The organism is Streptomyces sp. NPDC043908 (genome assembly GCF_056435525.1).
In genome coordinates this window covers 742,970-800,325 of sequence record NZ_JBWKEI010000001.1, presented here as the reverse complement: position 1 = coordinate 800,325, position 57,356 = coordinate 742,970, and the positions used below count along the sequence as shown (strand labels likewise).

The window sequence follows — 57,356 nt, the reverse complement described above, 5'->3', positions numbered from 1 at the left end:
TGGACGGCACGCCCAGGTCCGCGAGCCGGCCGGTGACCAGTGCCGGATCCTCCACGAGGGCCTCGGGGCCGGGGCCGGTGAGCGGTGGCAGCGCGTCATGGGTGCACGAGGTGGCGTGGGCGGTGGTGTGGGTGAGCCAGGCGCGGGTCTCGGTACCGCTGTGCCGTGTGGCGAGACGCGAACGCAGCCGCAGGACACCGGACTGGAGCGTGACCTGGACGTCGCGGGCCGCTTCCACGGCGACCGGGACGGCGAGGCGTACCCCGGTCAGGCAGCCGAGGTCTCCCGGACCGGGGCTCGCGCCGGCTGTCGCGGTGGCGCGTGCGAGGGTGTGCAGCAGCACGGCGGCCGGCACCACCTCCGTCCCTGCCACGGGATGGTCGCCGGGGTAGGGACGGCTCGCGGTGTCCAGACTGGTCTGCCACAGGTGCAGCGGGTCGATGCCGGGGCCGGCGGTGTACTCGCCGAGCAGGGTGTGTCCGGCCGGATCGTGGTCGGCAGGGGGTGCGCTGCCCGCCTCGGAGAGGGCCGCCCAGTGGCGCGTGTGCTGCCAGGCGGTGGCAGGAAGGTCGGTGAGGGTGCCCTCGTCGTGGTGGGCCGTCCAGTCGAGCTCGACGCCCGCGCGGTACAGCGCCGCCGCGTTGGCGAGCAGCGTGGCTCGTTCGGGGGCGCCACGGCGCAGTGTGTGAGCGATGACCGGGCGCGGGCGGCCCAGGGTGTGCGCGTCCGTCAGGGTCTCGGCGACCGAGTGCGCGACCACCGGATGGGTGGACACCTCGACGAAGGCGTGGTGTCCGTCCTGCCACGCCGCCTCCACCGCGGGCCGCAGCCGCACGGGGGCCCGCAGATTGGTGGCCCAGTAGGCACCGTCGCGAGGAGCGTCGTCGCGCGGTCGCGGCAAGGCGGTGGTGTACAGCCGCAGCCGTGGTTGACGGAAGGTCAGGTCCGCGCAGCCGGCTTCGAGGGGGCCGGTCAGCCGGTCGAGCAGCGGCGTATGGAAAGCCGTGTCGCTGGCCACGGGCGGGGTGGGTGTCCCCTGGCCGGCCCAGACGGCCGTCAGGCGGTCCAGTGCCTCTGCCCGGCCCGCCAGTACGCAACTGGTGGGCGAGGCGTCGATCGCCGCCCACACGTCCGTCACACCTTGCGCTGCGATGCGCTGCTCGGCGACCTGGAAAGGCATGGGGACCAGGACCATGCCGCCGTCACCTGCCACAGTCCGCACCAGGGCGGCACGTCTGCAGGCCAGTCGGACGGCGTCCAAGTCGTCCAGCGCGCCGGCCACGGCCGCGGCGGCGATCTCACCGACGGAATGGCCGATCACCGCCGCGGGCCGGAAACCGTAGGACCGCCAGACGGCCGCAAGGCCGAGCTGCACCGCGACGGTGAGGGCCTGGACGCGTCCCGTGTCCCCGAGGTCCGCCGCCTCCAGCGCCTCGCGAGGCGAAAACCCCGCCTCCCTATGGAAGATGTCCTCGAACCCGTCCACCACGGAGGCGAAGACGGGCTCCTCGGCGAGCAGGGTGCGCCCCATGCCGGGCCATTGCGCGCCGTGCCCGGAGAAGACCCAGACCGCGTCTCCCAGGGGCTCTGCCGCAGTCATCCCTTCCTCGTTGCCCCGGGCGACGTCCCGCAGGGCGGCGAGCAGTTCCTCACGGGTGCCCGCGGTCAAGGCGGCCCGGTGCGCGAGGTGCGAGCGGTGTACGGCGAGGGTGCGGCCGACATCGACGAGGGCGGCCCGGGGACGGTCGGCCGTATGCCCGGCCAGCCGTTCGGCGTTCGCGCGCAGATGGGCCGCCGACGCGCCGGAGAGCGCAAACAGACCGCGGGCGGGTCGATGTGGTGCCCGAGAGGGTGGAGCAGGAGGCTCTTCCAGGATCAGGTGGGCGAGTGTGCCGCCGTAGCCGTAGCTCGACACTCCGGCCAGTCGCCGCAGACCGCGCGTCGGCCAGGGACGCTCCTCGGTGACCAGGCGCAGGCCTGCGGAAGCCCACGGTATCGCCCGGCTCGGTCCGGCGACGCCGGGTGTGGCGGGCAGCCGCCCGTGACCGAGAGCGAGGACACAGGTGAGCAGGCCGGCAGCGCCGGACGCCGCCTCCAGGTGGCCGATGACTCCCTTGACCGACCCGATCAGCAACGGATCGCCGCCCTCGCGCACCGCGCCGTGGACCGCGGCCAGAGCCGCCGCCTCCACCGGGTCGCCCGCACGGGTGCCGGTGCCGTGCGCCTCGACGTAGTCGAGGTCACCGGGCGCGATCCCGGCCGCGCGGCACGCGGACCGCAGCACCGCCTCCTGGGCGCCGGCACTCGGAGCCATGATGCCGGGGGTACGGCCGTCCTGTCCCACGGCGCTGCCGCGGATCACGGCGAGCACGCGGTCGCCGTCGCGATGTGCGTCGGCGAGGGGTTTGAGCACGGCGATGACGCATCCCTCACCGCGTCCGTACCCGTCGGCCGCCGCGTCGAAGGGCTTGCTGCGGCCGTCCGGAGAGGTTGCCCCGGCCTCGGCCAGGGTGACGGCGAGGCCGGGGCCCGCCACCAGCATCACACCGCCGGCCAGAGCGAGCCGGCACTCGCCGGCGCGCAGCGCCTGGCACGCGGTGTGCACGGCCACGAGGGAGGAGGAGCAGGCGGTGTCGATGACGGCACTGGGGCCGCGCAGGTCCAGTGCGTGCGAGATACGGTTGGCCGCGCCGCACGGCGAGGAGCCGATCCCGCTCCAGGCGCCGATGCCGGGCAGGTCCTCCAGGACCCTGCGGCCGTAGTCGTCGGCCCCGATGCCCACGTAGACGCCGGTGTCCGATCCTGCCAGGCCGCGGGCAGGGACGCCCGCGCGCTCCAGTGCCTCCCAGCCCACTTCCAGGGCCATGCGGTGTTGCGGGTCCATCATCGCCGCCTCGTCGGCCGGGATGCCGAAGAATCCGGCGTCGAAACCGGCGATGTCGGCCCGGTACGCGCCGCGCGACGGCGTGCTGTGCAGAACGCGCCGGGCGGCGGCGCCACCCCGGGCGGCAGCCTCCGCCCACCTGTCGGCGGGGATGTCCCCCACCACGGGTTCACCGCTCGACAGCCGTTCCCACAGCTGCTCCGGTGAGTCGATGCCGCCCGGGAGACGGCACGCGATGCCGATCACCGCGACGGGCTCGTGTGGCGGACGGGCCGGGACGTTGGGCATGAGCCGCGGAACCTCCTCGGTGTACGGCGGTGTCGACGGGTCGCGTGGGCCGACTCGTTTCGGACGTCCAGGGGGCGCGGACCGCACCCGCGGGCCGGGCCGACCGCATCGGCTGCGGTGCGGTCGGCCCGGACAGGGCGGCGTCAGAGCTTGACGCGCGTGCCCTCCCAGATGTCCTTCTGCCAGATGTCGCCGAACAGCCAGTTGCCCGGGGCGTCCGGGTCCGGGCTCGTGTAGTACTCCTTCCAGGCGGACAGCAGTTCATCGACGGACAGGCTGCCGTCGCCGTCGCGGTCGAGCTTCTCGAAAGCGATCCGGCTGTTCTCCGCGGAGGTGCCGAACGCCTTCTGGAAGCAGGCGAACTCCCCCGCGTCCACCGTCCCGTCGTCGTCCCGGTCACAGATCGACCACAGGGCTTCGGCCAGCGGCCGGAACCCTTCGGTGAAGCCGGCCTCGTCCTCGGCGAACGCGCGGCGCAGCCCCGTCCGCCATTCCAGCGGGGTGATCCGGCCGTCCTGGTTGAAGTCGACGGCCGCGCTGACGTGCTGCCAGAACAGCCCGAACGCCTTGAAGAGAGCCTGTGCCTTGTCGGAGCCGAACGGCTCGCCGATATACGCGACGATCCGGGCCGCCAGCGCCAGAGCGTCGGCGCTTTCGAGGACACCGTCGCCGTTCTGGTCGCCGTGTCCGAAGCAGACATCGAGCTTGCGGTCGAGGAGCTGGGCGACGTCCTGAGGGCTCATTGATTGGCCTCCCTGTGCCGAGGAATTCCGGGCCGGACATTGGTCCCGGACACGCACTTACGAAATTAGGCGACGCGGCACGGGATGCGCACAGCTAACGTGATAGTGCGCTTAACTTGGCTGTAAGGCGCCTCCGGCCAGCGCTGATCCGTCACACTCGGACGAAGAGGCCACACCAGCCGATCACTGGCGATGCCCAACGGCTCATCAATGATCAGCTGCCGAATCAGGGCAGTCAATAAACCCATCGACGCCGACCACTTCCGGTCTTCTCGGCATTAGTATTCTCGTATTCTCAAGCGAAAGTCTTATCCTGAACAGTGCCATCCCTACCGTCGACTCCCGCATTTCACAGGGCCGTTAGACTGGTGGTGGCAGGACCTGCGGCACGTACGGTGGGCCTGGGGACGTACCTCGGACGCTCGACAGGGGGGCGGCGAGCATGGTGGTGACACTGCCTTGTGACGGGTCGCCGGAGTCGGCGGAGGCCTTGGCCGCGGCGGTCGGCGCCGCGTTGGAGGGTGACGGTCCCGCGGTCCTGCCCGTGGCGGCCGCTGCCGCGCCGCCGTCGTTCGACGTCACCGCCGGCGTGCCCGACGGAACGGCGGCCGTCGTCGGGACGTCCGGCTCGACGAGCCACCCCAAAGGCGTGCTGCTGTCGGCCGACGCCTTGCGCGCGTCCGCGCAGGCGACGCACGCCAGGCTGGGCGGGCCGGGCCGTTGGCTGCTCGCGTTGCCGTCCTACCATGTCGCGGGACTGCAGGTGGTGGTGAGGTCGCTGCTGGCGGGGAGCGCACCTGTCGTCCACGATTCGCGTGGCGGGTTCCGCGCCGAGCATTTCCGTGCGGCCGACTGCCGGTACACCGCCCTGGTGCCCACTCAGCTCGTACGTCTGTTACGAGCGGGCGGCGCGGCCGTCGACGCCCTGTGTGCCTTCGACGCGGTTCTGCTGGGCGGCGCCGGCGTGCCGCCCGAGCTCGTCGACCGCGCCCGGGAGGCCGGGGTGCGGGTGGTGACCACGTACGGCATGAGCGAGACCGCCGGAGGGTGTGTCTACGACGGGGTGCCACTCGACGGTGTACGTGTGCGGGTCGTCGACGATCCGCGGCACGTCGACGCCGAAGGCCCCGCAGAAGGGGACACTCGAGGGACGATACTCCTCGGCGGACCGACCCTGGCCTCCGGGTATCTGGGCGAGCCGGAGCTGACGGCACGGGCCTTCTCGGACGGCTGGTTCCGTACGGACGACCTCGGCCGGTGGCGTGCGGACGGCCATCTGGACGTGCTCGGCAGGGCCGACGACGTGGTCATCACGGGCGGGGTGAAGGTTTCCCCGTCAGTGGTGGAAGCGGTCCTCCGTGAGCAGCCCGGGGTGGGCGACGCCTGCGTCGTCGGCGTGGCCGACGGCCACTGGGGGCAGATCGTGGCTGCGGCCGTCGTGCCCGAGGAGCCGGGTGCCCTCGGGGAGGGCGCAGAGGGTGAACTGGCGGGTGCGGTACGGGTCCGGCTCGGGGCCGCGGCCGCGCCGAAGGCCGTACGCGTGCTGGCCGAGCTGCCCCTGCGGGGCGTGGGGAAGCCGGACCGGAGAGCCGTCCGGGAGCTCTTCGAAGACGGTGGCGGCCGTCTCTGACCGCGCTCAGCCCTCACTCTCTCCTCAGTGGCCAGCTGTCAGCCCCCTCCGTGATCACCACATCGTCAACCCCCTCCGCGATCAGCCGTCCGCCGTCAGCCGCGCATGCCTCCGCGTGTGCGCCGCCAAGAAACCCATGTCGACCTCGTACGGGACAGGCTGATCGGGGACGTCGATCAAACCGTCCTTGGCCCGGGTCTCGGGGGTGACGATGTCCCGGTCGAAATACTTGTCCGAGCCGGAGTTGTCGCCGGGCAGGGTGAAGCCGGGCAGTGAGGACAGTGCGATGTTGGCCGCGCGGCTGACCCCGAAATCGTGCATGCCACCGCACCAGACCGGTGTCCCGGCCGCCAGACAGGCGTCGTGAGCCAGCTTGGCTTCCAGCAGACCGCCCAGCCGGGCCGGTTTGATGTTGACGACCCGGCAACTGCCGAGTTCCAGGGCCCGGCGCGTCCGCTTCGCGGAGTTGAGGCTCTCGTCGAGACAGAGCGGTGTGCGCAGGTTCTGTTGCAGTACGGCGTGGTCCGTCAAGTCGTCCCAGGCCAGGGGCTGTTCGATCATCATCAGGTCGAAGGCGTCGAGCGCCCGGAGGTGGGGGACGTCCTGGAGGGTATAGGCGCAGTTCGCGTCGACCATCAGCGGCAGGGTGGGGAACCGTTCGCGTACCGCCTCCAGCACGCTCACGTCCGCGCCGGCGCCGATCTTGAGCTTCACCCGGCGGTAGCCCTGGTCCACGTGGCGCTGGACGGTGTCGCACAGCCGCCCGAGATCGCGGTCCATGCCCAGGCTGACGCCCGATTCCACGGTACTGCGGGCGGCGCCGCCGAGGAGGCCTGACAGCGGGCGGCCGGTCGCGGCGGCCAGCAGGTTCCAGGCGGCCATCTCGATGCCGCTGCGGGCGAAGTTGTTGGCCTTGACCCGGGAGTACAGCGCGACGAACTCCTCGATGGTGTCCCAGGCACGTCCCAGGACGGCGGGCGCGAGGAAGTCGTGCATGACGGACCACACCGTGTCCGTGGTCTCACCCGTGTAGTACGGGTCCACGGGCGTCGGCGCTTCGCCCCAGCCGACCAACCCCTCGGCGCTTGCCCGCACCACCACGTGGCGCAGTGTGCCGGCGCCGTGGGTGCTGGCTCGGAAGGCATGGTTGAGGCGCAGCTCGATGACGTACAGATCGATCCGGTCGACGCGCATGCGGATACTCCCGCTTGTTGGGGTGACAGGTGTCCGGTTTCTGGTGGTAGTTGTCGGGATGGCAGATGTCGGTGGTAGGTGTCGGGGTCGCAGGCTGTCTCATGGTCTGAGGGACGAACCCCCGTCCACCGTCACCGTGGTGACCGTGAGGTGTGCCGCCTGGTCGGAGGCGAGAAATCCCACGACGGAGGCGATCTCCTCGGGATCCGCGAACCGCCCGCGCGGGATGCCGACGCGATAGCGGTCCGGCTCCCCGTGCAGCAGTGCCTCGCGGCGCCCGGAGACATGCCAGTTGGCGCGGGACATCGCGGTCTCGGTGGTGCCCGGAGCCACGACGACACAGCGCACTCCGAGCCCGGCGAGTTCCAGGCCGAGGCAGTTGGTGAGGTAGTGGGCCGCCGCCTTGGAGGCGCCGTACAGTCCCTGGCCGGTCTTGACGATGCCGGCGCTGTTCGACCCGATGGTGATGATGCGGCCCGCGCGGCGGTCAGCCATGCGCCGCCCCACCGCACGCATGCAGTTGAACGGTCCGTGGGCGTTGACGGCGAAGACCCGCTCCCACTCCGCGTCGTCGTACGCGGTGAGCGCGGCGACCCGGCCCAGCACCCCCGCCGCGTTGACCAGAACGCCGATCGGGCCGACCGTACGCTCGACCGTCGCCACGACCCGTTCCACGTCGGCGGAGTCGGTGACGTCCAGACGCATCCCGAGCGCCGATGCGCCCTGGCCGCGCAGCGACCGCGCCAGTGCGGTGGCACCCGCGTCGTCGATGTCGGCCGCCACCACGGACGCTCCCGCCGTGGCCAGGCAGGAGGCGATGGCTGAGCCGATGCCGCCGACCGCGCCCGTGATGAGGACGGTGGTCCCCGCGATGCCGGTCAGTCGCATGTCTCGCCCTCCCCCTCCCCCGGACCGAAAAAGGCGTCCAGCGTGCGTCGCTCGATGTCCACGCGCTCCACGTCCCCGCCCTGCCTCTGTAGTTGGCGCTTCAGGTATGCGGAGGTGGACGGGTCCGCGCGAGCGGTCTGCGCGGCCACCTCGACAGCGGCCGCCCGTGCCTCACCCCGTGGGACCAGGCGTTGCAGCAGGCCGATGCGGAACGCCTCGTCGGCCGGTACCCAACGAGACGTCAGGAGAATGTCCCTCGCCGCCGCCGGTCCGACGACACCCACCAGCCGGGCCGCCCCGATGGGGATGCCCATCTCGGCGCCCGGGAAGCGGAAGGAGCTGCCTTCGGCGCCGACCCGGATGTCGCACGCCGCCGCCAGCTCCGCCGCGGCGGCGACGCACCTCCCCTCGACGGCCGCGACGACCGGCTTCGGCGCGTTGGTCACCGCCTGGTGCAGCTCGGAGAAGGCCCGCATCCTGCACGCCCGCCCGGCCGCGTCCAATTGTTCGTGCCGGTCCGCACCCACGCCGAAGTCCTCTCCGGTGGTGGCGATGACCAGAGCGCGTACGCCGGAGTCCGCTGCCGCGTCCGCCACGGCCTCGGCGACCAGCTCGGCCATCGACGTCGTCAGCGCGTTGCGGGACTCGGGGCGGTCGAGCAGGAGAGCCCGCACGCCCAGCTCCAAACCGTCGACAACCTGGATCACGCGGTCACCCGAGCCGTTCGCCTTCAAGGACGGCGTCGACCGCTTCGGCCACGGCCGCGTGCACACGCTCGTGCACGGTGACGTTCGCCTCCCGGTCGGTGCGGACATGGATCACCGACACCCCCTGTTTTCCGACGAGTTCGGCCAGGACGGCATCCAGCTGACGGTGGTCGCCGGCGGAGCGGACCGTGACGCCGTACGCGGCCGCGATGGCGGGTATGTCGGCGGACTGCGGCGTGCCGAAGAGCGCCTCGAAGGTGGCTGGGGGCAGCCGCCGGGCGGGTGGGAGGAACGAGAAGATGCCGCCCCCGTTGTTGTCGACCACGACGAACGTGCAGCTGAGCGCGGCGTCCGCCGCGCCGAGCAGGGCACCGGCGTCATGCAGGAACGTGAGGTCCCCGATCAGTGCGACCACGGGGTCGGCGGTTGCCGCCGCAGCGCCGAGCGCGGTGGAGACGACACCGTCGATGCCGTTGACACCTCGGTTGGACAGAACGGTCGGCGGCCGGTGCCGAGGCGCGGTGAACCACTCCAGATGGCGGATCGGCATCGACGATCCGACGACCAGGGCCGTGTGCGGCGGCAGGGCCGACCACAGTTGGCGCGCCACGCGTGGCTCGGTCCAGTCGCTGTAGCTGTTGAGCACGGCGTCCAGGGCTTGCTGTGCGGCAGCCTCGGCGTCGGCCCAGGCATCGCGCCAGCCGGACGGGACGGGGTGCGGCACGGCCTCGGCGGCGGCGCGGCAGAGCGCGGTCGGATCGGCGCACAGCACCGTGTCGGCCCTGCGCTGGGGATCCCGCCACCGCCAGTCGGGGTCGACGGTCAGGTGCTCGATGGCCGGCTGGGCGAGCCACTCGGCCATGACGCGCGAGGCCCAGCGCTCCCCCAGGTGGAGCACGACCGACGGACGCAGCCGGTCGCGGGCGGCGGGAGCGCGCAGGATCGCGTCGGCGGCGGCCACGGTGGTGGAGTGGGGTGTACGGGCGCCCGAACGCGGGTCGGCGAGCACCGGCCAGCCGAGCGCTTCCGCCAGCGCCCGGATCGCCTCCGGGTCGCCCGCGCCGCTGCCCGCGACGATGACACCGCGCTGCCCGGCCCGCCCCGCCAGATCGCGGACGGCCTCCGGGGACGGGGCACGCACACCGCGTACGACACGGTGCCACGGCCCGTCGGCCCGGGCAGGCGGGAGTGGTCCCGGCTCCGCGACGAGGGGATCGCGGAAGGCGAGGTTGAGATGGACCGGGCCGGGCCCCACGGGACCGTACGCGGCTTCGGCGACCGCCCTCGCGGCCAGCGACCGCCAGAACACCCCTTGGTCCGGTTCGGGCACCCCGGTTTCGGCCGCCCAGCGTACGGCGGATCCGTACAGGCCGGGCTGCCGCATCGTCTGCGGGGCTGCCACCTGTTGGAGCTCCGGCGGCCGGTCGGCGGTGCACACCAACAGCGCCACACCGCCGAGGTCGGCCTCGGCGACGGCCGGGTGCAGCTCGGCGGCCGCCGTACCGCTGGTGGTCACGACCAGCGTCACCCGCCCGGTGCGGCGGGCGATGCCCAGGGCGAAGAACCCCGCCGAGCGCTCGTCGAGGCGGATGTGCAGCCGCAGCCTGCCGTCGGCGGCGAGGGCCAGCGCGAGCGGTGTCGAACGGGAACCGGGCGAGACCACCGCGTCGGTGACCCCGAACCGTGCCCACTCGTCGACCAGGGTGGCGGCGAAGGTGGCCTGGACGCGTCCGGCGTCCGCCGCCGCGCGGGACGCGCTCGCGCTGTCGGCCGACTGCTGCTCGGCGGCGTTCCGCCGGAGCCCCGCACGGCCCTCGAAAGCGGTCTGGGGAGTCTTCATGGCCGGGTCCAGTCCTTTACGGTGCCGAGCCGCGCCAGTGCGGCGCCGAGCTGCCCCATCAGGCCGTTGCCGACCCCGGAGAGCATGCGGTAGCCACTGCGCTGCAACTCCTCACCGCCCTTGTTCGACGGTGAACCGCCCGACAGCCAGCCGTCCTCGGTGAGATGATCCCCGGCCAGCACCTCCCACGCCCGCAGCGCCGCCGCGCCCTCGCGGCGCGCCTCGAACTGACCCTGCTCGGTGCCCAGGGCCAGGGCCGCGGCGATGCCTGCGGATCCGCAGGTCTCGGCGCCGGTCTCCGGCTCGCCGAGGTAGCTGTCCCAGATGCCCGAGGCATTGCGGCGGGACAGGGCCAGGGCGGCTACCCGTCGGGCCTCGTCCCACAGTCCGGCGGTGTCCGCCCCCTCACCGAGCTCCGTCAGCGTCCGCACCAGGCCCAGCAGGTACCAGGCGTAGGCGCGGGCCCAGTTGCGGTAGAGGTGGGTGCCGTCCGGGAGCAGGCGCAGATGCAGATCGTCTCCCGTGCACAATCTGGCGCTCCGCAGCCGCAGTTGCCGCAGGGCCGGCTCGCGCAGGGAGGGATCGGCCGTCGCCGCGATCGCCGCCATGGGATAGGCGACGGTGTACGAACCTTCGGCGGTCGTCGGTGCGTCCTTGACGCAACCCTCGTCGTCGGCCCGGACCCGCCAGGCCTCGACGGCCCGCTCCCGAGCCGGATCGAGGGGATCGAGCTTGGCGAGGATCGCGTACGGCAGTGTGGCCTCGATGCCGTAGAGGCGGTTGTCGGCCGGACGCCCGCGCGGATCTTCGTACCGCAGGGTGCCGTCGGGGAAGTAGACGGCCAGATGGTCCGCGAGCGCGGTGCGCGCGCGGCCGTCACCGGGAAAGGTGACGGTCAGGTCATACAGTGCATCGAGAACGCACCCCTCCATCCAGCCGAACGGCTGCAGGCTGCCGATCCCGGTAAGGGTGCGGTACAGCGCGGCCACGCGGTCTGCTGCTTCTGCGGCCGGGGTCGGGGCTGACGTGGCACCGTCGAGGCCGTCGAGGAGCAGTACGGGACGGCGCTCCGGGGGTGCCTTCGGGCCCGCGAATATCCACAGGGTCGGAGGTCCGTCGGTGAAGTCGCTGCCGTCAGGCGGTGGTTCGCCCAGGCTGAGCGACACACCCTCGGCCACGGCGAGCCGTGTCGCGTCCCGGTCCAGGGGCGCGTCATAGGGCTGGTGGCAGTCGGGGTAGCGGATGTCGTAGGTCGTGAGCCGATGGTGCGTCTTGGCGGAGTGTGCGTGCAGGCGCACGGCTCCCCGCAGGTCACAGGCGACGAACAGCCGCAGGCGCCCGGTCGCGGCCGCCGCCCGCAGGGGCGGCTCCAGCGGCGGCGGTTCCAGCAGGGTGGGACCGCCTTGGGAATGCGTCGCGACGGGAGCGACGGACCAGTCCAGAGGGGTGCGCTTATCGGCCGGGAACGGGATATCCGGCGCGCGTACGCCGGAGAATTCGGCAGTAGTCGATGCCATGACGCACTCCTCCGGTCAGGGCGCGATGAGAGCGGGCAAAAGGGCGTCGAGTTTCGCGCGGGTCTCCGCCAGCTCTTCGGCGGGATCGGAGTCGGCCACGATTCCGCTCCCGGCGAAGACCGTCGCGTTCGCCCCGTCCAATGCGGCGCACCGAATCGTCACGCACAAACAGCCGTTGTCCTGTGCGTCCACCCACCCCAGAGCCCCGCCGTAGAGGCCTCGATCCCAGTCCTCCACCCGGTCGATCATTTCGTACGCGGCGTCGCGCGGCCAGCCGCAGACGGCCGGTGTCGGATGCAGGGCATCCGCCAACTCCAGAAAAGACGGGTGGTCCGGTTTGAGTTCGACCGTCAGATGGGTCATGAGGTGCTGCACATTGGCGAGTTTGAGGATCTGCGGCTCCTTCTCCACGCGTACGTTGACCGCGTGGGGCGCGAGCGTGTCGAGCACCATGTCGCGCAGAATGCGGTGTTCCTGCTGGTTCTTGGGTGACTCCACGAGCCAGCGGGCGAGCTCGCGGTCCGAGGCGTCGTCACCGCCGCGGCGGACGGTGCCGGCCAGGGCCTTCGACTCCACGTACCGCCCCTGCTTGGAGAGCAGCAGCTCGGGACTGGCTCCGACCAGGCCGAACGCGGAGAAGAGATAGGCGCCGGGGAAGGTTTGCGCCAGCCGTCCGAGGACCTGCGTCGGCTGGATGACGGTGTCGCTCATGACCACCACCCGCCGGGCGAGCACCGCCTTGCGCAGCTCTCCCCGCCGTACGGCACCGGCCACGTCGGCGACGTTGCCGCACCACTCCTCGGGCTGCTCGACCGGCCGTAACGAATAGGATCGCGCTGCCCGGTTGATCTGCGGCGGAGACCCCAGGGAATCGAGGAGCGCACGGTGGTCGCAGCCTCGTGCCAGGCGCAGCGTGCGTTCCGGGACGGCGAGCCGGACGGGTTCGCCGCGCCGGAAGGGGAATGCGATAAAGCCGACCCCGCCTCCGTCCCGTAAGAGATCGGAAACGTCCTGGCTCGGGCGGACGGCGTGGTCTGCCACCTGCTCCACCCCGAGCAGGGAAAGCTCTGGCGAAGAGAAGAGAATGCGCTGGTCGGTGGTGAATTGAATCGCTGCGCGGGCAGCCTCGGATAAGCTCGGCACAACAACCCCCGTAGGTGAGCCGAAAAATGCGATGTGGCCGTCCTTGCCGGTCAGCGAGACTCATCGGCCACAGCGAACTCCGGGTCGAGCGTGACCGCGTTGTCGCGACGAAGTCAAGGGCGAATTCGCGCCACGCGAGATGTCGGTGATCCGGTGCGCCAAGGGTTCTTGGGGGCGTGACCAGCTAGAGGCTGGTTCTAGAAAGGAATTCCACGGGAAGCCTCGCGGCGGAGATTGGGCAGATACGCGTGCCCTCCGCGAGGGGTGCCGTTGAGGCAGGTGCCGCCGCAGCGTACGTATGGCCCCAGACCGCCGCGTGACGCCGCCCGGTCCCGGCAGGCCCCGGAAGTCGCGTGCTCGCGCCCCGTCCCGAAGTCGCGTGCTCGCCGCCCGATGCCCCTCCTACCAGCGTTCGGCGAGGAGACCGGGGCCGGGCGGCGGGCCCGGGAGCGGGCCGTGCCCGGCGCGCAGACCGTCGACCGCGATGGCGATGACGCGGCGGCGGGCGTGGGCGGCCGCGTCGACGAGGTCGGTCCTGCCCCGAACCTCGAACTGCTCGACCAGGGACGACTTTCCGAGCTGCTCGATGAGGAGGGACACGTCCGTGGCCGTGACGTCGGGCCGTAGCACGCCCGCCTCAAGGGCGCGTTCGATCAGGGCCCGTGTCAATTCGTCGGACCTGGTGAACTTCTCGGCCATCTCGTCGGTAACGGGGATCGTGCCGGCCAGCGGGCCGAGTGCACCGCCGCTGAACTCGATGGCGGCGGTGATGTAGTGGACGAGCCCCTCCCAGGGGTCTTCGTGCGCGAGCCCCTCCTCCACCGCCTGGATCCACTGCCCGAGCGACAGCGCGCACAGGTGCTGGAACAGTTCCTCCTTGGTGCGGTACCGCCGGTAGAGGCTGGCGATGCCGACTCCCGCGCGGGCCGCGATCGTCGCCACGGAGGTATGGGCGCCGTCCACGGCGAGGACCTTCTTGGCGGCTTCGAGGAGGGCACGGTCGTTGCGTTCCGCTTCGGCGTATCGGGGAGCTCGTCGGGCCATGGGCCCACTCTAGCCGCTTGCGAAGCGAATCACTCCGTTATACGTTTCAAACGAAGCGAAGCTATCCGTTTGGAGGGGTGCCGTGCTGTCCGTGGTGATGGAGGAGTTCGGAGGACCGGAGGTCCTGCGGGCTCGACAGGTCGAGGATCCGGTGCCGGGCCCGGGGCAGGTACTGATCGACGTCACGTACGCGAGCGTCACGTTCGTCGAGACCCAGGTGCGCTCCGGGAACGGCCCCTTCGGCCGCCCCTCGCTCCCCCGGGTACCGGGCAACGGCGTCGGCGGCCGGGTCGTCGCCGTCGGCGAGGGAGCGGACTCCGCGCTGCTCGGCACGGTCGTGGTCGCCACGACCGGCGGCGAGGGCGGGTACGCCGAGCGCGCCCTGGCGCGGGCCGACGAGGTCGTACCGGTCCCGCCCGGCCTCGCCCTCAGGGACGCGGTCGCCCTGCTCGCCGACGGCCGCACCGCCCTCCTGCTCTTCCGTCAGGCGGAGGTCCAGCCGGGCGAGAAGGTCCTCGTGGAGGCCGCGGCCGGCGGTGTCGGCAGTCTCCTGGTCCAGTTGGCGGTGCACGCGGGCGCCCGCGTGGTCGGTGCCGCGCGTGGCGACCGGAAGGCCGAGCTGGTCGTCTCCCTCGGCGCGTCCTACGTCGACTACTCACGGGAGTCCTGGCTCCGCCAGGTCCGGGAGGCGGCCGGCGGCGGTGAACTCGACGTCGCCTTCGACGGGGTGGGCGGGGCGATCGGCACCGCGGCGGCAGGCGCGCTCCGCGCCGGAGGGCGCATCAGCCTGTACGGCATGGCGAGTGGCGCGGACGCCACCCTCGACGAGGACGACCTGGCCGCCCGGGGCATCCGCGCCCTCGGTCTCTTCGCCGCGCCGGGTCCCGCCGAGACCCACCCCCTCATCGGGCAGGCCCTGCGACTCGCGACGGAGGGCGTCCTCCGGCCGGTCATCGGCCAGGTCTTCCCGCTCACCGCGGCGGCGAAGGCGCACGCCGCGATCGAGGCGCGGGCCACCCTGGGCAAGACCCTGCTCGCCGTCGGCGACCGGGAGGCCGCCACGGAAGGCTCCGCGAGCGGCACGGCGAACGGCGACCGATGAACACCGGAGCCCGCACACCACCCGAGCGGGCGGGCGTCCGCGAGTGGACCGCGCTCGCGGTCCTCGGCGTCCCGGCCGTCCTGGTCATGATGAACATGTCAGTGCTCTACCTGGCGCTCCCGACGCTCGGCCGGGACCTGCACCCCAGTGGGCCCCAACTGCTGTGGATCACCGACATCTACGGCTTCATGGTCGCCGGCGCCCTCATCACCATGGGCACACTCGGGGACCGTATCGGCCACCGCAGGATCCTGCTGTTCGGGGCCGTCGCCTTCACCGCCGCCTCGGTCTTCGCGGCGTACGCGAACAGCGCGGGCATGCTCGTCGCCGCACGTGCCGTCCAGGGCGTCGCGGCCGCCTCCCTCGCACCCTCCTCGCTCTCCGTGATCCGCAACCTCTTCCGGAACCCGGCGCAGCGCACCCTCGCCATCACCATCTGGATGATGAGCTTCATGGGCGGCGGGGCGCTCGGCCCGCTCGTAGGCGGCGTGCTCCTCCAGTACTTCTGGTGGGGTTCCGTCTTCCTCGTCGCCGTGCCGACCATGCTGGTTCTGCTCCTCACCGCGCCGTTCCTGGTACCGGAGTTCCGCTCGTCCGGGAGCGGGCGGCCGGATCTCGTCAGCGTCGTGATGTCCCTGCTGGCCCCGCTGGCGATCGTGTATGGGATCAAGGGCGTCGCCGCGGACGGCCCCGGGCTCTCCCCGCTGGGCTTCATCGTTCTCGGCCTGGTCGTCGGCTGGGCTTTCATACGCCGCCAACGGCGGCTCGCCGAGCCCCTGCTCGACCTCTCCCTCTTCCGTATCCCCGCGTTCGCGGTCTCAGCGGGAGGCATGATCGTCGTCGGCATGCTCCTCTTCGGTACGAGCCTCCTCACCTCGCAGTACCTGCAACTGGTGCTGGGCTTCGGGCCCCTGGAGGCGGGTCTGTGGCAGCTGCCGACCGCCCTGGGCGGCACCGTCGTCGCGCTGTGGGTCTCCGGTCTGGCCGCCCGTTTCCAGCCGGTCGTGCTGATGAGCGCGGGAGCGGCTCTTGCCGTCCTCGGGCCGGTCATGCTCACCCAGGTCGACGGCGGCCCCGGCTTCCTGGCGGCCGGTTCGCTGCTCCTCTTCGCGGGCCTCACGCCGTTCATGGCGCTGGGCACCGGTCTGGTCGTGGGCGCGGTACCGCCCGAGCGGGCCGGTGCCGCCTCGGCCATCTCCGAGACGGGCGCGGAGCTCGGCGGCGCGCTGGGCATCGCCACGCTCGGCAGTGTGGCCACCGCCGTCTACGGCGGTTACATGGCCGGCCACCTGCCGCCCGGCCTGCCCGCAGACCTCGCCGGGCCCGCCGGTGAGACCCTGCCCGCGGCCCTGGAGGCCGCCCGCGGGTTACCCGGGGATCCCGGCTCCGCGCTGGCGGACACCGCCCGCGCCGCGTTCACCCACAGCCTCCATGTGCACGCGCTCATCCTGATCCCCCTGCTGCTCGCCCTCTCGGGCCTCACGCTCACGCTGCGCCGCCGCGGGGAGCGGGACCCGCAGGACCGACCCTCGCCCGACGACCGGGCCGCCGCCCCCGCGCGGGTCGCCGACTGAAAGGGGCCACGCCCGTCAGGGTCGAGGTGTACTTCGGCACCCTGTGCCCCTGGTGCTGCATCGGGAAGAGGAGGCCGACGACCCACCAACTCAGGGCCTCGAAAGCCCCCACCGACGCGGAAGCTCCTTGGAGTGCGGGCCACCTCGCGCGCTCACTCACAGCCCAGCACCGGCCGACGCAGGCTGAGGCCCGCACCCACGACGGCCCCGACGGCGATCAGGCCCGCGGCACAGAGCGTCGTGGCGTCGGGGTGGACCAGCGACTGGCCGCGGAGCGCCTGCCAGGTCACCAGGGCCAGCAACGCCGCGTACGCCGCACCGGTGACCGCGACCAGACGGGCGCGGGCCCGCTCGTCGCGGAGCCGTGGGACGCGAGCACTGAGCGTGAGCATGCCCAGGAGAGCCAGCGGGATCAGCTGGAGGGCGTGCATCCCCACGAAGTGCGGGATCCGCAGGTCACCGCCGTTCGTGGACCAGCCGGTCACCGGCATCGACGGCCCGCCGTCGGGCACGCCCACGCTGTGCGCCCCGAAGATGCCGGAAGTCTCGCGCATCTGGGCGGGAGTCGGCCGCGTCATCAGGAAGCCGAGCCCCATGCCTGTCAGGCCGAGGGCGGCCCCGATTCTGATCGCCCGGGCGGCCGCGCGGTCCGCGATCGTACTGCGAAACAGGAGTACAGCGACGATCACTGTGGCGAGCCACACGACCGTGATCGTCGTGGCCATGACGTCGTAGAGGGCCGAGTCGAACGGGGTCCGGAAGTTGAAGTGGCTACGCCTGCCGCGGACGACCTGGCCGGTGATGCTCACCGTCTCTATCACGCAACCCGTCGCGATCACGGTTCCAGCCCACCACGCCAACCGGCTTCCACGGGTGAGGAATTGGAGCAACCAGGCCAGCGTCAACGAGTAGACCGCGATCGAAAGCGCGAACTTCAGCGGCTTCGCCCAGATCGGGGCGGCGGCCAACACGCGGTCGTCCACGAGCAGTCCTATGACGGAGACGGCGGCCAGGACGGCCATCGCTCCGGTGAGGACCACCAGCGGTCGATGCCAGGAGCGCAGGGCGGCGGCAGAGGAGAAGTTCATGGGCACGGGCATGGGGACCCCTGAGGAGAATGGTTGGCGTTACCATCCGCTATCCGATAGTGGGACTGTCTACGACGTCTCCCACGAGCACAGGTTGCGGCTGGTGCGTGCGCTGATCGCTGTGGGCGGTCTCTCGGTACAGGCCACGGTCGGCGAAGTGCTCGGCGCGGTCGACGACCTGGGCCAGTCCCTCCATGACGTGCGGGCGCGCTGGCGGCTGTGAGCCGGGCCGGCCACGGTGACTCCACCGAGCAGGACGCCTCGGCTGCGTGTACGGCGAGGAGGGCGGCGGCCGCGTGCACGTGCGCCGCGAGAGCAGGTACCCGGGCCGCTGCGGCGGGGCGGCCCAGGTACCTCTTTTTGTGTAAGCCAATGCCGCGGAATGAAAACGCTCGATTTACGGGTAGGTAAATATGGCAGTCGCCACCCAGGTGCCATTCTGTGCGTGAGCCGCGACATAGGCCTTGAGTCCTGTCTGCAGGAAGCCGGATCGGTAGGGGCTCTGCGTGAGGTCGAACGTGACGTCCCCGTCGGCGGTGGCCAACACGAGGGAACCTGTGTTCACGGCGGAGATCTTGCCGCTGAAGCCCACGGTCGCGGACCACGCCGAGTCGGCCACGCGGCCGAGACGCGCGACGTGCTGGGTCGGAGCCGCCTGCGCCATCGGACCGCACACGGTCAGTACGCCGACCATGCCGACGGCCACAATGGCGAGCTTGGCGATCTTCCCGGAATTTCGCATTGCAGTCCCTTTCGTAAGGATGCCGAGTTGGCCGAGTCGAACTCCGGCGGATACGGGCCGACTGTCCGGACGCTAACAGCACGCCCTACGCATGTGCGATTTTCTTTCGCGTTCCTTTCGCGTTCCTTTCACGATTCCCTTTCGGGTTCCTTCTCATAGAGGTGGGTGGCACGGACGAACCCTGGCGCGCTGGCGCCGAACGCCGAAGGAGGTCCCCCACCCGATCGGTGCCCACCGGGCGCACCGACGGGACGATGCCCGGAACCGGCTGAGGACCCACGTCCCACAACGCCATGGGCAGCGCCGATCGGGCGGTGCCCGCCGTGCGTCACGCCTGGAGCCGCCGGTCCACCACCGTGCGCAGCTTCCCGCTCGCGGCGCTGCGTTCGAAGCTTCCCGAGCCGACTGCCTCGACCGACAGGTCGAGCAGCCTCTCGGTGGTCACCGCTTGGTGCAGCTCCGGGTAGTTGGCGAGCAGTGTCGCGAGCAGCTCGAAGCGGGGCGAGGTGCGGCCGCACCCGCATGCACCCTCCACCCACCGGCCGAGGTCACCCTGTATCTGCCGGTGACCACTGCTGATACGAGCCACATCGCGGCGGCCGGTTCGGAAGGCTCGGCAGGCATGCCGTCCCGGCCGCAGGGACATGCTCTCGCGTATGAAAGGGAGCCGGAGGCGCGCCGTGGTCCTGGCGCTGCTGGCCGTCGTCTTCGTCGGCTACGCCCTGCTGCTGTGGCAGGGGCCCTGGTGGCTGGACGGCGATCGGCTGCGCACGCGTGACCTCCAGCCCGCCGACGGCGTGGTGATCACCGGATTCCGTACGACACTGGTCGCACTGGGCGCCGGCGCGGTCGCAGGTGCGGGCCTCTACTACACCGACCGCACGCTGCGCCACACCCGCGAACGCGACCGCGAGCAGGCCGAGATAGCCCGCGACGGCCAGGTCACCGGCCGCTATGTGGAAGCCATCAAACTCCTCGCCTCGGAACGTACCGTCGAGCGGCTCGGCGGTATCTACGCGCTGGAGCGGATCATGCGGGACTCCGTCAAGGACCACCCCACAGTGGTCGAGGTGCTGGCCGCGTTCATCCGCGAACAGGTACCGGTACCGCCTCACGCGCGGCTGTCCGACCGGGCACGGCCGGAGGAGTCCGTCCCGGCAGCGCTGACCGTCCTGGGCAGACGCCCACAAGTGGCGGAGCCGTTCCGTATCGACCTGCGGCGTACGGATCTGCGCGGAGCTGACCTCCAAAACGCCCGGCTGGAGCGCGTCCGTCTCGGCGGTGCCCACCTGGAGAAGGCCGATCTCACCGGCGCCCATCTGGAGGAGGGCTGGCTGCGCGACTCCTGCCTCACCGGCGCGTGGCTCGAAGGCGCGCATCTGGAACGCGCCGTCGTCAGGGGCACGGACCTGCGCGGCGCAACCATGAAGGGCGTCTGCTTCGCGGGTACCCGCCTCGTGGACGCGGACCTTTCCACGGCCGTCGGCCTGACGGCGCCGCAGCTCGCCGAGGCGGTACTCGACAGCGCGACGAAGCTGCCCGACGCGGTGGCGCGAGCCGTTCGGACAGCACCGTGAGTGCCGCCTGGCCGCCTGGCCGCCTGGCCGCCTGGAAACCGGCGCCCACCGGAAGGATCCCGGTCATCAGCCATCACCTCGAACGCTGCCCCTCGGCTGCGGTCTGCGGGACCGACAACACTTCGGACGGCACAAACAACCGGTCGGTTAGGTCCGGTTCGGGCCGGCGTCCCTTCTCGACCGTCCGCCTGCAAGCGCCCCGGCGCTCCGGGCACCCGTTCGGCGTCCGGCGGTAAATGCGTTGCGGCGCGGGCCAACTGGCGCCGACAGTGGGCGGATGGATGACGGGGGTCGGGTCAGGACCGCGGCGATTGAGGACGCGCCCGCAGTATGTGCACTGCTGAACGCGGTCGACGAGATCGAGATCGGTGCGCCCGAGACCGCGCTGAAGGAGGTCGAGGAGGACCTCGCCACGGCGCGCGAGGCTTGGGTGGCCGTCGAGGCCGGGCGCACCGTGGCGTACGCGGCGGTCCTCGACGTGAGTGCGGACGGCGCTGTCGACATCGACCACTACGTGCTGCCCGACCAGCAGGACGCGGGCCTGCGCCTGTTGGACCTGGCCGAGGCCCGCTCGCGCGAGCTCGCCGGGGAGGCGGGAGCACGTGAGGCCGTACTCCACCTGCACCTCAACGCGGCCCCCACCCTCGACACCGCGCTGCTCGCCGGGCGCGGCTGGCGCACGGTGCGCCGGTACCACGTGCTGACCCGCCCGGTCTCCCCGGACAACGACCCGGTCCCGGAGCCGCCGGTCGGGGTGCGGCTGCGCCCGTGCGCCGACGAGACCGACCGCCGCACCGCCCACCGCCTGCACCAGCAGACCTTCGCCCGCCACTTCGACTTCCGCCCGCAGGGGTACGAGGAGTGGCTGGGCCGGATCGCCCCGCACGCAGGTACGGACTGGTCCCTGGTGTGGATCGCGGCCGTCGACGGCATCGGGGACGCGGCGGTCCTGATCACCCGCGACGACCGCGAGGGCATGGGCTGGATCCGCACCCTGGGCGTCCTGGAACAGGCCCGCGGCCGCGGACTCGGCAGCTACCTGTTGCGCCATGCCTTCGCCGTGTACGCGCGGCGCGGCCGCGACACGGTCGGCCTGGGCGTCGACACCGAAAACGTGACGGGAGCGCTGCGGTTGTACGAGTCCCACGGCATGGGCGTGCACTACGCGGTGGACACCTGGGAGCTGCGGCTCGGGGTGTGAAAGCCCGCAGAGGCGGTCACCCTCGAACGGGCCCCGATCGCCTCACGCAACTGTGCCACGATCCGCTCGTAGCGCTCCGGGCCGACGTCACTGATCACGTGTCACCTCACGGCCGCATGAGAGCAGTGGTCGCGGGCGACGCCGGAAGATGTGTGTAGAGCTTCCGGCCCAGGTTACCGAAGAGGCGGGGGATCTCGTCGAGCATGAAGCCGAACGCTTCGGGCGACTTGGCGCACAGCGGTATGAGCTTCACCGGGTCGCCCTTCTTGGGCCCGGCGGCGACGTTTCCCTGGAGCGCCCCGGACGAGTCGACCGCCACATAAATGATTGCCGTACGAGAAGGCGCAGTGGCGTCAGATCCGCACGCTCTCGGGCGGTGAGCAGAAGCGGCTCGTCCTGGAGGCGCTGCTGCGCGGTCCCGACCAGGTGCTCCTGCTGGACGAGCGCGACAACTACCTGGACGTCCCGGGCAAACGGTGGCTGGAGGAGCGCCTCGGGGAGACCGGCAAGACCGTGCTGTTCGTCTCGCACGACCGGGAGCTGCTGGCCCGGGGAGCCGACCGACAACCTGGACCTGGAGTCGGCGGAGACACTGCAGGAGGGGTTGGAGGCGTACGAGGGGACGGTCCTGGCGGTCACCCACGACCGCTGGTTCGCCCGGTCCTTCGACCGCTACCTGGTGTTCGGCAGCGACGGCCGGGTACGCGAGACGCCGGAGCCGGTGTGGGACGAGCGCCGCGTGGAGCGGGCACGCTGACGGAGTGGAGCGGGCCTTGGAGAGGGCAGTCGCTCACCCGTGACCACCGGCTGCCGTATCCCCGCCCGATGGTGCTGCTTCGACTGGTTTCGCAGATGTGCGGCGGCGTCCTGCGGTAGAAGTACAGCATGATGCCCGTCGAGGAAGCCCGGGACGAACTGAAGCACCTGTTGAGCCGGTGCGAGCGCTGGTTGTGCGACGAGGAAGGGGTGCGCGATCTCCTCGCCGACGCGGACGGGCTCACCGACGACGCCGCACGGCTGGAAGCCCTCCGTACACGCGTGCTGTCGTCCATGCTCAACGTGGCTCTGCTGGGACGGCAGTCCTCGGGAAAAAGCTTCCTGATCAGCGGCTTGCAGGGCGGCCTGGAGTACATCCCGATCACCGACGAGGACGGCATGCCCTCGGCGGAGTTCCTGGGGGTCCTTCCGTCCTCGGCACGCCCGACCACAGCATGCCCGTGCACGGTGATCCCGGTGGAAGAGGATTCCCTCGACCAGGTCCCGGGCCGGGCAACGCTGCGCGTGCGGTTCACCGACGGCCGGGCGGAGGACATCGGTACGGACCTGCCGCCCGCGGTGGTCAGCGCGTACGGGGCGGTGGACGGCGATGTGACCAACCGGCGCCGCGACCACATCAACCGCCGTGTGGAGTCGATCGAGGTACTCATCTCCCATGCCCGGCTCCCGGTCAAGCTCTTCGACCTGCCGGGCTCGGAGTCACCGATCGAAGAGCACGAGATCATCATGCGGGAAGCCTGGGCCCGGGCCGACTGCTTCGTCTACGTGAGTCACGCGACCTCGGCCCTCACCGCGAACGAACTGCAGCTCATCCGGGACCTGTACGCCCACCACATGCAGAGCAACGCGAACAAGAAGGTGCTGTGGGTCCTGACGGGGATCGACCTGGCGACCCAGCGCGAACAGGGGCAGGCTGCCTGGAAGAGCGTGCTGACCACGAACAACGCCTACCTCCGTACCCATTTCGGCGCCCCGGGCGGACAGTTCATCGGAGACGGATTCCTGCCGGTGTCGGCCGCCTGGGAAGCCGAGGCGGAGTTCCAGAACGCCCAGGGCAACGACGGGGGCACCCTCGCGCGGCTCAGCGGCATGGAAACCCTGCGCGATCACCTGCGCGGCCTGATGGAGTCCGGCGCCGGACACACGCATCTGCGCCAGGTCGCCGACGAGGCCCGCTGGCTCGTGCGCCGCCGCCAGCGCCAGCTCGCCGACATGCTCGACACCCACCAGCTGGCCGTGGAGGACCTCGAGGTCCAGCAGCAGAGCCTGCGCCGGCGCATCGGAGGCGCGGAGCGCGCCCTGGACCACATCCGCACCGACCTCGGGCGCGAGCTGCAACGCAGGATCCGCACGGCGCGCGGGCCGTTCGCCCGCTTGTCCGAGGAACTGCACCAGCAACTGGACCCCCTGATCGACCGGGGCAACCTGAGCGCGGAGCACGCCAACGAGGTCGATGTGCTCCAGGTCCAGTTGTTCAGCCAATGGATGACGTCACCCACGGGCCCGGCCACCTTGTGGGCGAGCGAGCTGGAGACGCTCGACGCGTCCGCCCGGCAGCTGATCCGGGCGGATCTCGGAGTGGACACCGGTGCCCAACTGGTCTCTCCCGAACCGCTCGACACGAGTTACTTCCCCATGCACACCGACGGCCGCCAGCCCCTGACGGCCTACGGGCTGGTGCAGGCCGCGGCGAACACCCTCGGGGTCGCCAGCCCCATCGCCGCCGGCGCGGTGTGGCTCACGACCAGCCTCAGTCTCGCCACCATCGCGGTCCCGGCGGGAGCGGCCGTCCTCACCGCCATCGCCATCGCCAAAGTCACCGACGTCCTGAAGGACCGCGAGTCCAAGATCCAAAAGGCGCGCCAGGAGCGCAAGGACATGATCGATGAACAGGTGAAGCAGGCGCGGAGCGCGTTCGACAGCGTCGCCCAGAGCCAGGGCCGGCTCCTGATCGACGCGGTCGAGCACCATCACCTGCAACACCAGGCCCGGCTGAAGTCGACCTTGGCGCAGATCATGGAGCGCATCAACGCGGAGGACACCGTCCGCAGCCGCGCCGTCATCGACCGCCTCTCCCCCATCAACCAAACCGGTCTGGCCCTCGTCACCGGGTTGCAGGACCTGCGCGACGCCCTGAGAAGCGAGGCCCTGATGGGGCGATGACCCCGGTCAGCTCGTCGCCCGTACGGCGTCCCTGATCAGAGCGGCGACCCGGGTGGGCTCGGACAGGACCACGGCGTGGGAGGCGTGCGGGAGTTCGACGACGACCGCTCCCGCCCGTGCGGCGCCGAAGCGCTGGACCTCGGGGCTGATCGCGCGGTCCGCCCCGGCCACCAGGGCCCAGGACGGTTTCGTGCGCCAGGCCGCCGCTGACGCGCCCTCGGTGAACGCGGCCGCGGCAAGCGGGCGTTGGGTCGTCGCCAGGACGCCGGCCACGTCCTCGGGCACGTCCGCCGCGAAGACGCCGGGGTAGGCCGCCTGCTCGATGGTGACCTCGACCCCGAAGGCGCCGTCGAGGAGCGGGTACGACCACTCCTTCAGGCTGCCGGACAGCAAGGACTCGGGGAAGCTGCCGTCGAGCTCGCCGAGGCTCTCGCCCTCGTGGGGCACGTAGGCGGCCACGTAGACGAGCCCCACGACGTTCTCCGCGACGCCGGCCACGGTGATCAGCGCACCGCCGTACGAATGGCCCACGAGGACGGTCGGTCCCTCGATCTGCGCCAGGACCGAGGCGAGATAGGCGGCGTCCGACGCCAGGCCCCGCAACGGGTTCGACGGCGCGATCACGGGGATCCCGCTGCCGCGCAGTTCCGAGATAACGCCTATCCAGCCGGTCGCGTCGGCGAAGGCACCGTGCACGAGAACGACGGTGGGGTTGCTCATGCGAGTTCTCTTCTCCGTATCGGGCTCATGCGCCCTTCCTGGGCCCCGGCGTCGGCCGGTGCGAAGGCCGAGGTCGCCAGCGCCTGCCATTGGCTGGGGCTCATGCCGTAGGCGCCGCGGAAGGTGCGGCTGAAGTGTGAGGGGCTGCTGAAGCCCCATCGGTTCGCCACCGCGGCCATGGTGGTTCTCCGGTGGGAGCGGCCCAGCTCGAACCGGCAGACTTCGAGCCTGCGCCGGCGTATCCAGTGGCTCACCGTACTGCCATCGTTCTGGAAGAGTTTCTGCAGGTAGCGGACGGAGATGTGGTGGGCGCGTGCGATCGACTCCGGGGACAGGTCCGGGTCCATCAGGTGTTCTTCGATGTAGGCACGGATACGGGACAACATCTCCTTGCCGGCCGCCGACACGTCGTCGGCCTCGTCCTTCGTGTCCGCTTCGAGGAGCTCCACGACCAGGACGGAAAGGAGGTGCACGGCCGTGCGGGCACACCGGTCCCCGATCGTGGACCGACGCACCTCCGCCGTCGCGGCGAGCGCGGTCAGAAAGTCGGACGTCAGCGCCCCGATCCCCTCCCCGCCGCGTACGGGCACGCCGAGCACCTGGTGCAGTTCCGCCTCCCTCACGCCCAGATAGCAGCGGGGCACCCGGAAGAAGAGCATCTGGGAGTCCTCGTCGAACCGCAGGAGGTGCTGCCGGGCCGGGTCGCAGAAGACCAGGTCGTTCGGCTCCAGCAGGGTCGTGGCACGCCCGTGGACGGCGGTGACGGAGCCACGGACGTGGACGCCGAGGTAGACGTGGTTGGGGTCGTCGGTGTCCGGCATGGCGGAAAGCATCTGGACCAGCCACCCCGAACGGGAGGCGGGCGGAGTCGGATCGGGCGCGTGCCGGGATACCTGTTCGGGCGCGGGTGGCATCAGTGTGGGAGTCATGGGGGTTCCTAGCCGTGGGTCGGTGCGGAGCAGGACGGGGTTCACGCCCCCGTCGCCGGCTCCTCGGCCAGGAACTTCTCCACCACCGCGTTGAAGGCCGGCGCGTTCTCCAGGAAGGGGAAGTGCGAGCTCGCCACGTCGGAGGCGAACACGTGCAGGCGTGCGCCGGGAATCCGCTCAGCGACGAAGCGCTGCGAATCGGGGTGCACATGGCTTCCCTCGCAGCCGATCACCAGGGTCGGCACATCGATCCGGGCCAGCACGTCACGCCAGTCCTGCGCGCAGTGGTCGAACAGCAGCGGTACGCCCGCGTAGGCGGGTGTCGACCTGACCTCCTCGGCGACGAAGGCCAGCATCTCGGGGTCGGACTCGCCGGAGAACATGCCGCGCACGAAGTCGGCGAGAACCGTGTCGCCCTCCGGCCCCGCCAGTGCCGCACCCAGGTACAGCAGCCCCGACACGTCGAAGATGGCACCGCACTCGCGCTGTTCCCGCTCGGTCATCCAGGGCACGGCGGCGACCGCCGCGGGCTGGTCGACGGCGACGAAGCGCCGGATCCGTCCGGTCCCGTACTGGTCGATGAAGCTCCACCACACCGAGACGCCCATGGACCAGCCCAGTGCGTCGAAACGGGCCAGGCCGAGGTGGTCGACGAGTTCGAGCACATCGCGCGAGAGCCGGGCGACGCGGTAGCCGTGAGACGGTTTGCCGGACTTCCCGTGGCCGCGGAAGTCGACGGTGACGACGCGACGGCCGGGCGCCAACCCCTCGGTCTGGTGGCGGAACATCGCCTGCGTCTGCCCCCAGCCGTGCAGCATCACCAGCGGCACACCGTCGCCGCCGCTGTCCTGGTAGGCGAGCCGGACGCCATCCGTCGTGATCAGTTCTTCCATGACCTCTCCCCTGGTCAGAGGCGGTACATACCGTTCCCGCCGTCCGGGACATCATCGAATGGGGCTCGCCGCCCGCACCACCGCGAGCTGTAGGAATCGGGCCGCGTATCCTCCTCGCTTTGTCGAAGCGAGGGCGCGTTCAGGCGGCGCGGTCGTCGCCCGGGCCGAGGAGTTCCTCGATCCGCAGGCCGAGGTGCAGGGTGAGCCGGTGGGCTCCGTTGTCGAGGTCCAGTCCGGTGATCTCCTGGATCTGGCGCAGGCGGTAGTAGAGCGAGGTGCGGTGGATGCCCAGCGCGTCCGCGGTCCCGCGGATCGATCCCGCGTGTTCGAGGAAGCACCGCAGCGTCTCCCGCAGGCGGTCGCCGCCATGAGCCTCGCTCAAGGTGCGGAGCGGCTTGGGGACCAGCGACGTGTTCAGGGCGTGCTCGGGCAGTTGCAGCAGCACGGCGAGTTCCCCCAGGAGCTCCCAGTCGCCGACGCTGTTCAAAGAGGGCAGCCTGCGGGCGGCGCGGGCCGCCACGAGAGCCTGGTCGTACGACGTCCACGCGTCGTCCAGGCCGGCGTGCCGGCCACCGACGCCGATCACGGGGTCCGCCGACGGGTCCAGGAAGGTGCGCAGGTCGGCGAGGATGCGCGCGGACTGGGCGGCGACCTCGTCCGGGCCCGGCGGCCGGTCACGGAGCTGGAGCAGGATCGCCCGCTCCTTGCCGATCGCGATGAGACCCTGAGCGGAGCGGGTCTGGCGGAACCCTTCCAGCGCCGCCCCCAGGGCGGCCTCGGACTGCCGCACGAGTTCGGTCGCGCAGCTCAGCTGGACCACGGTGACCAGGACGTGCTCCGCCGCCCCGAGCAGCCCCAGTTCCTGGCCGCGCCGACGCGCGGTGGTGCGTGCGGCGACGTCACCACCGACGAGTGCGAGGGCCAGGTCCCGCTCGTCCGTCTTTTGGTGGTCGGCGGCGACGTGCTCCCCGTACATCTGGGCGGCCATGGCATCCGCGGCATGCGCGATGGCAGCGATCTCCCGCTCCCGCAGCGTCTTTTCGGGCGCGACCACCACGAGCAGCCCGAGGAGGTGCCCGCGCCGGCGCAGCGGCGCGACGTAGCGGGGAAGCAGTCCGAGATCGTCGCGGCCGTCGATGAATCCGGGCCTGGACCACTGGGTCACGCCCTGGGCGAGGACGTGGCGGATGGCCGCGTTGTCGGCGCGCCCCTGCAACAGGGTGGTGATGCGTACCGGGTCCTCGTCGCCGAAGTGGCGGCTCGTGCAGACCATGCGGACCAGCGGGTCGTCGACGGCGACGGACCGGCCGAGCCGCTCCGCGAGCTCGTCGACAAGCGCCTGGAGCTCCGGGCTGCCGGGGCGGGCTCGCTCGAGCCGTGCGGTCATGCGTTGTTCCTCTTTCGACCAGGGTTCCCGCGGACTTCTCCGTTCCGCAGTTCTTGATCATTTTGAGGAAGCGGCGACGCCGGCACATCCCACGAATCGTCCATTGCCCTGGCACCCTCGTGCGATACGAAGCCACTACTCTCCGCTGTCGCGCTGCTCGACCAGCCGGGTCAGCTCCCCGCGCGAGGTGACGTCGAGCTTGGTGAAGGCCCGGCGCAGGTGGGAACTCACCGTGTGCGGTGACAGGGAGAGGTGCTCGGCGGCCTGCCCGTTGGTCAGCCCGCGGGCCACGAGCCGTACGACCCGTGTCTCCGCGGCCGTCAGCTCGGGCCACGCGCCGCCGGGCCCGGACGTCGAGGGCCGGCGCCGGACACCGGCGGCCCGCAGACGCCGGCGCACGCGTACGACGTCCCGCTCGGCGCCCGCTCGCGCGTACAGCGTCAGCGCGGTGTCGAAGTACGGCACCGCCTCCGATCTGCGGGTGGCCGCCAGCTTGCGTCCGGCGTCCTCCAGGGCTGACGCCCGGGCCAGCACCCGGGGGCAGTCCTCGTAGAGCCGTACGGCGCGTACGAGCGGGGCGAGGTCGTTGTCGAGGAGGCCCCGGGCGTGCGCGGCGGTGGCGGCGAGGAACGTGAGGCCGGGGTTGAGCGCCGCTCGCCGTTCGGCCAGGACGACCGCCTGCGCGGCGCGTTCGTGCGCGCCGGCCCGCAGCGCCAGCCGGACGAGTACCGGGGCGTCCGCAGGATCGATCAACCCGGCGTAGGCGGGCCGGTCCGCGGCGGGCGCCGCCATCACGTCGTCGAGCTCGGCCATGGCACGGTCGGGCCGGCCTTCGAAGTCGGCCATCAGCGCCAGCATCCAGGAGCCGAAGTGCCGCACGACGGGTGCGCCGTCGCCGCGCATGCGCCTCGCCTCCGCCGCGTACGCTCGTGCGGTCGCCCGGTCGTCGGTATGGAGGGCGACGCGCATCATCACGTAGCGGATCGTGACGTCGGCAAGGCTGCCCGGGCCGAGACCGTCGGCCGCCTCGGACGCGGCCTCGGCGTCGGCCCGGGCCTCCGTCAGCCGTCCGGCTTCCAGAAGGATGCGGGAGCGGGTCATGAGCCACATACGGGTGGCGGCCGTCCGGCCCTGCTCCCCGGTGATCCGGATGCCCTCCTCCGCGGCGGCGAGCGCCTGTGCGGTGCGTCCGACGGTGTGCGACAGCAGAGCGTGCCACAGGGCCTCCGGCACCCACAGTGAGGTGCTGACGCCGAGGGCGTCGGCCAGCGCGGCGGACCGCTCGGCCTGCCGGAACGCCTCGGTCAGGTCCATGCGGTGGAAGCTGAGGGCAGAGCGGACCGTCGTCAGCGTGGCCTCCGCGGTGCGGTCCCCCGCTGCCGCCGCGCTCTGCCACGCCCGGGCGGCCACCTCCTCGGCCGCCGCGTGCTCGCCCGACATCGACAGGCAGACGGCGAGCGTGGCGAGCAGTTGTCCCCTCGCGGCCACGGATATCCCGGGCAGTGCCGCCCCGGCGCGGGCCTGCCTCACCCCCTCGCAGAAGTCGAACGGTACGGCCAGCCGTGCCAGGGCCAGGCGGATGCGCGCCTCGTCCTCGGGCCCGAGGGTGCCGGCCGCCAGGGCGGAGGATCCCAGCTCACGCGCCTGGGCGGCCCGGCCCGTCTGCCAGAGCAACGGGATCGTCTCGGCGATGACTCGCGGCCGCTCCACAGCGTCCGCGGCGGTGAGTTCCAGGGCCCTGAGGCTGCGTTCCGCGGCCGGTCCGGGAGCGGTGGCCGCGAGTTCCGCCGCGGCGGTGCGCAGCCGCTCGGCCTCCGCCGCGTCTCCCTGGCCCGCTGTCCCCGCCGACCGTGCCGGACGAGCGAGGGGAAAGGCCGCGCTTCCCGGCGGCAGCCCGGCGACCCGACGCTGAAGGGCCTGACGCAGGGACAGGGGGAGCGCTGCTTCGACCGCCTCGCGGATCAGGTCGTGGCGGAAGACGAGGCGATCGCCGTGCTCGGCGAGCAGGTCGGCGTCGAGTGCTTCCCGTACCGCCGTGATGAGCGCCGCCGAGGACCTGCCCAGCAGTTCGGCCAGCAGCGCGACGGTGACGGGGCCGCCCACGGCGGCCGCCGTCCGCACCAGCTCCCGCGCCTCACCGGACAGCTCATTGAGGCGGCGCACGACAGAGGGGAGCTCCCGGGGAGGGGGAACTTCGGCGGACAGCCCGGCCGTGGCGTCGTCGATCGTCACCGCCTCCTCGTCCAGCGAGCCGAGCACCTCGATGAGCAGTTGTGGCACCCCCTGGGCGCGGTGGGCGAGATGGAGGACATCCGGCCCGGCGGGGGCGCCCAGGACGTCCTCGGTGATCCGTGCCACCGCCCGCTCCCCCAGCGCTCCGAGGACCAGTTCGTGCGCGCCCGCCTGCCGGATCCTGTCCAGGGTCGTCCGCACGCCCGCCGACACGCTGCCGCCGCGCACGGCGACCAGCCACAGGATCGGGTGCGACGAGAGTCCCGCCGCGAGGGTGTGGAAGCTGAGCAGGGTCAGGTCATCGCACCACTGGAGGTCGTCCAGGACGACGAGCAGAGGGCCCGTGCGCGTTGCCTCCCGCAGCCGCTCCCCGATTTCCTGAAGCAGCCAGAACCGCTGGCCGGGTGTCGTGGCGAGATCCCGCAGGCGCTGAGCGCCCGAGAGCGGTTCCTCGCCGCCGAGTACGCCTTCGAGGAGCGGGCCGAGCGGTACGAACTGCTCGTCGGGCTCCGCCGCCCCCTCGAACACCCGCATCCCGCGCCGGCGCGCGGCCGCCGCGGCCTCCGCGAGGATCCTGGACCTGCCGATGCCGGCGGGACCCCCGACCCGGACGATCCCGCCTTCACCCCGGCCGAGCGCGTCCAGCCGCGCCTCGATGAACGCCATTTCGGTGTCCCTGCCGCGCAGCGGTACCCGCGGGCCGTCCCGCTCCTCGCGAGCGGTCCTCGTCGTCACTTGGTTCACGCTCACTCCGCCGGCCTGGGCCGCACGGGACGGGCTCGGTCCTCATGCGGTACGGCGGAACAGTATGAACCATATGAACCCTCCGGCCGTCGGGCGCCCCGCAGCCGCCCGCCTCAGTCGAAGCGCAGGTCGGCGAGTTGCCGTTCGAGGGCGGTGACGTCGTCCTCGGGCTCCTCCGCGACCGGGCGCGCCGCCATGAGCGCGGCGAGTTCGGCGGCCGCCCGGCGGATGCGGCCGGGCAGACCGTCGGTGTACTCGTCCCCGCCCGAGCCCCAGTCCTCGGACGCCGCGAACACGGCGGTGGGGACGGTGACCGCACGGAGATGGGCGAAGAGCGGACGCAAGGCGTGCTCCAGGACCAGCGAATGGCGGGCGGTACCGCCCGTCGCCGCGATCAGGACCGGCTTCCCGGTGAGGGCGTCCGGGTCGATCACGTCGAAGAAGGACTTGAACAGACCACTGTAGGAGGCGGCGAACACGGGCGTCACGACGATCAGACCGTCGGCCGCCGTCACCGTGGTGATCGCGGCGCCCAACCGCGGCGGCGGGAATCCCGTCACGAGGTGGTTGGCGATGTCGCCGGCCCGTTCGCGCAGCTCCACCACGTCGGTCGACGCCGGCCGCCCCCGGGCGGTGAGTTCGTCGCGGACCGAATCGGCCAGCCGGTCGGCGAGCAGCCGGGTGGAAGAAGGGGTGCTCAGCCCCGCGGAGACGACGGTCAGCTTCACGGGGCGGACACCTCCCGGACGGCCCGCAGGGACGCGTGCGTGGGAGCCTGCGGCACGTCGGCCGGACGCCCCTTGGCGCATTCCCGCCGCAGCACGGGCACGACCTCTTCGCCGAGGATGTCGAGCTGTTCCAGGACGGTCTTCAGGGGCAGGCCCGCGTGGTCCATCAGGAACAGCTGACGCTGATAGTCGCCGACCGTCTCCCGGAACGACAGGGTCCGCTCGATGACCTGCTGGGGAGAGCCCACGGTCAGCGGGGTCTGCTCGGTGAACTCCTCCAGCGACGGGCCGTGGCCGTACACCGGCGCGTTGTCGAAGTAGGGGCGGAACTCCCGTACGGCGTCCTGGGAGTTCTTGCGCATGAAGACCTGGCCGCCCAGGCCGACGACGGCATCCTCCGGCCGGCCGTGACCGTGGTGCGCGAACCGGCGCCGGTAGAGCTGCACCATGCGCCGGGTGTGGTCGGCCGGCCAGAAGATGTTGTTGTGGAAGAAGCCGTCGCCGTAGAAGGCGGCCTGCTCCGCGATCTCGGGCGACCTGATGGATCCGTGCCAGACGAAGGGCGGAACGCCGTCCAGGGGCCGCGGTGTCGCGGTGAAGGCCTGGAGCGGCGTACGGAACGTGCCCTCCCAGTCCACCACGTCCTCGCGCCACAGTCGGCGCAGCAGCGCGTAGTTCTCCTTGGCGAGGTTGATGCCCTGGCGGATGTCCTGGCCGAACCACGGGTACACCGGGCCGGTGTTGCCGCGCCCCAGCATGAGGTCGACCCGGCCGTCGGCCAGGTGCTGGAGCGTCGCGAAGTCCTCGGCGATCTTCACCGGGTCGTTGGTGGTGATCAGCGTCGTGGACGTGGACAGGATCAGTTTCTCGGTGCGGGCCGCGATGTAACCGAGCAGGGTGGTCGGTGACGACGGCACGAACGGCGGGTTGTGGTGCTCGCCGGTGGCGAAGACGTCCAGGCCGACCTCCTCGGCCTTGAGCGCGATGGCGACCATCGCCTTGATGCGCTCGTTCTCGGTCGGCGTGCGACCGTCGGTGGGGTCGGGGGTGAGGTCCCCGACGGTGAAGATGCCGAACTGCATGGCGGGTCTGCTCTCCTGAGCTCGTCCGGTTCCCGCGCGGGAACCGGGGGGCGGGGTGACGCCGGGGGCTTCCGGTGTCACCCCGGCGGGTCAACGGTGCGGCGTCACTTCGCCAGGAAGGCGAGGAGGGCCGTGTTGACCTCCTCGGCGTGGGTCCACAGCAGCCCGTGCGGGGCGCCCTCGATCTCGACGTAGTCGGCCGACGGCAGCGCCTGGTGGAAGGGGCGCGCGGTGCCCTCGGCCGGCAGGATGCGGTCGGCGGTCCCGTGCAGGATCAGGGCCGGCACGTCGACGGCGGGGATGTCGGCGCGGAAGTCGGTGTACCAGGTCGCCGGCGCGGCCGACGCGGCGAAGGAGCCGCCGCGGGCCGCGGTGTTCCAGCTGTTGCGGACGGCCTCCTCGCTGATGCGGGTGCCCAGGTTCTCGTCGAGGTTGTAGAAGTCGTTGAAGAAGGCCGTGTAGTAGGCGTAGCGGTCGGCCTTGACGGCGGCGACGACACCGTCGAAGAACTCCTGCGGGGCAACGCCCTGCGGGTTGTCGTCGCTCTGGAGCAGGCAGGGCTCCAACGAGGCCAGGAAGGCGGCCTTGGCGACCCGGCCCGAGCCGTAGGTGGAGAGGTAGCGGGCGACCTCGCCGGTGCCCATGGAGAAGCCGACGAGAACGGCGTCGTGCAGGTCGAGGGTCTCCATCACGGTGTTCAGATCGGCGGCGAAGGTGTCGTAGTCGTATCCGGTGGTCGGCTGCGAGGACTGCCCGAAGCCGCGGCGGTCGTAGGTGATCACGCGGTGGCCGGCGTCGAGCAGGGCGGCGCTCTGGCGCTCCCAGGAGCGGCCGTCGAGCGGGAAGCCGTGGATGAGGACGACCGGCTGCCCGGTCCCCTGGTCCTCGAAGTACAGCTCGACGGGGTTGGTGTTCTCCTGGCCCACGGTGATGTACGGCATGGGGGCGCTTCCTCGCTTCGGGTCGACTGGTCCGCGCGTCGTGGCGGCGCGGTATGCCCGTCACGCTAGGACCGGCCGCGCACCCGCTGTTGTCCGCCCGCGCACCACCCCTTGCACGGGGGCGCAGAGGTTGCTCAGCCGCCGGTGGCTGTCGCGGTGTCGTCTTCCGCGAGGACGATCCGGGCCAGGTGGACCCGGGAGCGCACCGCGAGCTTGCGGAAGATCGACGCCAGATGGGTGTTGACGGTGTGCGGGGAGACGACGAGGGCCTGCGCGGCCGACCGGTTGGTGTGACCGGCGGCGATCAGCCGGGCCACCTTGCGTTCGGAGGCCGTGAGTGCCTCCCAGCCCTGGTCGGCGCGTGGCCGCAGGCGTCCGGTGCGCCTGCTGGGGCGGCTTGTGGCCCGGTCCGGATCGGTCCGGACCCGGTCCGCCTCGGCGTCGGCCCCCGCCTGGGCGTAGAGGTCGTACGCCCTGGTCAGGGCAGGTGTCGCGGCGGCGTCGCCCACGGTCAGCAGTGCGCGCCCGAGGTCGGCGGACGCGGCGGCGAGCAGCAGGGGCCGGGGGCCGGTGGAGAGGATGCGGACCGCACGCTCCAGGAGGTGGTGGTCGGCGCTGACCAGGGCGGCGGCGTGGGCGGCCGTTCCCCGGGCGGTCGGCACGGTGGGGTTGCGGGCGGCGTGTTCGCCGGCCTGGGCCGCGAGGTCCTCGGCCAGCTTCCGGTCCCTGCCGTTCAGGGCGATGCGCACGGCCTGGGCGACGTGAGGGCGCAGGAGCCGCCACCGCAGGAAGGGGTGGTCCCGTTGCGCGGAGCGGATCCGTTCGGCCGCGGCCGTGTGGTCGCCGTCGGCGTCGGCGATGACGGCCTCGAAGTACTGGTGCGTGGCGTGGTTGCCCGTGTTCGGCCGGTCGGCCACGGTCGCTCGCACGACATCCAGGTGTTCCCGCGCGGCTTCGCGGTCACCGCGCAGCAACGCGAGGAGACCGCGGTTGACGCGGATGTTGACCAGGTTGCCGGGCACGTGGAGGTCCGCTTCGAGCCGTTCGGCGGTGATGAAGTCGGCGTCCGCGTCGTCGAGCCGGCCCAGTCCCATGTTCAGGGTCGCCTGGGCCCAGATCAGCATGGCGGGGCGCGGGGGAGCGTCGTCCGCCGTCCGGAGCAGTCGCGCCACGGTGGCGAAGTCGTCCAGGTGGATCCGTGCGACGGCCTCCTCGGGAAGGAAGGCCGTGTCCAACACGCTCAGCGCCGTGTGGTGTTGGACGGCGGCGGCGCAGTCGCCCGCGTTGAGGGCGATCTCGCCGAGACCCCACAGCGCGAGGACGCGGGCCTCGCGGTCACCGGTCCGCTCCGCCTCGGCGAGCGCCTCTTCGCCGCTCTCGCGCGCGGCCTCCAGGTCGCGGCCGCGGGAGCGGGCCAGGGCCTGCCGGGCGGTGAGCCGGGCCCGGGTCACCGGGTCGGTGACGGCTGCCAGCGCCGCCGTCGAGCGGCGGGTCAGCTCGTGGATGTCGTCGAGGTGCCACAGCGCGTCGCCCAGGACGCATTGCAGGCGGGCGAAGACGTCCAGGGACGGCTGCCGGGCGAGCAGCGCTTCGCCGGTCTCCCGTGCCTGCGTGTACCGGCCCGCGCGGGTCAGCGCGACAATGGCCCGCTCGCCCACGTCGAACAGCATGGGCGCACGGGGTGGTACGAGTTCCAGGGCCCGCAGCGACAGGTCGGCGGCGAGGTCGGGCATGACGGCGATCACGTCCGTGGCGGCCGTGCCGAGCAGCGCGACCGCCTCCGTGTCACCAGGGTCGGCGCTCTTCAGCAGATGGGGGACAGCGTCGATGGAGCTCCGGCCCGCCGCGACGAGCCGGCGTGCGGCCTCCCGGTGCAGCGCCCGGCGTACGGAGGGGGCGAGGTCGGCGTACACGGCCTCCCGGAGCAGGTCGTGGCGGAACAGGAGGCGTTCGCCGTCATCGTGCAGGAGCGCCGCGGCGATCGCCTCCTCCACTGCGGCACCGAGTGCGGAGGCGGGCCGGGCGCACAGGGCGGCGGCGTCCGCGAGCGAGAACGCGCGGCCCAGTACCGAGCCGATCCGCAGGAAGTGCAGGGTGTCCGGCCGCAGATCGGCCAGTCGGCCGCGCACGCCCAGGACCAGGCGCTCGGGCATGTCCGGGCCGTCCCCGCCCTGCGCCGCTATGCCCGAGAGCATCTCGGTCGCGAGGAAGGGGTTGCCGCCCGCCCCGCCGAGGAGCTCCGCGACCCGCGCCGGCACCTGCGCGCCCAGGACGTCGCGTGCCAGCTCGGCCAGGGCCGTCTCGGACAGCGGCCGCAGAGCGAGGGTCGTCGCCCGCGGGCCCTGCCCGTACAGGTGCGGGTCCTGCCTGCCCGTGAGCAGCCACAGGACCGGGGAGCCGAGCAGCCGGGCCGGCAGGAGGCTCAGGGCGAACCGGCTCAGCGGGTCGGCCCATTGGACATCGTCGACGGCGATCAGTACGGGCGTGGCCGCCGCGCGCTCCTCGATCAGCTGGGCCAGCCGTTCGACGAGCCAGATGCGCTGGTCGTGGTGGACGGCGAGGTCGGCGAAGTCCCCGCGGGCGAGCAGCGGCGTCTCGCCGTGCAGCAGGCCCGAGGCCAGGGAGGCCAGCGGTGCCAGTTCGTGCAGTTCCTCGGCGCGTCCATGGCTGACGGCGAATCCCTGGTCCCGGGCCAGCGAGACGGCTTCCCGCAGGAGTACGGTCTTGCCGATGCCGGGCTCGCCCAGCAGGAGCGCGATCGCTCCCGTCCCGCCGCGGCGCACCGCCTCGACCAGGGCGCGCAGCTTTTCCAGTTCGGCTTCGCGGCCCCGCAGCCCGGGCCGGCTCACCCGTGCGTTCGCGGGCGCCGCCCCGCGTTCCGCCTCGGTCCGGTCGGCTCTCATCCCTTGACCGATCCGGCGAGCAGTCCCCGTGCGAAGTGGCGCTGCAGGGCGAAGAAGACGAGCAGCGGGACGAGCGCCGCAACGAAAGCTCCCGCGGTGAGCCGCTGCCACTCGTTGCCGTACGTCCCGGCCAGGCTCGCCACCCTGACCGTCATGGGAGCGGTCTCGGCCGTGCCTCCCGACAGGGTCAGTGCCACCAGGAGGTCGTTCCACACCCAGAGGAACTGGATGAGGGCGAAGGACACCAGGGCCGGGCGGCTCAGCGGCAGCACGATCCGCAGCAGCAGCGTTCCGTGCGAGGCGCCGTCGACCCGGGCGGCCTCGATCAGGTCCCTGGGCAGTGCGGCGAGGAAGTTGTGCAGGAGGAACACCGCGAACGGCAGCGCGAAGGCCGTGTGGGCGAACCAGACCTGAGCAAACCGCGCGGGACCGGTGAGGTGCCACGCGGGCAGGAACAGCCAGCCCTGGGAGAAGAGCTTCAGAAGAGGGACGAGCGCCATCTGGAGCGGCACGGCCTGGAGCGCGAAGATGCCGACGACGAGCGCGTCGCGCCCCCTGAAGTCGATCCAGGCCAGGGCGTAGGCCGCGAAGAAGGCCACCACGAGCGGGAACAGCACCGAGGGCAGGGCGATGACGACGGAGTTGACGAAGTACTCCGCCAGGCGCCCCGATCCGTTGGCGCCGCCGGACAGCACCTCGCCGTAGTTGTCGAGCGTGAGGTGGGGCGCACCGAACACGGTCCACCAGCCCGTCGTCTTGATCTCCTGCTCGGGGCGGAACGAGGAGAGCAGGAGAGCGAGCGTCGGTGTCGTCCACAGGACGGCAATCACCACGGCGAGCAGCGTGAAGGCGCGGGAGGCCAGACGCTCCCGCACACCGTTCACCCTCTCCCCCGCCGCGCCCGGACCTGGTGGGCGACGAAGGGGGTGACGAGGACGAAGAGGAGTACGGCAAGCGCCGCCCCGTGGCCCGTTTCCCCGTAGCGGAAGGCCTGGTCGTACATGTCGTGGGCGATGACGTCCGTGTCGAACTGTCCGCCGGTCATGGTCTTCACGATGTCGAAGGCCTTGAAGGCGCCGATCGCCTGGGCGAGCACCACGACGGTCAGCGTGGGTCTGATCGACGGCATGGTGATGCGCCAGAAGACCTGCCGGGCGCAGGCACCGTCGAGTCGGGCCGCCTCGATCAGCTCGGCGGGAACGGCCCTGATCGCACCGGCCAGCAGGACGGCCGCGAAGCCCGCCTGCGTCCACACCATCGCCACGATGAGGAACAGGACGTTCCAGGGCGAGTCGGCGAGCCATTGCCGCGGTTCGCCGCCGAACGCGACGACGAGCTGGTTCAGCAGCCCGATCTGTCCGTCCTGCGCGGGGCGGTAGGCGTAGACGAACTTCCAGATGACGCCCGCGCCGACGAAGGAGATCGCCATCGGCATCAGCAGGAGCGACAGCGCGAACGCCCTGAACCGCGACCGCACGACGGCCGCCGCGTACAGGAGACCGACCGCCGTCGCCGTCAGCGGCACGAGCACCGCCCACGCCACGGTGTTGCGCAGCGCCACCAGCGCCCGGGGGTCGGTGAGCAGCCACCGGTAGTTGTCCCACCCGGCCCACGCCTCTCCCCCACGGTCGGTGAAGGACAGCAGCACGGTGCGCAGGGCGGGCAGCAGCAGACCGGCCATGAGCAGCAGCAGCGCGGGGGTCAGCAGGATCAGGGCCGCGGACCTCCTGCGTACCGGCCTCCGGTCCAGCGCCAGCAGGATCAGGCAGACCACCGCCGCGAAGGCGGCGATGCCCTGGAGCAGGTACAGCAGCTTGTGCTGCTGGGCTACGGCGTCGAACGACATCAGCGGCTCGGCCAGGACCGTTCGATGGAGTCGGCGACCTGCCGGGTGGGGGCGCCTCCGATCCAGTCGACGGCTCCCTTCCAGAACGTCCCGGCGCCGACGGACGCGGGCATCAGGTCCGAACCGTCGAACCTGAACTGGGTCCTGGGGTCCTGGAGCAGCCGGATCGAGAGCCTGTCGACCGGGGTCGCGGCGTTCGCCGGATCCACGCCCCTGTTCGCCGAGACGAAGGGGCCCTTCCTCATGCGGGCGTTCGCGAAGTCCGCGGAGGCCAGATACTCCTGGAACGCCCGCACTTCGGGGCGGTCGGCGAACGCCGCGGTGAACACCCCGCCGCCCAGTACGGGATGGGCGCCCGGCTCGGCCCCGGGCAGGAGGAAGGCGTAGACGTCCTTGTCCGGTCCGATCGTCGTTCCCTTCGGCCACAGATCGGCGTAGAAGGAGGCCTGGCGGTGCATCGCGCAGTCGCCGGAGAGGATCGGCGTGCCGGCCTCCTGATAGGAGATCGACGCCACCGACCGGGCCGGGCCGAAGCCGCCGTTGGCGTAGCGGTCGTTCTTGAGGAGGGATCCCACGGTGTCCATGGCCCGGATCACCCGCGGGTCGTTGAAGGGAATCCTGTGGGTGACCCACTGGTCGTAGACGTGGGTGCCCTGCTGGCGCAGCAGGACGTCCTCGATCCAGTCCGTCACGGGCCAGCCGGTCGCCTCGGCGGACTCCACTCCCGCGCACCACGGTTTGACACCCGAGGCGGCGACCTTCTCCGTGACCGCCATCAGCTCGGACCACGTGCGGGGAACGCTCAGTCCCCGATCCCGGAAGAACTTCGGGGAGTACCAGACGAACGACTTCACGTTCGCGATCAGCGGCGTGCCGTAGAGGGTGCCGTCCACGGTCGCGTAGCTGTTCCAGTCGGCCGACCAGCCCTGCTTGGCGAGGGTCGCGACACCGGCGCTCGCGGGCTTGAGCCTGCCCGCCCGCGCGAAGCGTTGCAGGAGGCCGGGCTGAGGGAAGAACGCCATGTCGGGCGCGCTGCCGGCCTCGACCCGAAGCTGGATCTGGGTCTCGAACTCTCCGTCCCCCTCGTACTGGACGTCGATTCCCGTGCAGTGCGCGAAGTCCGCCCAGGTCTCTTCGAACAGGTCGGCCTCGCGGTCCCGGTTCTCCGCGTAGACGGTGACCTTGGTGGCGGGGTGCTTGCCGTACCGGGCGTACGGGCCGCAATCCGCGGTGGGGTGTGACCGCGAGGCGCTGTCCTGGGGAACGGCACAGGCGGCGGCAAGGGCGGCAACGGCGATGACGGCGAGCGCGGTCCTCGCGCCGAACCTCATGGGTGGATCTCCTCCGATCGCCCGCCGAGGCTCTCGGGGGCGATCAGAAGCTACCAGCGCTCGAACAATATCGACTAATCGTTCTAGTCGGCCTGATCCGGCCCCGGGGCGGTGGACCGGATCGCGTCCTGGATCAGCTCCACCACGGCCTTGGGGTGGGCAAGCATGACCAGGTGGGAGGAGTCGACTTCGACGGTGGTCATGCCGGCGCGCTCGTAGCCGTAGCGCTCCACATCGGGGTTGATCGTGTGGTCGCGGGAGGCCACCAGACCCCACGAGGGCTTGGTCTTCCACGCGGCGACGGGCGCCGCCTCGGTGAAGGCGCGTACGGCCAGGGGGCGCTGCGAGACGGCGAGCACCGCGGCCAGGCCGGGGTCGACGTCCGCGGCGAACAGGGCGGGGAACCGGTCGACCGCCACCGAGACGTCGGTCCCCGTCTCCGCGGAGCCGGCCACCGGGAACGGGGTGTAGACGAGCGCGTCGGCGAGGCCGGAGTCGGGGAAGCGGCCCTGCAGCTCACCCAGGCTCTCGCCCTCCTCCAGCGCGTATCCCGCCACGTACACCAGTGCACGGACATTGTCCTGCGTCCCGGCGAGGGTGATGACGGCGCCGCCGTAGGAGTGCCCCACCAGGATCACGGGGCCGTCGATGGCACGGATCACCGAGGCGATGTACGCGGCGTCGTCGACGAGGCCGCGGTTGGGCACCGCCGGGGCCACCACCTCCAGGCCGGCGGCGCTGAGTTCGGGGATGACGCGGGCGAAGCTGGAGGCGTCGGCGAAGGCGCCGTGGACCAGGACGACGGTGGGATGGTCGTGTCGGGACATGCGGGAACTCCTCAGGTTGGGGAAGGGGTTGTGGGGTGTGTCAGAGACCGAAGCGGGCACGGTGCCCCTCGGGCCGGTCCGGCACCTGCGGTGCCAGGGGTATTCCTGTGCCGTCACGGTTGCTGTCACTGTGTGCGGTGGTGGTGGGTGCGGTCACAGCGTGCGGCGTACGCCCGCCTGGCGTTCGAGGTTGCGCAGTTGGACGCCCAGGTCGCCTTCGACCGCGAGGTGGGCGGGGCCGCTGCGGCCGATGGGCAGGACCTGCTCGCTGCGCATGTCCTCCAGCATCAGGGCGAACGCCGTGTACATCGCGACGAGCGCCACCAGGAGGCCCAGCGCACCCGACGTGCGGGTCAGCCACTCGGCGCCCGTGATGCCCGCGAGGCCGGTGGCCGCCCAGCGGGGCAGGGAGACCGCGAGGACGAACCACAGCGCGCGCTTGGGCCGGGTCACGGCGGTCATCAGCGCCCCGAAGCACAGGAGCGCCAGGTTGAACACGCCCAGGACCTGAAGGCCGTCGTCCGCACCGGTGAGCATGACGAGCGAGTAGGGCAGCCAGCTGCCGGCGAACACCGCCATCAGCGTCGCCGCGATCACGTCCCGAGCGCCGAAGGCGAGGACGCTCACCAGGAGCTGAAGGACGAAGGCCGGCAGGACGGTGTAGGCGACGGCGGGGCGCGCCGCCTCGTCGAAGAACCCGAGCTGGAGACAGCCCGTCATCACGGAAGCGATGGCGATCGTGAAGAAGCCGAGCGGCATGGGTGAGGCGATGGGGCGCAGGGTGATCCGGGTCATCGACCGGAGGTCCGGCTCGAAACGGCGCCCCGGGACAGCGTCCGGCGGTGACGCCGGGCTGTCGCCGCCTTCGGCTGCGGGGGAGGCTGCGGTCATCGGGTGGATCTCTCTTTCAGTGATCGAAGCAGGGGTCGACGAAGGACGGCGTCGTCTCGGGAGCGGAGCCGCGCGCCACGCGCCAGCGGCGGTGCTGCTCGGATTCGGCGACGGCCTCGGCCACGGCCGATGCCTGGAGGGCGCCGCTCTGGTAGCCGCCGAAGTGGGCCACCGGGCTCCACTGCGGGCTGACCGGCGGGACGGCCTCGTCGAGCCCCTCGTACTCCGCACTCGCCCAGACGATCCGGCCGCCGACGACGGTGAGCACGGACTCGATGCCGGGGATGACGTCCTCGGGCACGGTGAGGTAGTCGTCGGACAGGATCGCGAGGTCGCCGTAGCAGCCCTCGCGCAGGGTTCCCTTGACGTCCTGCTCGCCCGTGAGCTGCGCTCCGCCACGGGTGTACAGACCGAGGGCGGTCTCCCGGTCGATCAGGTTCCCGGCCGGGTAGAGCGCCGTGCCGCCGACGGTGCGCCCGGTCACGAGCCAGTGGAGTGCCACCCACGGGTTGTACGAGGAGACGCGGGTGGCGTCGGTTCCGGCCGCGACGGTCAGGCCCCGGTCGAGCATGGCCCGGACCGGCGGGGTGTGGGCGGTGGCCTCGGCGCCGTAGCGGTCGAGGAACGCGGCGCCCTGGAAGGACATCCGGTTCTGGACCGAGACGGCGCCGCCGAGGGCGGCGATCCGGTCGAGGCTGTCGGTGGAGACGGTCTCGGCGTGATCGAAGAGCCAGCGGTTGCCGCCGGGGAACAGCCCTTCGGCCGCGACCTTCTCGAAGACGGCCAGGTCGCGGCGGATCGTCTCGTCGTATGTGGCGTGGAGCCGAAAGCCCCAGCCGTTCTCCATCAGCAGCCGGACCGCCTTCTCGAACTCGGCCTCGTACCCCTCCGCGAGCGCGGGACGGGGCTCGGAGAAGTTCTCGAAGTCGGCGGCCGCCCAGGTCAGGTTCTCGCCCGCGCCGTTGAGGCGGAGCCATTCGTCCCCGTCCCCCGGCTTGACCATCTCGGTCCAGCGCTTCAGGTCGGCGAGTTCCTGCCCGGCCGTCTGAGGAAAGAGGTGGTAGGCGATCCGCAGGGTCAGCTCCCCCGACCTGGCGAGGTCGACGACCGTGGCGTAGTTGTCGGGGAAGTTCTGGAACCCGCCGGCGGCGTCGACCGCGGACGTCAGACCGAAACGGTTCAGCTCACGAAGGAAGTGACGTGTCGATGTCCGCTTGTCGGCCTCGTCGAGAGCCGGTGCCTTGGCCAGGGTCGAGTACAGGACCAGAGCGCTGGGAGCGGCGAGCAGGACGCCGTTGGGTTCGCCGTCCCGCCCCCGGACGATCTGTCCGCCGCGGGGGTCGGGGGTGTCGCGCGTGAAACCGGCTGCCCGCACCGCGGCCCGGTTCATCAGCGCCGCCTGGTACAGATGCAGGACGAAGACCGGGGTGTCGGGGGCGGCGGCGTTCAGCTCGGCGACGGTCGGCATCCTGCGCTCGGCGAACTGCTCGGCGGTCCAGCCGCCCACCACCCGGATCCACTGGCCCTTGGGGGTGCGGCCGGCCTGCTCGCGCAGCATCGCCAGGGCGTGCCGCAGGGTTCGTACGCCGTCCCAGCGCAGCTCCAGGACGTAGTTCAGGCCGCCCCGGATGACATGCAGGTGCGAGTCGTTCAGGCCGGGGATCACCCGGCGGCCGAGGGCGTCGACGACCTTCGTCCCCGGCCCGACGAGGTGGGCGAGGTCATGGTCGTCACCGAGGGCCGCGACCCGGCCGTCGCGGATGGCGACGGCACGAGCCTCGGGACGGTCCGGGTCACCGGTGAACACTTTGGCGTTGCGCACCAAGAGGTCGGCGTGCCCGGGCTGCCTCTGCGGAGCAGGGACAAGTCCCGCCACCGGCATGCTCGTTGACAACCCGCTCATGCGAAGGCCTTGCGCAGGGTGGCGGTGGCGACACCGATGGCGAGTTCCGCGCCCTGCGTCTCACGCAGGGCGTTCAGCATCACGAAGTCGTGGATGACACCCTGCACGCGCAGGGCGGTGACGGGTACGCCGGCCTCGCGGAGCTTCGCCGCGTACGCCTCGCCCTCGTCGCACAGGACGTCGGCTTCGGCGGTGATGAGCAGGGCCGGCGGCAGACCGGTGAGCTGGCCGAGGGAGGCGCGCAGCGGGGAGGCGGTGATCTGGGCGCGCTCGGCGTCGTCGGTCGTGTACTGGTCCCAGAACCACTTCATGGCGTCGCGGCGCAGGAAGTAGCCCTCACCGAACCGGTGATACGAGTCGGTGTCGAAGCGCGCGTCCGTGACCGGGTAGAAGAGGACCTGCTGGACGAGCGTGACATCGCCGCGCTGCTTGGCCATGAGGGTGAGGGCGGCGCTCATGTTGCCGCCGACCGAGTCACCCGCGACGGCGATCCGCGTGCCGTCGAGGTCCTTGTGGTGGCCCTCGCGGGCGACCCACTGGGCGACGCTGTAGTTCTGCTCGATCGCGACGGGATAGCGCGCCTCGGGCGAGAGGTCGTACTCGGGGAACACCACGGCCGCCCGGCTGCCGACGGCGAGTTCGCGGACAAGCCGGTCGTGGGTGTGGGCGCTGCCGAAGACCCAGCCGGCGCCGTGGATGTAGAGGATGACGGGAAGGGGTCCGGTGGCGCCGCTCGGGCGCACGATCCGGGCACGGACGTCCCCGGCGGCGCCACCGTGGACGGTGATCCACTCCTCATCCACGGCGGGCAGGGAAACACCCGCGCCGCTCTGGACGTCGTCCACGGCCTTGCGGCCCTCGGCGACGGGGATCTGGTAGAGGTAGGGCGGCTGAGCGGTCGCCTCGGCGAAGGCCTGGGCGGCGGGTTCGAGGACCGGACGGTTCTTCATGAGGGGGTTCTCCTTCTGGGGCTGGACAAGAGGGGGTGCGGTCGAAGGTTCAGCTCGGCGTCGGCCTCGTCGGCCGGTCCGCCCCCGACCACGTGGACGTCGTACGTGTCCGTCAGCCGCGCACCAAAGGCGTGTCCACGAGGTGCTCGGCCAGGAACCACACCTGCGCCTCGCCGGTGCGGACGACATCCGAGACGAGAAGGTCGGCGCTGCCCTCGTCGCCCTCTGCGGAGAGCCGGGCGGCGGCGTCCCGGGAGTCGATCAGGATCCGCTCGTGCGCGTCGAGGAGCCGCGACAGCATGACGGGCACCGGCTCGACGCCGTCCGGCGGACGGGGGATCGCCGTCAGCTCCGCGACATGGCGCGGGTCCCCGACGGCGACGCCGCCCAGACTCTGGACCCGCTCGGCCAACGCGTCCACGATGGCCAGTTGCGCCTCCGCATGCTTGTCCAGCATCAGGTGGAGCGAGTAGAAGGTCGCCCCGCGCATGAGCCAGTGGTGCTTCTTGTAGAGCGAGTAGAGGATCTGCGTGTCGGCAAGGACGCGGTTCAGCCGCTGGCAGCCGTACATGCGGGTGTCGTGGCCGAGGCCGATCGGCAACTGCTTGAGCGTGCCGAACGCCTGGGTCTCGGCACCCTTCTGATGCAGCAGCGGTTGGCCGCCGCCGGACGGGGGCGTGAGGGTGTCCATCGAGTGCTCCTGAGGAGGAAGAGAGGGGGAAGGTCCGGCCGCCCGGCCGGAGGTACACGGGCGGCCGAACCGGTTCAGCGCGGCAGGTGTTGAGCGTTTGGCGCGCGCTCATCACCTGCCGGCGGCGACGTGCGGGGCAGCCGAGGCCGCCGGGGCCTGCTGGTGCAGGACGAGCCGCGTGAGGAGTCCGCTGCCGAGACCGGCCACGAGCGCGAGGGCGGCCCACCACAGCGGGTAGGGCGTGAGACCGAGGGCCGAGTCCAGGGACCAGGCGCCGGGGCCGGTGGCGGCGAGGGCGGTGGCGGTGCCGATGAGGACGAGCGGGTACTCGTATCCGTCGTTCTGCACCCAGAGCCCGTGGCGCCATTTCACGGTGAGCGCGACCGTCATGACCCCGCTGACGCCGGTCGCGGCGAGCGGGGTCAGCAGGCCGGCGGCGAGCAGCAGGCCCGAGCCGATCTGACCACAACCCGCCGCCAGGGCGGTGAGGGCACCGCCGCGGAAACCGTCGGCGCGGAACTCCTCGGTACCGCCCGCCAGTCCCTTGCCGCCCAGGTGTGAGCTGACCTTCTGCACACCGTGGCCGGCGACGAGCAGCCCCACCAGCAGACGCAGGATCAGAATGCCGGTGTCCACAGGGGTCAGCCGGCCGCGTGCGCGCCGATGACGCTCTGTGCGTACACGACGCCCAGGCCGTACGCACCGGCGTGGGCCTTGACGATCTCCATGACCGCGCCGTACGACTCCTGCCGCGCCCAGTCGCGCTGCAGCTCCAGAAGGACCTGGACCCAGGTCACGGGCACCGCACCGGCGGCGATCATCCGCTGTAGGGCGTGCTCGTGGGCGGCCGGGCTGACGCCGCCGGAGGCGTCGCTCACGACGTACACCTCATACCCCTGCTCCAGCGCCGAGAGCGCGGGCAGCACCAGGCAGACCTCGGTCCACAGACCCGACAGGATGATCTTCTTGCGCCCGGTCGCCTTGACCGCCGCGACGAGCGCCTCGTCCTCCCAGGCGTTCATGGTGGTCCGGTCGATGACCTCGTGCTGGGGGAACACCTCGGTGAGCTGCGGCAGCAGGGGGCCGGAGAACGACTCGGCGGCGACCGTGGTCAGAACTGTCGGTACGGCAAAGGCCTGAGCGGCCTTGGCAAGGCCCACGGTGCTGTTGATGATCGCGGCACGGTCGCCGCTGCCGGTGCCGAAGAACATCTGCGGCTGGTGGTCGACGAACAGCATGACCGCGTTGTCGGGCGTGAGCAGGTCCGAACTGGGCGCAGCATGAACGGTGTTGATGTCAAACATGAGAGGTCCTTTCGCAACCATCGGCAGCGTGCCCGCCGCACCCGCGGCTCGGCACTGCTTCAAGCTACGAGCGACCCGACCGCCCTCGTTGCCCTCCTACGCCCAGGAAATGGCACGACAGCGCACAACCGGTCAGGCCTGCGCCTTCACCGGGCCGCGAGGCACACAAAGGAGCCCCCTGTGGCAGTCCCGGCCCGCACGGCGGGACCTGGCCGCCTTCCTCATCGACCACGTGTCACGGAAGGACGATCATTCCCCGCCCCACCGCAGCCTGACCACCTAACCCGGTCACCCTTCCCGGTCACCGCACAAGCTGCGGGCCGGAACGTGACGGAGCCCGGGAGCATGTCCAGCTCCCGGGCTCCAGCTTGCCACCCATTTGCGCACACCGACGGCGTTTAAGAACCGCGGGTCATGTTGAGATCGACGTGTTCTGCCTTTGAACTACAGCGCCACGAAAGAGGCGCCGGGGGGACTTGAACCCCCATCCGTCGATGTTCGCCCACGCTCGGTCGATCCGGTGTTCGGCGGCGAATACTGAGACTGGAGCGAGAATCTGAGTTTCATGGGGCCGCCTCTGCCAGGCTTGGGCCACCCCCGCGCGCAGTGCGGAGGGAGGGATTCGAACCCCCAACTGACACCCCTTCATCAGCTTCAACATCAGTTTCAGCTTGCGCTCATCGCGCACCCTCCGCTCGCGACGGAGGGCGTGTGTGGGGCTACCGGAAGAGGTAGCCGAATACGGCGTCGCCGACCCGCTGGTCGGTGACCTCCGTGTTGTTCGCCTCCTCGCGGGCGAACTTGACGGCCTGCTGGAGCTTCTCGACGCGGTCGAGGAGCTCGTTGACCCGCCGGGCGGGCAGCGCGCCGGAGAACTTCACCGTGGTCCAGTAACCGACCGGAACGTCCTCGTAGTACACCTCGACCTGCGCCGGGTGCTTCTCCGTGGCCTCGGCCTTCACGTGGTTGCGCGGAACCTTCTTCGTACGGATGGTCCGGACCGGGTCCGTCTTCCACGAGTCCGTCGAGGGGTCCAGGTTCCACGACTCCGAGGCGTCGAGAACCGGCAGCTTGCGCACGAAGGTGTGCAGGTCGGTGAGTTGCTTCTCCAGGAACAACAGGTACGGGACGGGCACCTGAGGCAACAGCACCGCACCGTCGACCACCACGTCCGCGGCCGCGGACCGGTTCGCCCAGTCCTTCGTCGCGGTCACGTCGAAGAGCCGCGTCAGCGTCCCGGCGGTCGCCCGCAGAGCGTCCTCAGCCTTGATCTGCACCCGCGTGGACTCGGGCGGCAGCTGCTCGCCCTCCTCGTCCTTGGGCTGGTAGGTCCGGGAGATACCGGCCAGCAGGGCGGGCTTCTGCACGTCCTGGTGAGCTTGGGTGAGCTCCTGGAGAGCCTTGGACTTGACACCCTTTTCGACTGCGATGATCTGATTCAGCTTCGGCACACAACGAACCTAACAGCCCCGCGCCGCGCGCACATCCGATTAAACGCCTGCTCCGTTTGCACGCCCGCCCCAGCGCGTCCGGCCGAGAGCGCGGGGGCGGCACGTGGGAGGCGGCGCCCGGGGGCACGCAGGGCGGCTGTGATCCGCGCCTTCAGGAAAACGTGAGCGTGCCCCACATCGCCCGGTGGTCGGAGGAACCGGTATCCGCCGCGACACCGCAGCCGGTCCAACTGCCCCCGCCGAACAGGTAATCGATCTTGCTGCTGCCCGCCGTCGGCCGGTTCGGTGTCGCCGAGTGCGCGTCGCACTCCTCATAGGCGTCGTACAGCGTGGCCGGTACGCCTGTTGCGGGCGCGGCGTTCAAATCACCGCCGAGCAGCGGGCGGTAGCCGGGCAGGGATGCCGCCTGGCGCAGGGTTTGTGCCTGCTGGGGCTGGAAGGTGCGGTCGGGGTCGTCATAGCCGGGGCCGCCCGTGCTGAAGTGCGCGGCGCACACCTCGGCCGCCCAGGAGACCACCGTGGCGCACAGTGCGGCGCGCTGTTCGGCGCCCGGCGGGGAAGGCAGTTCGACTGCCCGGTACCAGGTGTTCTCCTCCGGCACGGCCAGCGCCACGCCGTACGCTCCCCGGTCCGCTCCCGAGGCGTCCGGTCGGCAGTTCTTCTGCGCCTTGACCTTCGTGCCGGGCACCTCGTACTGGACGGGCGCGAACCGTACGTCCCAGCCGCCGCCGAGCTGCGTCTCCAGCGCCAGCTCCACCGGCTTGGCGAATTTCTCGCAGAACTCTTCAAGCATGATCACATCGGGGTGTCCCGCCGTCTTCGCCCGGGCCACGATCTGGTCCGCCAACGGGCCCGCCGCCGTGTGATAGAAGCCGCAGGCGTTGTTGTTGTCAGCGCACACATTCCAGGTCAGTGCCTTGATCGCGCGCAGGGGCACGGCCGGCGGCGGCGAGGGTTCGGCGGGAGCGGCGACGGCCACCAGACGGAAGAGCTCCCACGAGGCCACCGCCGAGGCACGGGCCTGGAGCAGCCCGTCGCCATTCGCCGAGGCATCGGCCTTCACATAGCGCTCCTGGGAGCCGTCGTGGTAGCGCAGGGCGTACACATCGGCGCCCGCCTGCGGCTGTGGCACGAGTTCCAGCTTCTCCCACCCGGCGGGAGGGCCGTCGGTGCGGGCCCGCAGTTTGCCGTAGCGGCCCTCGGCTCCGGCGCCGAACTCCGCCGTCACGTACCGGCCGTTGGCCTGCGACCGCATGGAGACCGTCGCTCCCTTGGCCGTGTTGTCGGTGTGCAAGGTGAACTGCTCGGTGACACCGGGGGTGCCTGCCCGCGCGTGGAGCTCGTCGCCGCCGGCCGCCTCCACCGAGACGTACTTGGCGGTGGCGAGCGAAAACAGCTGCCACTGCTGGCCGGCCGACTTCGAGGTGTTGGGCAGCGGTGGCACGGCCGCCGTGGCGGGCACGCCGAGCAGGGCGTGCAGAAGCACCCCGATCAGCGTGGCAGCCAGCAGCCGCAGCAGGCGCAGACGATTCTTCATACGGGGAGGATAGGGAATGCCTGATGTGGACCTGCCAGGGATGCCGCGTTCTCGCCGTCGGGCCACCGCGTCCCTCAGGGCACTCTCCGAGCAGGGGACCGGCCGCGTTCCCGGCAGCCGGCCGCTTCCGCACACGCCCTCGCCGGCCCGCGAAGACGTGCACGGCTCCGGCACCCACCGCAAGTTCGACGCCGAGCCCGCCCACCTCGTGCTGGGACCCGCACCCCGTCCTGCGGCCGCCAAGGCTCACGACTATTCCGTCGACTTGCCGGTCGTCCTCGCTGCCTGGACGAGACCCATGAGTAGCAGACCGCCGCCGATGACCATCATGACCACCCCCACCTTGGTGAGGGTGAAGACCGGGATCTCGACTCCATCGGTGAACAGCTTCAAGGCCAGGCCGATGAGCAGGGTCACAGATCCTTCGGTGAGGTTCTTGGAGGCAGGGCTCACTGCTGGACTCCTTGTCTGGCAGAGGCACACCACGCTTGCGTGGGTGCGGGGAAACGGGGGTCAGTCTCACCTTAGGAAGGGCGAGGTGGGCTGCCCGTCAGCCCTCTGAACGATCTTGCGCTGCATCGTTCGATGTACGGCGGCGAGGTGTCGCCCCTGCGCCGGCCGAGGGTGCGCTATGACGGCCCTTCAGAGGGTCGGCCTCTGGCAACCGCAGTGTGCTCAGCCCGGTTGCCTTCCGCCCTTCACTCTCCGCTCTACCCGCGGCACGTTCCGTACGCCATAGTGGAACGAGGGGAGTCGAGCAGGGGGGATCTTCATGATCGAGCAGGCATACGTAAACGCTGCCGACCAGACCACACCGACGGTCCAGGACATCAGGGATCGGATCTCGCAGGCGGTGGACGCGACGACGGGTTCCGCCCGAGATCGCCTCACGTGCTGGTTGCAGATTCCGGTCGACTCCATGTTCACGAGGATGATCGACAGTGATTGCCAAGGGCGGGCTCGAAGGGTAGGCGCGCTGTTGAGCCCTGAAACAGGGCTGTATGTGCCCTCGGACCTGTCGACGCCGTTCGAGATCGAGGGCAAGTGGGCCGCTATCGAGGAAGCGGTGAAGGCTGGTCGTGCCGTCTTCGTCAACGGCCCGACCGAACACGTGGGTGGGAGCGCGAGCAAGTTCACCACCGGCTTTCACGTGATCGTCTTCCTGGCCGTCGGGCAGGAGCTCTCTGGACGCCGCTACTATCTCGGCTTCGACCCGGACGTCAGCGCCACGGCGGAGTCCCGGAGGATGTGGCAACCGCTGGTCCTCGGGGAAACCGAGAAGAAGGTGGGGACGTTCGATGACGCGAAGAGCGTTCGGATCATCAAAGCCATGATCCTCGGCGATGCGCAGGACGGATTCGGCCCGCTGGTCCGCAAGTACTACGTCGAGACGGACAAGGCCTTCCCCAAGATCAGTCGCGTCTGAGCGGCGAAGGCCCTACGTCGGCCCGAGGACGACCTGGCCGCGAAGGCCAAGGTGCTTGAGGTGTTCCAGCAACTCATCGGCCCTGCGGGCGGGACGCCACCGTCCCACCCCTTCCGATACGGCAGGCACGGCCGCGCAGCACCCTCAGCCGATGACCCCGACCGCGTACAGCAGTCCCGCCACGGCGATCAGGGCGCCGATGAGGCGGAAGGCCGCCACGTTGGACGCGGTGAAGGTTCGCTTCGCGCTCCGGGTGCCGCCGGTGGTGGCCAGACGGGGGGCGAACAGGGCGAAGACGAGCCCCAGGGCCAGCAGGAAGAGTCCCACGAGTATGTGCATCGGCACACCGTTCCGGAGTCAGAAGGAGGGAGGAGGGATGAGCGAGGGGTGAGGAGGAGGGAAGATGAGGGTGGGCGGCCCCGACGGGGCCGCCCACCCGGTGTTCAGCGGCGCTTGTTCCGCATACGGACGGCCAGGAAGATCGCGACGAGTACCGCCACCGCCACGAAGGCGTAGGGGAACCAGGACGGGCCGTCCGGCCGGTTGCCCTGAGCCAGCGTCACCAGGTCGTTCATCGCGTCACTCTCCTGTTCAGAACGTGTACTTCTTACGTCTGCCTACTTCTTCAGAACGTGTACTTCGCGCTCGCCGAGCACTTTCCGGTGCTGCCGCCGGTGCCCACGCCCTCCGAGCCGTCCGTGGCGACGGACAGCTCCGCGGGACCGAAGCCGCAGGCCACCTCGCCGGTCAGGCCGCTGTCGGCGCTGCCCGAGGCGAGGCTCGCGTCGGCGCTGGCACCGGGAGATCCGACGCCCACGGAGAGGTAGGGGTGGACACTGCCGTCCTCGTTGACGCTGACGCCCCCGCCCAGGCACAGCACGTCGCAGGCCTCGATGCCGAGGTCGAGGGAGAGCAGTCCGCGCGGGTCGATCCGGTTGACCGGGTCGCCCTCCGCGTACAGGTAGGGGTTCTTCTCCTGGCCGGACGGGTCGGGCTGGGTGAAGCGGCCGATGTTCGGGTCGTAGTAGCGGGCACCGAGGTGGTAGAGACCGGTCGGGTCCTGGTGACCGCCGGCGAAGCGGTAGGGCTGCGGCGCCGCCTCCACCGTGCTGCGCGAGACGCCGCGCGGGCTGTAGGTGTAGGTGTTGACCTTGGCGCCGGACTGGTCGGCCAGGCCGATCACCGAACCGAGCGCGTCGGTCAGGTAGTAGTAGGCCTTGCCCCCGGTCGTCATGGAGTTCAGGGTGCCCCCGGGCTCCCGGTTGAATCCCGTGTCGACGCCGCCGGTCGTCTCCGCCGACAGGCCCAACGGTCCGTTGTGGAAGAGGGTTTGGCCCAGCTTGGTGCGCTCGGACTGGTCGGTCGAGGCGTACTGCCCGGCGTAGGTCGTGCCGGCGACGGCGATCGACTTCAGCTGCGAGTAGTCCGACCACTGCTCGGCGGTGCGGGTGGACTCCGGGGTGGCGGCACCGGCGGTCTCGTTGCCGGCCTTGTCGTAGGACCAGTTGATGGTGGAGCCGTTCTTGCCGGTGATCTGCTGGGCGTCGTTCACGGTGTAGGTGGTGCCGCGCGGGCAGCCCGGGTCGACGCCCTGCGAGGTCAGGTTGCCGGCGAGGTCGTAACAGTACTGCCAGGAGGCGTTGAGGGTGCTGCCCTTCTCCTCCTTGGCGTAGGAGAAGCGGCCCGCCACGTCATAGGTGTAGGACGTCTTCAGCCCGGCCAGGACGTCCGTCGCGGTGCGGATCTTCGAGCCGTCGGTTGCGCCCCCGGTGCCGTAGCCATAGGTGTAGGTCAGATGGGTGAGGGTGCCCTTGGGCGAGGTCGTCTTGATGGTGGTGGGCCGACCCGACTTGTCCACGTCCACGCTCTGCACGGTGTTGCCGGGATAGGTGGTGCTGGTCCGGGCGTCGTTGTTGTTGTACCCGTAGGTCGTCCTGCGGCCCGCCTGGTCCTTCAGCTCCGTCAGCCGGTTGGCAGCGTCCCAGGTGTAGTCGACGACGCCCGAGGGGTCGGTGTAGGTGTCGACGTTGCCGTCGGCGGTGTACGCCAGGACCGTCTGCGACCCGTCGGGCAGGGTCCGGATCGTCTCCCGGGACAGCGCGTCGAACTGGTAGGTCTGGACCCCGGTGCGGTCGGTGCGCGAGGTCAGGTTGCCGTCGCCGTCGTAGACGTACACGACGGTGTCGTAGCTGCCGGTGTCGACCTTGGTGACCCGGTCGCGGTTGTCATAGGTGTAGAGCGTGGTGACGCCCCGGCCGTCTTTGGAGCTGGTGACCCGGCCCAGCGCGTCGTAGCGGTAGGTCACCTTGCCGATCTGCGCGGGCGGGGTCACCGCGTCCAGGTTGCCCAGGGCGTCGTAGTGGAACGACGTCACCGAGTTCTGGGTGCCGCTCATCTTGGTGGTGGTCTTGCAGCGCTGGCCCTGGAAGCCGCCGCAGGTGGGGGTGGCGGGGTTGTAGTCGATGGTCGCCGAGCCGCCGCCGGTGCCGCTCTGCGCCACGGAGGTGGTGTTGCCGGCGGCGTCGTACGCGTAGTCCGTCTTCTCACCGTCGGCCGAGGTGGCCGTGGCGGGCACGTCCCGGCCGGCCTTCGTCGACCAACCGGCCACCGTCGAGGTGGCGCCCGTGGGCAGCTTGGCCGAGGTGGGGTTGCCGCGGGTGTCCCAGCCGTAGGTGGTGACGTTGCCGCCCTCGCTGCCGACCCCCATCGCGTCCGTCGCGGTCTGCGTCAGATGACCCTTGTACGTCTTGGACCGCTCGTGGCCGAGCGCGTCGATGACCTTCGTGACCTCGGCATCGCCGTTGTGCTGGAACTTCGTGGTGTGCAGCAGCGGGTCGGTCACGGTCGTGGTGCCCGCCGCCAGACGGCTGGTCGCGTCGTAGGAGTACGTGTACGTGGGGGCGTCGCCGCCGGAGCCGCCGAGTTCGACGAAGCGGCGCATCGAGGTGACGCGGTTGGCGGAGTCGTAGGTGAATACCATCGCCCGGGACTCGGGCGTCGTCACCTTGATCAGACGCCCGTCCTCGTCGTAACCGTAGGTGGTGGAGTTGTCCTCCGGGTCCCAGGACCGTATGAGGTGGCCACTGGTGGCGTCGGTCTCGTAGCGCACCGTCCGGCCGCTGTTGTCCTTCGCGGTCCACAGCGTGGCGCTGGTCCGGACGAGGTCGATGGTGCGCCCGGAGCGCGTCTCGGCCAGCTTGAACCCGGCGGGGCGGCCGTCCGCGTCCTTGTTGGCGGTGACGGTGATGGTCCCCTTGTTGCGGTCGGTGACCTTGGTCAGGGTGCCGTCGGCTCCGTAGGTGTCCTGGGAGCCGGACTTGCGGTCGGTGAGGGTGTAGGTGCCGTCGCCGTTCTTCTTGAGGTCCTTGTCGTAACCGTCCGGGGTGGCGAGCGTCCCGTCGGCGTTCTTCGTGAACTCCACGGTCGCACCGGAGGAGTCGTACCAGATCACCTCGTCGGTGAACGAGGTCTGGAGCCGGCGCTCGTACCCGGTCCACCAGGGGCCGTCGACCTCGCCGTAGGGCCCGTCGAAGGAGTTGTAGGTGCGGGTGAGCTGGAGGGAGTCGCCCACGCCCGCGATGTCGAAGTCGGTGGCGGCCAGCATCAGGTTGCCGGTCGAGTAGTCGATGCGCCCCACGAGTGCGTCGGTGATGCGGAAGTCGAAGATCTGGTGCCAGGGCACGTCACCCTGCCCCGTGGGGACGTAGACCATCGTGGAGGAGGAGGTGGCGCCCGCCGTGGGCGAGGCCTGCGGCTCACCCCGCAGCCTGGCCTTCTCCCGGACCTCCCACTGGCGCTTGCCGGGATCGGGTACCGCCTTGCGCTGGTTCTTGGGGGGCTTGTTGGCCCCCACCTTCACCGCGGGCATGGTGGCCCGCGCCTTGCTCTGCCCCCACACCGAGACCGGTGCGGGTGTCGGCCCGGCGGCCACCGCGGGCAGCGCGGACGCGCCGATACCCAGAACGGCGACGGATGCGATCAGCGATCTTCTCGCTGTCGTACGGGCATGCCGAAGAGGCATGCCGAAGGCACGCGGACGCATGATGTTCTCCCCGTGAGACATGTCGTCCCAGTGGCCCCACTGGCCACCGGGAGCGCACACATTCGCACAGGACCCTCACAGAACGGCGGCCCGTTCCCCGGAAGTTCGCACACAAGCGCTCAGGAACCGGTCCCTCCTCTTCGGCGGACTCCCCGGCCGGAAATCGGACACGCACGGATGTTCCCACCTCGGACGTACGTTCCCTACGCCTCCGCCGCGCGGATACGGACGATGGACATTGGCTGGAAATCAACGGTGTCGACCGGGTGTTGACGAGGAGGTCTGGACGGTGACGTGGAGGTTCTTTGGCGGCGCGGTTCAGGACTCTTCCCCCCCCCGGCCGCGCAGGCGGCGCCTCGCCGCGCCGCATCGAGACCTCCGCAGAGGGAATTCAGAGAGGTACCTTCATCAGAGAGGTACCTTCAGCCAGCCGGGGCGGCATCCGCACGCTTTGTCAGCGTTCCGGTCGCCACCCAACAGGCCGGCAGACGGGAGACAGTGCGGCCGTGCCCGATGCGGGGGTCGGCTCCGCTGTAGACCTCCGCATGCCAACCGTGGCCTGCCAGCCACGACTGCAAGTCGTCCCGGGCGGACCGCCAGCGGGCACCCTGCGACGCGAGCCGTTCGCGGGAGGGCTTGCCCTCGTCCGCCAGCATCACCGCCGCCAGCTGCTCCAGCATGATCCGACTGCCCGGAGCGGACAGCGCGGAGAGTGCGGAGAGCAGGGCATCCCCTTCTTCGTCGGAGAGGTACATCAGCAGACCTTCCACCAGCCAGGCGGTCGGTCGGCCGGGGTCGAAGCCCGCTTCGCGCAGTGCGTATGGCCAGTTGGCGGTCAAGTCCGCGGCCACTCCGTGTCGTTCGCACGTGGCGGCCAGCTGCGAGTTGGCGATCAGCGCGTCCTTGAAGGCCGTCATGTCCGGCAGATCGAGCTCGTACCACTGTGTTCCGGGTGGGCAGTCCAACCGGAGGGTCCGTCCATCCACTCCAGCAGCCAGAGTGACCACTTGCCGGATTCCGGCGCGCATGGCGCTGAGCAGCTCGTCGTCGAAGAACCGGGTGCGTACCGCGAAGTACGTAGGGTATTCGCGCGTGCTGAGGCTCGCCCGGGTGACCATGTCGGACACTTCGGTGAAGGACTGGTCCTCGGCGATGGCCCTCAACAGCTCGTCGGCGAACGGGTCGTGGAACAGGGCGTCGGGTCGCTGGCTCTCCATCTGTCGCGTCCAGGCGACGACCAACGCCGTCTGCCCGACGCCTTCGGGGAACTTCAGACCATCGATCATCGAGTTTCTCCCGAGTGAGGGGGTGGGGACGGTGGGTGGAGTTCGTGCTTCCGCCCTGGGATGGGTGCCGGAGAAGTGCCGGCACATCAATGCCCAGGCGCGTATCGGTGCGACCCTCCGCAACGGGCGAGGAACTCACGCGCCGACGCGATTATCACTGGTTTGAGTCCCCGCGAGCACCAACTCCGCCGTATCCAGGGGCTTTTGCCATCGCAGACACCAGCCTGGTCCCGGACACGACGGATACGGGAGGGACTGACAGGCACCCATCGGCGTCAGGGGCTTGGCGGCCATCACTGGCCCGTGCGCGCACAGCCGACACAGCGGGTCGCCGCCGGACGGATCTCCAGACGCTCGGGCGGAATCGTCCCGCCGCAGACTTCGCACCGCCCGTACTGTCCGCTTTCCAGCCGTTCCAGGGCGCGGTCCAGCTCTTCCAGGTGCTCGCGCGCCGCAGCCATCAGGGAAGCCACGTGAGCCCGCTCGAAGGCCGTGGTGCCCCCTTCGGGGTCGTGCTCGTCGTCGACCGCGATCAGGGCGTTCGCCGCGACGATACCGTCGAAGTCACGGCTGAGCGCGGCGGCCCGCGCGAGCGTATCGGCGCGGTCCGCAGCGAGGCGTTCCCGTACGGCAAAGGACCCGGGCTCGGGCTCGGGCTCGGGCTCGGGCTCGGGCTCGGGCTCGGGCTCGGGCTCGGGCTCGGGCTCGGCAGGACGGTAACGGGAGGTATCACCCATACTTCGACAACGCCAGGACGAAGTCGTCGATTCCCCCTGTCACCGGCGCCACCCGGCTGTCTCCACACGGGGCGCTATTCACGCAGGTGGGGGGTGTCGGCACACACGCGCGCCGCAGCCGCGTGGCGCGCACCGCAGCACCGTGTCGTCACGCTGTCGGAGGATCCGACTGCCGGCACCGGGAGCTGCCCTCAGGGACGGGCGGCTGCGCGATGTTCGCCGGGGGTGATCCCGTACACGTTCCGGAACGCACGGCCGAAAGCGGTGGCGCTGGCGAAACCCCAGCGGGCCGCGATGGCCTCGATCGTGTGGTGGCGCGACTCGGGGCGGGCCAGCTCTGCGTGGCAGCGGGCCAGTCGGCGGCGGCGGATCAATTCGGCGACACTCACCGGCTGGTCGCGAAAGAGTGTGTAAAGGCCGCGCAGGGACATGTTGTGCCGGTCGGCGATGGCTTGAGGCGTCAGCTCGCGGTC

General features: G+C 71.0%; 49 protein-coding genes and 1 pseudogene (2 of these 50 running past the window's edge). 9 read left to right on the top strand and 41 right to left on the bottom strand.

Annotated elements, in window-relative coordinates:
- Positions 1-3,172, bottom strand: partial view of a type I polyketide synthase gene (locus tag AC069K_RS03710; protein WP_478611790.1) — the 5' portion only. The gene continues 2,060 nt to the left of window position 1, outside the view; only the first 3,172 of its 5,232 coding nucleotides appear in the window; it begins with the start codon at positions 3,170-3,172; its stop codon lies off the left edge, out of view.
- A 143-nt stretch (positions 3,173-3,315) separates the two neighbouring features.
- Positions 3,316-3,915: an EF-hand domain-containing protein gene (locus AC069K_RS03705; protein ID WP_358833817.1), complete on the bottom strand. Its 600-nt coding sequence runs from the start codon at positions 3,913-3,915 to the stop codon at positions 3,316-3,318.
- Positions 3,916-4,357: 442 nt separating this feature from the next.
- Between AC069K_RS03705 and menE the strand changes: the two genes are divergently transcribed.
- Complete coding sequence (gene menE / locus AC069K_RS03700) at positions 4,358-5,545, top strand: o-succinylbenzoate--CoA ligase (protein WP_478611787.1); 1,188 nt, start codon at positions 4,358-4,360, stop codon at positions 5,543-5,545.
- 81 nt (positions 5,546-5,626) lie between these two features.
- Here the strand turns inward: menE and menC are convergent, their stop codons facing one another.
- The 7 genes from menC to AC069K_RS03665 all read right to left on the bottom strand — a co-directional run bounded on the left by menC (position 5,627) and on the right by AC069K_RS03665 (position 13,878).
- Complete coding sequence (gene menC / locus AC069K_RS03695; protein WP_478611785.1) at positions 5,627-6,739, bottom strand: o-succinylbenzoate synthase; 1,113 nt, start codon at positions 6,737-6,739, stop codon at positions 5,627-5,629.
- 99 nt (positions 6,740-6,838) lie between these two features.
- A complete protein-coding gene (locus tag AC069K_RS03690; protein WP_365110925.1) occupies positions 6,839-7,627 on the bottom strand; it encodes an SDR family NAD(P)-dependent oxidoreductase in 789 nt (262 codons plus the stop codon).
- The gene (locus tag AC069K_RS03685) at positions 7,618-8,334 is read right to left on the bottom strand and encodes an enoyl-CoA hydratase/isomerase family protein (RefSeq protein WP_478611782.1); all 717 of its coding nucleotides are present in this window, start codon (positions 8,332-8,334) and stop codon (positions 7,618-7,620) included. Before AC069K_RS03685 ends, AC069K_RS03690 begins: the two co-directional genes overlap by 10 nt.
- 4 nt (positions 8,335-8,338) lie before the next feature.
- Positions 8,339-10,174, bottom strand: coding sequence for a 2-succinyl-5-enolpyruvyl-6-hydroxy-3-cyclohexene-1-carboxylic-acid synthase (gene menD / locus AC069K_RS03680; RefSeq protein WP_478611780.1), 1,836 nt, complete (start codon positions 10,172-10,174; stop codon positions 8,339-8,341).
- A complete protein-coding gene (locus tag AC069K_RS03675) occupies positions 10,171-11,691 on the bottom strand; it encodes a glycoside hydrolase family 88 protein (protein WP_478611778.1) in 1,521 nt (506 codons plus the stop codon). Before AC069K_RS03675 ends, menD begins: the two co-directional genes overlap by 4 nt.
- Before the next feature lie 15 nt (positions 11,692-11,706).
- Positions 11,707-12,834, bottom strand: coding sequence for an isochorismate synthase (locus AC069K_RS03670; RefSeq protein WP_478611776.1), 1,128 nt, complete (start codon positions 12,832-12,834; stop codon positions 11,707-11,709).
- Between the two features lie 402 nt (positions 12,835-13,236).
- Positions 13,237-13,878, bottom strand: coding sequence for a TetR/AcrR family transcriptional regulator (locus AC069K_RS03665; RefSeq protein ID WP_478611774.1), 642 nt, complete (start codon positions 13,876-13,878; stop codon positions 13,237-13,239).
- Positions 13,879-13,960: 82 nt separating this feature from the next.
- Between AC069K_RS03665 and AC069K_RS03660 the strand changes: the two genes are divergently transcribed.
- Both AC069K_RS03660 and AC069K_RS03655 read left to right on the top strand, forming a co-directional pair.
- Positions 13,961-14,980 carry a zinc-binding dehydrogenase gene (locus AC069K_RS03660; RefSeq protein ID WP_478611772.1) on the top strand — a complete coding sequence of 340 codons (1,020 nt, stop codon included), beginning with the start codon at positions 13,961-13,963 and terminating at the stop codon, positions 14,978-14,980.
- Complete coding sequence (locus AC069K_RS03655; RefSeq protein ID WP_478611770.1) at positions 14,977-16,554, top strand: MFS transporter; 1,578 nt, start codon at positions 14,977-14,979, stop codon at positions 16,552-16,554. The genes AC069K_RS03660 and AC069K_RS03655 overlap by 4 nt, the downstream gene beginning before the upstream one ends.
- A 152-nt stretch (positions 16,555-16,706) precedes the next feature.
- Here AC069K_RS03655 and AC069K_RS03650 read toward each other — a convergent pair whose 3' ends face one another.
- A complete protein-coding gene (locus AC069K_RS03650) occupies positions 16,707-17,642 on the bottom strand; it encodes a hypothetical protein (RefSeq protein WP_478611768.1) in 936 nt (311 codons plus the stop codon).
- Here AC069K_RS03650 and AC069K_RS03645 point away from each other — a divergent pair.
- Positions 17,641-17,865 carry a MerR family transcriptional regulator gene (locus tag AC069K_RS03645; protein WP_478611766.1) on the top strand — a complete coding sequence of 75 codons (225 nt, stop codon included), beginning with the start codon at positions 17,641-17,643 and terminating at the stop codon, positions 17,863-17,865. The genes AC069K_RS03650 and AC069K_RS03645 overlap by 2 nt on opposite strands.
- A 174-nt stretch (positions 17,866-18,039) precedes the next feature.
- Here AC069K_RS03645 and AC069K_RS03640 read toward each other — a convergent pair whose 3' ends face one another.
- Together AC069K_RS03640 and AC069K_RS03635 are read right to left on the bottom strand one after the other, a co-directional pair.
- Complete coding sequence (locus AC069K_RS03640) at positions 18,040-18,384, bottom strand: hypothetical protein (protein ID WP_478611764.1); 345 nt, start codon at positions 18,382-18,384, stop codon at positions 18,040-18,042.
- 328 nt (positions 18,385-18,712) lie between these two features.
- Positions 18,713-18,919, bottom strand: coding sequence for a hypothetical protein (locus AC069K_RS03635; RefSeq protein WP_478611762.1), 207 nt, complete (start codon positions 18,917-18,919; stop codon positions 18,713-18,715).
- 121 nt (positions 18,920-19,040) lie between these two features.
- On the opposite strand from AC069K_RS03635, the gene AC069K_RS03630 reads away from it, so the two are divergent.
- Positions 19,041-19,961: a pentapeptide repeat-containing protein gene (locus tag AC069K_RS03630; RefSeq protein ID WP_478611760.1), complete on the top strand. Its 921-nt coding sequence runs from the start codon at positions 19,041-19,043 to the stop codon at positions 19,959-19,961.
- A gap of 277 nt (positions 19,962-20,238) precedes the next feature.
- Positions 20,239-21,162 (top strand): GNAT family N-acetyltransferase, encoded by a 924-nt coding sequence (locus tag AC069K_RS03625; RefSeq protein ID WP_478611758.1) that lies wholly within the window; start codon positions 20,239-20,241, stop codon positions 21,160-21,162.
- A 106-nt stretch (positions 21,163-21,268) separates the two neighbouring features.
- On the opposite strand, the gene AC069K_RS03620 is transcribed toward AC069K_RS03625, so the two are convergent.
- Positions 21,269-21,481: a hypothetical protein gene (locus tag AC069K_RS03620; RefSeq protein WP_478611756.1), complete on the bottom strand. Its 213-nt coding sequence runs from the start codon at positions 21,479-21,481 to the stop codon at positions 21,269-21,271.
- A 234-nt stretch (positions 21,482-21,715) separates the two neighbouring features.
- Here AC069K_RS03620 and AC069K_RS03615 point away from each other — a divergent pair.
- Together AC069K_RS03615 and AC069K_RS03610 are read left to right on the top strand one after the other, a co-directional pair.
- Positions 21,716-21,919, top strand: a pseudogene (locus tag AC069K_RS03615) (ABC transporter ATP-binding protein); the annotation flags it as partial.
- 128 nt (positions 21,920-22,047) lie between these two features.
- Positions 22,048-24,102 carry a dynamin family protein gene (locus AC069K_RS03610; protein ID WP_478611754.1) on the top strand — a complete coding sequence of 685 codons (2,055 nt, stop codon included), beginning with the start codon at positions 22,048-22,050 and terminating at the stop codon, positions 24,100-24,102.
- A gap of 6 nt (positions 24,103-24,108) precedes the next feature.
- Here AC069K_RS03610 and AC069K_RS03605 read toward each other — a convergent pair whose 3' ends face one another.
- The 22 genes from AC069K_RS03605 to AC069K_RS03500 form a co-directional block, all read right to left on the bottom strand.
- Complete coding sequence (locus tag AC069K_RS03605; protein WP_478611752.1) at positions 24,109-24,822, bottom strand: alpha/beta fold hydrolase; 714 nt, start codon at positions 24,820-24,822, stop codon at positions 24,109-24,111.
- Positions 24,819-25,751: a helix-turn-helix domain-containing protein gene (locus AC069K_RS03600; RefSeq protein ID WP_478611750.1), complete on the bottom strand. Its 933-nt coding sequence runs from the start codon at positions 25,749-25,751 to the stop codon at positions 24,819-24,821. The genes AC069K_RS03605 and AC069K_RS03600 overlap by 4 nt, the downstream gene beginning before the upstream one ends.
- Before the next feature lie 41 nt (positions 25,752-25,792).
- Positions 25,793-26,644, bottom strand: coding sequence for an alpha/beta fold hydrolase (locus AC069K_RS03595; RefSeq protein ID WP_478611748.1), 852 nt, complete (start codon positions 26,642-26,644; stop codon positions 25,793-25,795).
- Between the two features lie 139 nt (positions 26,645-26,783).
- The gene (locus AC069K_RS03590) at positions 26,784-28,031 is read right to left on the bottom strand and encodes a PucR family transcriptional regulator (protein ID WP_478611746.1); all 1,248 of its coding nucleotides are present in this window, start codon (positions 28,029-28,031) and stop codon (positions 26,784-26,786) included.
- A 135-nt stretch (positions 28,032-28,166) separates the two neighbouring features.
- Positions 28,167-30,998 carry a helix-turn-helix transcriptional regulator gene (locus tag AC069K_RS03585; protein ID WP_478611744.1) on the bottom strand — a complete coding sequence of 944 codons (2,832 nt, stop codon included), beginning with the start codon at positions 30,996-30,998 and terminating at the stop codon, positions 28,167-28,169.
- A 122-nt stretch (positions 30,999-31,120) separates the two neighbouring features.
- Positions 31,121-31,735 carry an FMN reductase gene (locus AC069K_RS03580; protein WP_478611742.1) on the bottom strand — a complete coding sequence of 205 codons (615 nt, stop codon included), beginning with the start codon at positions 31,733-31,735 and terminating at the stop codon, positions 31,121-31,123.
- A complete protein-coding gene (locus AC069K_RS03575) occupies positions 31,732-32,817 on the bottom strand; it encodes an LLM class flavin-dependent oxidoreductase (RefSeq protein WP_478611740.1) in 1,086 nt (361 codons plus the stop codon). The genes AC069K_RS03580 and AC069K_RS03575 overlap by 4 nt, the downstream gene beginning before the upstream one ends.
- A gap of 104 nt (positions 32,818-32,921) precedes the next feature.
- Positions 32,922-33,758: an alpha/beta fold hydrolase gene (locus AC069K_RS03570; RefSeq protein ID WP_478611738.1), complete on the bottom strand. Its 837-nt coding sequence runs from the start codon at positions 33,756-33,758 to the stop codon at positions 32,922-32,924.
- Between the two features lie 134 nt (positions 33,759-33,892).
- Positions 33,893-36,661, bottom strand: a complete 2,769-nt coding sequence (locus AC069K_RS03565; RefSeq protein WP_478611736.1) for an ATP-binding protein — start codon at positions 36,659-36,661, stop codon at positions 33,893-33,895.
- Positions 36,658-37,536: a carbohydrate ABC transporter permease gene (locus AC069K_RS03560; protein ID WP_478611734.1), complete on the bottom strand. Its 879-nt coding sequence runs from the start codon at positions 37,534-37,536 to the stop codon at positions 36,658-36,660. Before AC069K_RS03560 ends, AC069K_RS03565 begins: the two co-directional genes overlap by 4 nt.
- 5 nt (positions 37,537-37,541) lie before the next feature.
- Positions 37,542-38,507: a carbohydrate ABC transporter permease gene (locus tag AC069K_RS03555; RefSeq protein WP_478611732.1), complete on the bottom strand. Its 966-nt coding sequence runs from the start codon at positions 38,505-38,507 to the stop codon at positions 37,542-37,544.
- Positions 38,507-39,838 (bottom strand): ABC transporter substrate-binding protein, encoded by a 1,332-nt coding sequence (locus AC069K_RS03550; protein WP_478611730.1) that lies wholly within the window; start codon positions 39,836-39,838, stop codon positions 38,507-38,509. The genes AC069K_RS03555 and AC069K_RS03550 overlap by 1 nt, the downstream gene beginning before the upstream one ends.
- A gap of 83 nt (positions 39,839-39,921) precedes the next feature.
- Positions 39,922-40,665, bottom strand: a complete 744-nt coding sequence (locus AC069K_RS03545) for an alpha/beta fold hydrolase (protein ID WP_478611728.1) — start codon at positions 40,663-40,665, stop codon at positions 39,922-39,924.
- 153 nt (positions 40,666-40,818) lie between these two features.
- Positions 40,819-41,556, bottom strand: a complete 738-nt coding sequence (locus tag AC069K_RS03540; RefSeq protein ID WP_365110995.1) for a GPR1/FUN34/YaaH family transporter — start codon at positions 41,554-41,556, stop codon at positions 40,819-40,821.
- Between the two features lie 16 nt (positions 41,557-41,572).
- Positions 41,573-43,459, bottom strand: a complete 1,887-nt coding sequence (locus tag AC069K_RS03535; RefSeq protein ID WP_478611725.1) for an amidohydrolase — start codon at positions 43,457-43,459, stop codon at positions 41,573-41,575.
- Positions 43,456-44,409 (bottom strand): alpha/beta hydrolase, encoded by a 954-nt coding sequence (locus AC069K_RS03530; RefSeq protein WP_478611723.1) that lies wholly within the window; start codon positions 44,407-44,409, stop codon positions 43,456-43,458. Before AC069K_RS03530 ends, AC069K_RS03535 begins: the two co-directional genes overlap by 4 nt.
- Before the next feature lie 112 nt (positions 44,410-44,521).
- On the bottom strand, positions 44,522-45,100 hold the full coding sequence (locus AC069K_RS03525; RefSeq protein WP_478611721.1) for a Dps family protein: 579 nt from the start codon (positions 45,098-45,100) through the stop codon (positions 44,522-44,524).
- 111 nt (positions 45,101-45,211) lie between these two features.
- A complete protein-coding gene (locus AC069K_RS03520) occupies positions 45,212-45,736 on the bottom strand; it encodes a DoxX family protein (RefSeq protein WP_478611719.1) in 525 nt (174 codons plus the stop codon).
- Between the two features lie 5 nt (positions 45,737-45,741).
- Complete coding sequence (locus AC069K_RS03515) at positions 45,742-46,404, bottom strand: hydrolase (protein WP_478611717.1); 663 nt, start codon at positions 46,402-46,404, stop codon at positions 45,742-45,744.
- Positions 46,405-47,123: 719 nt separating this feature from the next.
- Positions 47,124-47,855 carry a DUF7873 family protein gene (locus AC069K_RS03510; RefSeq protein WP_358835555.1) on the bottom strand — a complete coding sequence of 244 codons (732 nt, stop codon included), beginning with the start codon at positions 47,853-47,855 and terminating at the stop codon, positions 47,124-47,126.
- A 151-nt stretch (positions 47,856-48,006) separates the two neighbouring features.
- On the bottom strand, positions 48,007-49,392 hold the full coding sequence (locus tag AC069K_RS03505) for an endonuclease/exonuclease/phosphatase family protein (protein ID WP_478611715.1): 1,386 nt from the start codon (positions 49,390-49,392) through the stop codon (positions 48,007-48,009).
- A gap of 252 nt (positions 49,393-49,644) precedes the next feature.
- Positions 49,645-49,845 carry a DUF5708 family protein gene (locus AC069K_RS03500; RefSeq protein WP_478611713.1) on the bottom strand — a complete coding sequence of 67 codons (201 nt, stop codon included), beginning with the start codon at positions 49,843-49,845 and terminating at the stop codon, positions 49,645-49,647.
- 319 nt (positions 49,846-50,164) lie between these two features.
- Between AC069K_RS03500 and AC069K_RS03495 the strand changes: the two genes are divergently transcribed.
- Positions 50,165-50,818: a hypothetical protein gene (locus tag AC069K_RS03495; RefSeq protein WP_478611711.1), complete on the top strand. Its 654-nt coding sequence runs from the start codon at positions 50,165-50,167 to the stop codon at positions 50,816-50,818.
- A gap of 144 nt (positions 50,819-50,962) precedes the next feature.
- Here AC069K_RS03495 and AC069K_RS03490 read toward each other — a convergent pair whose 3' ends face one another.
- The 6 genes from AC069K_RS03490 to AC069K_RS03465 form a co-directional block, all read right to left on the bottom strand.
- On the bottom strand, positions 50,963-51,157 hold the full coding sequence (locus AC069K_RS03490; protein WP_365111017.1) for a hypothetical protein: 195 nt from the start codon (positions 51,155-51,157) through the stop codon (positions 50,963-50,965).
- A 104-nt stretch (positions 51,158-51,261) separates the two neighbouring features.
- Complete coding sequence (locus tag AC069K_RS03485) at positions 51,262-51,393, bottom strand: hypothetical protein (protein ID WP_358835152.1); 132 nt, start codon at positions 51,391-51,393, stop codon at positions 51,262-51,264.
- Between the two features lie 50 nt (positions 51,394-51,443).
- Positions 51,444-54,860 (bottom strand): RHS repeat-associated core domain-containing protein, encoded by a 3,417-nt coding sequence (locus AC069K_RS03480; protein ID WP_478611707.1) that lies wholly within the window; start codon positions 54,858-54,860, stop codon positions 51,444-51,446.
- A gap of 422 nt (positions 54,861-55,282) precedes the next feature.
- Positions 55,283-56,146 (bottom strand): SAM-dependent methyltransferase, encoded by an 864-nt coding sequence (locus AC069K_RS03475; RefSeq protein WP_478611705.1) that lies wholly within the window; start codon positions 56,144-56,146, stop codon positions 55,283-55,285.
- A 293-nt stretch (positions 56,147-56,439) separates the two neighbouring features.
- Complete coding sequence (locus tag AC069K_RS03470) at positions 56,440-56,883, bottom strand: TraR/DksA family transcriptional regulator (protein WP_478611703.1); 444 nt, start codon at positions 56,881-56,883, stop codon at positions 56,440-56,442.
- A 191-nt stretch (positions 56,884-57,074) separates the two neighbouring features.
- Positions 57,075-57,356 carry the final stretch of a helix-turn-helix domain-containing protein gene (locus AC069K_RS03465; protein WP_478611701.1) on the bottom strand. Its footprint extends 636 nt past the window's final position, so the window shows 282 of its 918 coding nt (coding positions 637-918); its start codon lies off the right edge, out of view; the stop codon is at positions 57,075-57,077.

Coding starts and splice junctions, on each gene's coding strand:
- AC069K_RS03705 (WP_358833817.1), bottom strand. CDS start 3,915: ATGAGCCCTCAGGACGTCGCCCAGCTCCTCGACCGCAAGCTCGATGTC.
- menE (WP_478611787.1), top strand. CDS start 4,358: ATGGTGGTGACACTGCCTTGTGACGGGTCGCCGGAGTCGGCGGAGGCC.
- menC (WP_478611785.1), bottom strand. CDS start 6,739: ATGCGCGTCGACCGGATCGATCTGTACGTCATCGAGCTGCGCCTCAAC.
- AC069K_RS03690 (WP_365110925.1), bottom strand. CDS start 7,627: ATGCGACTGACCGGCATCGCGGGGACCACCGTCCTCATCACGGGCGCG.
- menD (WP_478611780.1), bottom strand. CDS start 10,174: ATGAAGACTCCCCAGACCGCTTTCGAGGGCCGTGCGGGGCTCCGGCGG.
- AC069K_RS03675 (WP_478611778.1), bottom strand. CDS start 11,691: ATGGCATCGACTACTGCCGAATTCTCCGGCGTACGCGCGCCGGATATC.
- AC069K_RS03665 (WP_478611774.1), bottom strand. CDS start 13,878: ATGGCCCGACGAGCTCCCCGATACGCCGAAGCGGAACGCAACGACCGT.
- AC069K_RS03655 (WP_478611770.1), top strand. CDS start 14,977: ATGAACACCGGAGCCCGCACACCACCCGAGCGGGCGGGCGTCCGCGAG.
- AC069K_RS03645 (WP_478611766.1), top strand. CDS start 17,641: ATGGGCACGGGCATGGGGACCCCTGAGGAGAATGGTTGGCGTTACCAT.
- AC069K_RS03650 (WP_478611768.1), bottom strand. CDS start 17,642: ATGAACTTCTCCTCTGCCGCCGCCCTGCGCTCCTGGCATCGACCGCTG.
- AC069K_RS03640 (WP_478611764.1), bottom strand. CDS start 18,384: ATGCGAAATTCCGGGAAGATCGCCAAGCTCGCCATTGTGGCCGTCGGC.
- AC069K_RS03630 (WP_478611760.1), top strand. CDS start 19,041: ATGAAAGGGAGCCGGAGGCGCGCCGTGGTCCTGGCGCTGCTGGCCGTC.
- AC069K_RS03625 (WP_478611758.1), top strand. CDS start 20,239: ATGGATGACGGGGGTCGGGTCAGGACCGCGGCGATTGAGGACGCGCCC.
- AC069K_RS03610 (WP_478611754.1), top strand. CDS start 22,048: ATGATGCCCGTCGAGGAAGCCCGGGACGAACTGAAGCACCTGTTGAGC.
- AC069K_RS03605 (WP_478611752.1), bottom strand. CDS start 24,822: ATGAGCAACCCCACCGTCGTTCTCGTGCACGGTGCCTTCGCCGACGCG.
- AC069K_RS03600 (WP_478611750.1), bottom strand. CDS start 25,751: ATGACTCCCACACTGATGCCACCCGCGCCCGAACAGGTATCCCGGCAC.
- AC069K_RS03595 (WP_478611748.1), bottom strand. CDS start 26,644: ATGGAAGAACTGATCACGACGGATGGCGTCCGGCTCGCCTACCAGGAC.
- AC069K_RS03590 (WP_478611746.1), bottom strand. CDS start 28,031: ATGACCGCACGGCTCGAGCGAGCCCGCCCCGGCAGCCCGGAGCTCCAG.
- AC069K_RS03575 (WP_478611740.1), bottom strand. CDS start 32,817: ATGCAGTTCGGCATCTTCACCGTCGGGGACCTCACCCCCGACCCCACC.
- AC069K_RS03570 (WP_478611738.1), bottom strand. CDS start 33,758: ATGCCGTACATCACCGTGGGCCAGGAGAACACCAACCCCGTCGAGCTG.
- AC069K_RS03565 (WP_478611736.1), bottom strand. CDS start 36,661: ATGAGAGCCGACCGGACCGAGGCGGAACGCGGGGCGGCGCCCGCGAAC.
- AC069K_RS03555 (WP_478611732.1), bottom strand. CDS start 38,507: ATGTCGTTCGACGCCGTAGCCCAGCAGCACAAGCTGCTGTACCTGCTC.
- AC069K_RS03550 (WP_478611730.1), bottom strand. CDS start 39,838: ATGAGGTTCGGCGCGAGGACCGCGCTCGCCGTCATCGCCGTTGCCGCC.
- AC069K_RS03545 (WP_478611728.1), bottom strand. CDS start 40,665: ATGTCCCGACACGACCATCCCACCGTCGTCCTGGTCCACGGCGCCTTC.
- AC069K_RS03540 (WP_365110995.1), bottom strand. CDS start 41,556: ATGACCGCAGCCTCCCCCGCAGCCGAAGGCGGCGACAGCCCGGCGTCA.
- AC069K_RS03535 (WP_478611725.1), bottom strand. CDS start 43,459: ATGAGCGGGTTGTCAACGAGCATGCCGGTGGCGGGACTTGTCCCTGCT.
- AC069K_RS03530 (WP_478611723.1), bottom strand. CDS start 44,409: ATGAAGAACCGTCCGGTCCTCGAACCCGCCGCCCAGGCCTTCGCCGAG.
- AC069K_RS03525 (WP_478611721.1), bottom strand. CDS start 45,100: ATGGACACCCTCACGCCCCCGTCCGGCGGCGGCCAACCGCTGCTGCAT.
- AC069K_RS03515 (WP_478611717.1), bottom strand. CDS start 46,404: ATGTTTGACATCAACACCGTTCATGCTGCGCCCAGTTCGGACCTGCTC.
- AC069K_RS03505 (WP_478611715.1), bottom strand. CDS start 49,392: ATGAAGAATCGTCTGCGCCTGCTGCGGCTGCTGGCTGCCACGCTGATC.
- AC069K_RS03495 (WP_478611711.1), top strand. CDS start 50,165: ATGATCGAGCAGGCATACGTAAACGCTGCCGACCAGACCACACCGACG.
- AC069K_RS03490 (WP_365111017.1), bottom strand. CDS start 51,157: ATGCACATACTCGTGGGACTCTTCCTGCTGGCCCTGGGGCTCGTCTTC.
- AC069K_RS03485 (WP_358835152.1), bottom strand. CDS start 51,393: ATGAACGACCTGGTGACGCTGGCTCAGGGCAACCGGCCGGACGGCCCG.
- AC069K_RS03480 (WP_478611707.1), bottom strand. CDS start 54,860: ATGCGTCCGCGTGCCTTCGGCATGCCTCTTCGGCATGCCCGTACGACA.
- AC069K_RS03475 (WP_478611705.1), bottom strand. CDS start 56,146: ATGATCGATGGTCTGAAGTTCCCCGAAGGCGTCGGGCAGACGGCGTTG.
- AC069K_RS03470 (WP_478611703.1), bottom strand. CDS start 56,883: ATGGGTGATACCTCCCGTTACCGTCCTGCCGAGCCCGAGCCCGAGCCC.